The sequence below is a fragment of the Parafrankia soli genome (assembly GCF_001854695.1).
Lineage (GTDB): Bacteria > Actinomycetota > Actinomycetes > Frankiales > Frankiaceae > Parafrankia > Parafrankia soli.
In genome coordinates this window covers 1-57,671 of sequence record NZ_MAXA01000136.1, presented here as the reverse complement: position 1 = coordinate 57,671, position 57,671 = coordinate 1, and the positions used below count along the sequence as shown (strand labels likewise).

Annotated in this window: 47 protein-coding genes and 1 tRNA gene; 17 read left to right on the top strand and 31 right to left on the bottom strand. The window is 70.8% G+C overall.

The features are described 5' to 3' along the window. The first annotated feature begins 123 nt into the window (after positions 1–123). From BBK14_RS12965 to BBK14_RS12950, 4 genes are all read left to right on the top strand, one after another. Positions 124–1,371 (top strand): GGDEF domain-containing protein, encoded by a 1,248-nt coding sequence (locus BBK14_RS12965; protein WP_071062312.1) that lies wholly within the window; start codon positions 124–126, stop codon positions 1,369–1,371. Positions 1,372–1,419: 48 nt separating this feature from the next. After that, positions 1,420–6,399 (top strand): FtsK/SpoIIIE domain-containing protein, encoded by a 4,980-nt coding sequence (locus tag BBK14_RS12960; RefSeq protein ID WP_071062310.1) that lies wholly within the window; start codon positions 1,420–1,422, stop codon positions 6,397–6,399. Positions 6,400–6,521: 122 nt separating this feature from the next. After that, a complete protein-coding gene (locus tag BBK14_RS12955) occupies positions 6,522–6,791 on the top strand; it encodes a hypothetical protein (protein ID WP_020463714.1) in 270 nt (89 codons plus the stop codon). A gap of 69 nt (positions 6,792–6,860) precedes the next feature. Then, the gene (locus BBK14_RS12950) at positions 6,861–7,148 is read left to right on the top strand and encodes a hypothetical protein (protein ID WP_071062308.1); all 288 of its coding nucleotides are present in this window, start codon (positions 6,861–6,863) and stop codon (positions 7,146–7,148) included. A 53-nt stretch (positions 7,149–7,201) separates the two neighbouring features. Here BBK14_RS12950 and BBK14_RS12945 read toward each other — a convergent pair whose 3' ends face one another. Beyond that, complete coding sequence (locus BBK14_RS12945; RefSeq protein WP_071062306.1) at positions 7,202–7,885, bottom strand: hypothetical protein; 684 nt, start codon at positions 7,883–7,885, stop codon at positions 7,202–7,204. A gap of 55 nt (positions 7,886–7,940) precedes the next feature. Here BBK14_RS12945 and rpsD point away from each other — a divergent pair, with 55 nt between their 5' ends. Next, on the top strand, positions 7,941–8,546 hold the full coding sequence (gene rpsD / locus BBK14_RS12940) for a 30S ribosomal protein S4 (RefSeq protein WP_071062304.1): 606 nt from the start codon (positions 7,941–7,943) through the stop codon (positions 8,544–8,546). A gap of 98 nt (positions 8,547–8,644) precedes the next feature. Here rpsD and BBK14_RS12935 read toward each other — a convergent pair whose 3' ends face one another. Then, on the bottom strand, positions 8,645–9,331 hold the full coding sequence (locus BBK14_RS12935; protein ID WP_071062302.1) for a hypothetical protein: 687 nt from the start codon (positions 9,329–9,331) through the stop codon (positions 8,645–8,647). 329 nt (positions 9,332–9,660) lie between these two features. On the opposite strand from BBK14_RS12935, the gene BBK14_RS12930 reads away from it, so the two are divergent. Next, complete coding sequence (locus BBK14_RS12930) at positions 9,661–14,433, top strand: BTAD domain-containing putative transcriptional regulator (protein ID WP_131802278.1); 4,773 nt, start codon at positions 9,661–9,663, stop codon at positions 14,431–14,433. 93 nt (positions 14,434–14,526) lie between these two features. On the opposite strand, the gene BBK14_RS12925 is transcribed toward BBK14_RS12930, so the two are convergent. Then, positions 14,527–16,086, bottom strand: a complete 1,560-nt coding sequence (locus BBK14_RS12925; protein WP_071062298.1) for an MFS transporter — start codon at positions 16,084–16,086, stop codon at positions 14,527–14,529. A 146-nt stretch (positions 16,087–16,232) separates the two neighbouring features. Between BBK14_RS12925 and BBK14_RS12920 the strand changes: the two genes are divergently transcribed. Further along, a complete protein-coding gene (locus BBK14_RS12920; protein WP_071062296.1) occupies positions 16,233–16,766 on the top strand; it encodes a metallophosphoesterase family protein in 534 nt (177 codons plus the stop codon). Between the two features lie 142 nt (positions 16,767–16,908). Further along, positions 16,909–16,981 (top strand) — tRNA-Arg (locus BBK14_RS12915). Between the two features lie 89 nt (positions 16,982–17,070). On the opposite strand, the gene BBK14_RS12910 is transcribed toward BBK14_RS12915, so the two are convergent. The 8 genes from BBK14_RS12910 to BBK14_RS12885 all read right to left on the bottom strand — a co-directional run bounded on the left by BBK14_RS12910 (position 17,071) and on the right by BBK14_RS12885 (position 24,408). Continuing rightward, positions 17,071–18,306, bottom strand: coding sequence for a site-specific integrase (locus tag BBK14_RS12910; protein ID WP_071062294.1), 1,236 nt, complete (start codon positions 18,304–18,306; stop codon positions 17,071–17,073). Next, on the bottom strand, positions 18,303–18,494 hold the full coding sequence (locus BBK14_RS12905; RefSeq protein WP_241831447.1) for a helix-turn-helix domain-containing protein: 192 nt from the start codon (positions 18,492–18,494) through the stop codon (positions 18,303–18,305). The genes BBK14_RS12910 and BBK14_RS12905 overlap by 4 nt, the downstream gene beginning before the upstream one ends. Before the next feature lie 8 nt (positions 18,495–18,502). Next, on the bottom strand, positions 18,503–20,161 hold the full coding sequence (locus BBK14_RS12900; RefSeq protein WP_241831446.1) for a replication initiator: 1,659 nt from the start codon (positions 20,159–20,161) through the stop codon (positions 18,503–18,505). 546 nt (positions 20,162–20,707) lie between these two features. Beyond that, positions 20,708–22,330, bottom strand: coding sequence for an FtsK/SpoIIIE domain-containing protein (locus BBK14_RS12895; protein ID WP_131802276.1), 1,623 nt, complete (start codon positions 22,328–22,330; stop codon positions 20,708–20,710). Then, complete coding sequence (locus BBK14_RS12890; protein ID WP_131802274.1) at positions 22,327–22,563, bottom strand: hypothetical protein; 237 nt, start codon at positions 22,561–22,563, stop codon at positions 22,327–22,329. The genes BBK14_RS12895 and BBK14_RS12890 overlap by 4 nt, the downstream gene beginning before the upstream one ends. 931 nt (positions 22,564–23,494) lie before the next feature. Then, the gene (locus tag BBK14_RS38215) at positions 23,495–23,659 is read right to left on the bottom strand and encodes a hypothetical protein (protein ID WP_157904248.1); all 165 of its coding nucleotides are present in this window, start codon (positions 23,657–23,659) and stop codon (positions 23,495–23,497) included. Between the two features lie 94 nt (positions 23,660–23,753). Next, on the bottom strand, positions 23,754–23,915 hold the full coding sequence (locus tag BBK14_RS38875) for a hypothetical protein (RefSeq protein ID WP_198541258.1): 162 nt from the start codon (positions 23,913–23,915) through the stop codon (positions 23,754–23,756). Between the two features lie 85 nt (positions 23,916–24,000). Then, entirely contained in the window at positions 24,001–24,408 is a 408-nt protein-coding gene (locus BBK14_RS12885) for a plasmid replication, integration and excision activator (RefSeq protein ID WP_071062286.1), read from the bottom strand. Positions 24,409–24,591: 183 nt separating this feature from the next. Here BBK14_RS12885 and BBK14_RS35175 point away from each other — a divergent pair, with 183 nt between their 5' ends. Further along, positions 24,592–25,494 (top strand): helix-turn-helix domain-containing protein, encoded by a 903-nt coding sequence (locus tag BBK14_RS35175; protein ID WP_083390901.1) that lies wholly within the window; start codon positions 24,592–24,594, stop codon positions 25,492–25,494. Between the two features lie 464 nt (positions 25,495–25,958). Here the strand turns inward: BBK14_RS35175 and BBK14_RS12880 are convergent, their stop codons facing one another. Both BBK14_RS12880 and BBK14_RS12875 read right to left on the bottom strand, forming a co-directional pair. Continuing rightward, on the bottom strand, positions 25,959–26,321 hold the full coding sequence (locus BBK14_RS12880) for a DUF5615 family PIN-like protein (protein ID WP_020463739.1): 363 nt from the start codon (positions 26,319–26,321) through the stop codon (positions 25,959–25,961). Beyond that, positions 26,318–26,557: a DUF433 domain-containing protein gene (locus BBK14_RS12875; protein ID WP_071062284.1), complete on the bottom strand. Its 240-nt coding sequence runs from the start codon at positions 26,555–26,557 to the stop codon at positions 26,318–26,320. The genes BBK14_RS12880 and BBK14_RS12875 overlap by 4 nt, the downstream gene beginning before the upstream one ends. Positions 26,558–27,016: 459 nt before the next feature. Between BBK14_RS12875 and BBK14_RS12870 the strand changes: the two genes are divergently transcribed. Next, positions 27,017–28,582: a plasmid pRiA4b ORF-3 family protein gene (locus BBK14_RS12870; RefSeq protein ID WP_131802272.1), complete on the top strand. Its 1,566-nt coding sequence runs from the start codon at positions 27,017–27,019 to the stop codon at positions 28,580–28,582. Between the two features lie 62 nt (positions 28,583–28,644). Here BBK14_RS12870 and BBK14_RS12865 read toward each other — a convergent pair whose 3' ends face one another. Together BBK14_RS12865 and BBK14_RS12860 are read right to left on the bottom strand one after the other, a co-directional pair. Next, on the bottom strand, positions 28,645–29,391 hold the full coding sequence (locus tag BBK14_RS12865) for a response regulator transcription factor (RefSeq protein WP_083390899.1): 747 nt from the start codon (positions 29,389–29,391) through the stop codon (positions 28,645–28,647). Further along, positions 29,388–30,674 carry a sensor histidine kinase gene (locus BBK14_RS12860; RefSeq protein WP_071062280.1) on the bottom strand — a complete coding sequence of 429 codons (1,287 nt, stop codon included), beginning with the start codon at positions 30,672–30,674 and terminating at the stop codon, positions 29,388–29,390. The genes BBK14_RS12865 and BBK14_RS12860 overlap by 4 nt, the downstream gene beginning before the upstream one ends. A 108-nt stretch (positions 30,675–30,782) precedes the next feature. Here BBK14_RS12860 and BBK14_RS12855 point away from each other — a divergent pair, with 108 nt between their 5' ends. After that, on the top strand, positions 30,783–31,739 hold the full coding sequence (locus tag BBK14_RS12855; protein WP_071062278.1) for an ABC transporter ATP-binding protein: 957 nt from the start codon (positions 30,783–30,785) through the stop codon (positions 31,737–31,739). Next, positions 31,736–32,488: an ABC transporter permease gene (locus BBK14_RS12850; RefSeq protein ID WP_071062276.1), complete on the top strand. Its 753-nt coding sequence runs from the start codon at positions 31,736–31,738 to the stop codon at positions 32,486–32,488. Before BBK14_RS12855 ends, BBK14_RS12850 begins: the two co-directional genes overlap by 4 nt. 391 nt (positions 32,489–32,879) lie before the next feature. Here BBK14_RS12850 and BBK14_RS12845 read toward each other — a convergent pair whose 3' ends face one another. From BBK14_RS12845 to BBK14_RS12830, 4 genes are all read right to left on the bottom strand, one after another. After that, the gene (locus BBK14_RS12845) at positions 32,880–34,439 is read right to left on the bottom strand and encodes an ABC transporter substrate-binding protein (protein WP_083390898.1); all 1,560 of its coding nucleotides are present in this window, start codon (positions 34,437–34,439) and stop codon (positions 32,880–32,882) included. A 149-nt stretch (positions 34,440–34,588) separates the two neighbouring features. Further along, the gene (locus tag BBK14_RS39980) at positions 34,589–34,786 is read right to left on the bottom strand and encodes a hypothetical protein (protein WP_241831445.1); all 198 of its coding nucleotides are present in this window, start codon (positions 34,784–34,786) and stop codon (positions 34,589–34,591) included. Between the two features lie 116 nt (positions 34,787–34,902). Next, entirely contained in the window at positions 34,903–36,144 is a 1,242-nt protein-coding gene (locus tag BBK14_RS12835) for a CaiB/BaiF CoA transferase family protein (protein WP_071062274.1), read from the bottom strand. Beyond that, positions 36,141–36,665, bottom strand: a complete 525-nt coding sequence (locus tag BBK14_RS12830) for a gamma carbonic anhydrase family protein (protein ID WP_071062272.1) — start codon at positions 36,663–36,665, stop codon at positions 36,141–36,143. The genes BBK14_RS12835 and BBK14_RS12830 overlap by 4 nt, the downstream gene beginning before the upstream one ends. Positions 36,666–37,414: 749 nt before the next feature. On the opposite strand from BBK14_RS12830, the gene BBK14_RS12825 reads away from it, so the two are divergent. After that, positions 37,415–38,011: a TetR/AcrR family transcriptional regulator gene (locus BBK14_RS12825; protein ID WP_071062270.1), complete on the top strand. Its 597-nt coding sequence runs from the start codon at positions 37,415–37,417 to the stop codon at positions 38,009–38,011. A 169-nt stretch (positions 38,012–38,180) separates the two neighbouring features. Here the strand turns inward: BBK14_RS12825 and BBK14_RS12820 are convergent, their stop codons facing one another. The 3 genes from BBK14_RS12820 to BBK14_RS12810 all read right to left on the bottom strand — a co-directional run bounded on the left by BBK14_RS12820 (position 38,181) and on the right by BBK14_RS12810 (position 41,253). Next, the gene (locus tag BBK14_RS12820; protein WP_071062268.1) at positions 38,181–39,443 is read right to left on the bottom strand and encodes a maleylpyruvate isomerase N-terminal domain-containing protein; all 1,263 of its coding nucleotides are present in this window, start codon (positions 39,441–39,443) and stop codon (positions 38,181–38,183) included. Next, positions 39,440–40,111 (bottom strand): RNA polymerase sigma factor, encoded by a 672-nt coding sequence (locus BBK14_RS12815; RefSeq protein ID WP_083390896.1) that lies wholly within the window; start codon positions 40,109–40,111, stop codon positions 39,440–39,442. The genes BBK14_RS12820 and BBK14_RS12815 overlap by 4 nt, the downstream gene beginning before the upstream one ends. A 161-nt stretch (positions 40,112–40,272) precedes the next feature. Continuing rightward, the gene (locus BBK14_RS12810) at positions 40,273–41,253 is read right to left on the bottom strand and encodes a hypothetical protein (protein ID WP_241831444.1); all 981 of its coding nucleotides are present in this window, start codon (positions 41,251–41,253) and stop codon (positions 40,273–40,275) included. Position 41,254: 1 nt separating this feature from the next. Here BBK14_RS12810 and BBK14_RS39975 point away from each other — a divergent pair, with 1 nt between their 5' ends. Beyond that, positions 41,255–41,713 carry a hypothetical protein gene (locus BBK14_RS39975; RefSeq protein ID WP_241831443.1) on the top strand — a complete coding sequence of 153 codons (459 nt, stop codon included), beginning with the start codon at positions 41,255–41,257 and terminating at the stop codon, positions 41,711–41,713. Positions 41,714–42,176: 463 nt separating this feature from the next. On the opposite strand, the gene BBK14_RS12805 is transcribed toward BBK14_RS39975, so the two are convergent. From BBK14_RS12805 to BBK14_RS12790, 5 genes are all read right to left on the bottom strand, one after another. Continuing rightward, on the bottom strand, positions 42,177–43,124 hold the full coding sequence (locus tag BBK14_RS12805; protein ID WP_071062264.1) for a zinc-dependent alcohol dehydrogenase: 948 nt from the start codon (positions 43,122–43,124) through the stop codon (positions 42,177–42,179). A 64-nt stretch (positions 43,125–43,188) separates the two neighbouring features. Continuing rightward, entirely contained in the window at positions 43,189–43,317 is a 129-nt protein-coding gene (locus tag BBK14_RS41665; RefSeq protein WP_241831442.1) for an SDR family oxidoreductase, read from the bottom strand. 71 nt (positions 43,318–43,388) lie between these two features. Continuing rightward, positions 43,389–46,442: a hypothetical protein gene (locus BBK14_RS39965; protein WP_071062262.1), complete on the bottom strand. Its 3,054-nt coding sequence runs from the start codon at positions 46,440–46,442 to the stop codon at positions 43,389–43,391. 1 nt (position 46,443) lies between these two features. Next, positions 46,444–47,715 (bottom strand): toll/interleukin-1 receptor domain-containing protein, encoded by a 1,272-nt coding sequence (locus BBK14_RS12795; protein ID WP_071062260.1) that lies wholly within the window; start codon positions 47,713–47,715, stop codon positions 46,444–46,446. After that, positions 47,712–50,444 (bottom strand): vWA domain-containing protein, encoded by a 2,733-nt coding sequence (locus tag BBK14_RS12790; protein ID WP_071062258.1) that lies wholly within the window; start codon positions 50,442–50,444, stop codon positions 47,712–47,714. The genes BBK14_RS12795 and BBK14_RS12790 overlap by 4 nt, the downstream gene beginning before the upstream one ends. Positions 50,445–51,251: 807 nt before the next feature. Between BBK14_RS12790 and BBK14_RS12785 the strand changes: the two genes are divergently transcribed. After that, positions 51,252–52,187, top strand: coding sequence for a cytochrome P450 (locus BBK14_RS12785; RefSeq protein WP_198541257.1), 936 nt, complete (start codon positions 51,252–51,254; stop codon positions 52,185–52,187). 236 nt (positions 52,188–52,423) lie between these two features. Next, entirely contained in the window at positions 52,424–52,894 is a 471-nt protein-coding gene (locus BBK14_RS12780) for an acyl-CoA thioesterase (RefSeq protein ID WP_071062254.1), read from the top strand. 24 nt (positions 52,895–52,918) lie between these two features. On the opposite strand, the gene BBK14_RS12775 is transcribed toward BBK14_RS12780, so the two are convergent. From BBK14_RS12775 to BBK14_RS12760, 4 genes are all read right to left on the bottom strand, one after another. Further along, complete coding sequence (locus BBK14_RS12775) at positions 52,919–54,676, bottom strand: TerD family protein (RefSeq protein WP_071062252.1); 1,758 nt, start codon at positions 54,674–54,676, stop codon at positions 52,919–52,921. Next, positions 54,673–55,194: a hypothetical protein gene (locus BBK14_RS12770; RefSeq protein WP_071062250.1), complete on the bottom strand. Its 522-nt coding sequence runs from the start codon at positions 55,192–55,194 to the stop codon at positions 54,673–54,675. Before BBK14_RS12770 ends, BBK14_RS12775 begins: the two co-directional genes overlap by 4 nt. A 62-nt stretch (positions 55,195–55,256) precedes the next feature. Next, a complete protein-coding gene (locus tag BBK14_RS12765; RefSeq protein ID WP_071062248.1) occupies positions 55,257–56,495 on the bottom strand; it encodes a toxic anion resistance protein in 1,239 nt (412 codons plus the stop codon). A gap of 144 nt (positions 56,496–56,639) precedes the next feature. Beyond that, positions 56,640–57,125: a toll/interleukin-1 receptor domain-containing protein gene (locus BBK14_RS12760; protein ID WP_071062246.1), complete on the bottom strand. Its 486-nt coding sequence runs from the start codon at positions 57,123–57,125 to the stop codon at positions 56,640–56,642. Positions 57,126–57,381: 256 nt separating this feature from the next. Between BBK14_RS12760 and BBK14_RS12755 the strand changes: the two genes are divergently transcribed. Beyond that, positions 57,382–57,671 (top strand): helix-turn-helix domain-containing protein (locus BBK14_RS12755; RefSeq protein ID WP_241831441.1); only part of this gene is annotated, 290 nt, incomplete at its 3' end.

Below are 57,671 nucleotides of genomic sequence, written 5' to 3'. Positions count from 1 at the left end.
CCGGCGTCAAGGATCACGGATATCGGTCGGGCCGTCGGCGGTGATCCCGCGCGCGGCTGCCGGAGGAAATGGAGAACCTGGCGCAGCCGCGGCTTCGACGTCCCGAGAGGGGAATCAGAATCGGTGATCACCGACGACGTGGCCGCCGCGGTCCTCGACTCGTTACCGTCACGCATCGCCGTACTGGGACCAGATGGAATGGTGGTGCGGCTCAACGACGCGTGGCGGCGCAGCGCCGCGGCCGGGCTGGCGGTCGTCCCCGTCCGCCCCGGGGCGAGCTGGCTGGCCGCCTGCGAGGCAGCCGGGCGGAGCACGGAACCGCTGCGGACACTGGCCGGGCTGACCCGCCGGATGCTGGACAACCGCCGCGACCAGGTCCGCGTCGAGATCCCGCTGGCCACCCCGCGCGGCGAGCGCTGGCTGGACGTCCGGATCAGGGCGCTCAGCCGCGGCGACGGGCTGGTCGTCGTGGTGGACGACGTCACCGATCGCCATGACCGGGAGGCCGTGCTGCGCCACCGGGCGACTCACGACCCGGTCACGGGGCTCCCGAACCGCTCGGCTCTCCGTGATCTGATCGCCGAGGCGCTGGCCGCGCCGCCGACCGTCGGTTCCGGCCAGATGGCACCCCCCGGGGTAACCAGGAACAGCGGCCGGCGAACGTCATCCGAACGGGCGGGCGTCGCCGGCTTCGAGGCGTGGACGGTACCCGTTCGGACCGGTCGGCCAGACCCGGCGGAGCCGCCGACGGCCGACCGCACAGCGGGGGTCGAGGGAAATGAAGCCGAAGCGACCCTTCCCGGGGCCGGGGCCGCGGGGGTGGAGGCCGAGGGCACCGGGGGCACGGCCGAGGGCACCGGAGTTGCGGTCCTTTTCCTCGATCTCGACGCCTTCGGGCGCGTCAACCAGCGGTTTGGCTACACGGTCGGCGACGGGACGCTGCGCGCGGTCGCGCTCCGGTTCGCCGAGGTACTCGGGCCCGGCGCGGTGCTGGGGCGCTGGGGCGGGGACGAGTTCGTCGTCGTGACGACCGAGGTGACCGGCCACGCGGCGGTGGCACTGGCCGACCGGCTGACCTCCTGCCTCGTCGACCCACTGGTCGTGGACGACCACCGGGTCCGGGTCACGGCCAGCGTCGGGATCGCGTTCGGTGGGGGGCTCCGATCGGGCCATGGCGAGGTCGCGCCGCTCGGCGCCGACCACGCCGCGGGCCTCGGCACCCCACCGGCCCCGGTTCACCGGCCGCTGGACGGCGATGCGCTGGTGAGGATGGCCGGCGAGGAGATCGTGAAGGCGCGCTCCCGGGCCCGCGAGACCCGTCGCGGCCGCAGCCGCCGCCAGAATCGCTCGAAATCAGGCGACTCTTCGTAAGAAGTTACAGAGAGCACACTGTCGACTTCGGCTTGTATCGTGCCCGCCATGTGGATCACCATCGATGTCGCGGGCGTCGCGGACACGTCCCCTCGGGCGCCTGCCCGCGCCTGCCTGGTGCCTGCCGACAGTCGGCGGGCCACCAAGCGGACGGTACTGCTCCGCGCCGACGGGGCAACGCCGCTGGGCGCGATCGCGGCCGCGCTGGCGGAGCACGCGCACGGATCCGAGCGGCGGCCGGGAGGTCGGGGGCGGGGGCGATCGCCCGGAGCGGTGCAGGGCGCCCGCGAGCCCCCGGCGGCGATCCACGTCGATGGCGCGGAGGTCGACCCCGGCCTGCGGCTGGACGCCTCGCCCCTGCGCGACGGCTCCGTTCTCAGGCTCGGTGCGCCGCTCGGAGCACCCCTCGGAGCGCCGCTCGGAGCCGGGCGCAACGAGCCGGTGGGGCTTGTCGAGCTCCGGGTCACCGGTGGTCCCGGCGCCGGCATGGTGCACCGGCTCCTGGCCGGCGAATACAGCCTGGGGTCGGACCCTGCCGGCGGCGTCGTGCTGCGCGGCCATTCCACGCCGCGGCGCGCGTTGTCCCTGCGGGTCGACGTCGACGGCTCCTGCACGATCACCCCCCGTGCGGGGGCGACGGTGTGGATCGACGGGTGCCGCCGCGACGGCCCCGTCTCCTTCCCGGCCGGTGAACGCGGCGGTGCCGGGCCGCGGGTCACCCTGCGCGTCGGCGGGGCGCGGCTGCTGCTGACGGTGCCCGACGAGCCGGACGCCCTGCTCCAGCCGGCTCCGGCCGGGCCGTACCTGGAGATCAGCCGCGAGCCGCGGATGCTGCGTGCCCCGGGCGGTTCCCGGTACCGCCTCCCCACGCCGCCGGTTCCGCCGCGGCCCGCACCGCCCCCGGTGTTGGCAACGCTCCTCCCCGCCGCGGCCGCGACCGGGATGGCGGTACTCCTCCACGCCTACTACCTGCTTCTTTTCGCGGCGCTGGCGCCGCTCTCCCTGGTCGGCTCCTACCTGGCGGCCCGGCGCCAGGCAGCGCGGGAGCACCGGCGTGAGCTGGCGGAGTACCAGCGGATCCGGGCCGAGATCGACCGGGACGCCACCGCCGCGCTCGACCGCGAGGCCGCTGCCCTCCGCCGCGCCCATCCGGACCCGGCGGCGACACTGCTCCGCGCGCTGGGCCCGCGGCGTGGTCTCTGGGAGCGCCGTCCCGAAGACCCTGACTTCCTCCACCTGCGCGTCGGCACGGGCGACCTGCCGGGCGGCGTCGTCCTCGACGACCCCGCCGCGCCGGATCACCGCCGACAGACCCGGTGGCAGCTGCGGGACGTCCCGGTGACGGTGCCGCTGCCCGAGACCGGGGTCCTCGGGGTGGTCGGGGCGGGGGACTTCGCCGGGGTGGTCGGGTCCTGGTTGACGGCGCAGGCCGTGGTGCACCACAGCCCACGGGATCTCGCCGTCCACCTCGTCGTCGGGACCGCGTCCCCGGCGAGCTGGGAGTGGGCGCGGTGGCTGCCGCACTGCCGCCAGCCCGACGGGCCTCCGGGAGCGATCCTCGTCGGGGCGGACGGGCCAGGCCGGGCGCGGCGCGTCGACGAGCTCGCCAGCATGATCGACGCCCGGCTGGCCCGCGCCGGAGGCGGCGGTGCCGCGCAGGTGCCGCGCGATCCCGCGGTGCTGGTCGTCGTCGAGGGCGCGGCGTCGATGCGGGCCGCACTGATCCCGGTGCTGCGCTCCGGGCCCCTCGTCGGCGTCTACGTCGTGTGCCTCGAACGTGATCCGCGGCTGTTGCCGCCCGAATGCCACACGGTCGTCGAACAGGTGCCGGGCGGGATTCGGGTCCGGCGGCAGGGGGCCGAGGGCGTCGACCATGTCTGCCCCGACCTGGTCGCCGGCGAGCCCGCCGGGGGCGGCGATCCGCACCCTGCCGGCGAGCCGACGGGCGGCCCGGGCACGAGCGCCGGCCTGGGCGCGGAGATCTCCGGTCCCGCGGCCGCGGCCTGGTGCGAACAGCTGGCACGCGCGCTGGCACCGGTTCGCGACCCCGGCCCGCGCGAACGCGGACCGGCCTCCGCACGCGCGGAGACCAGACTGCTGGAGCTGCTCGACCTCGACCCGCCGACCGCCCGTGCGCTCGCCCCGCGCTGGATCACGGAGCGGGCCCCGGGGCCGGTCCCCATCGGGGTGTGCCCCGCCGGGCCGGTCAGCCTCGACCTGAGCCGCGACGGGCCGCACGCCCTGGTCGCCGGCACGACCGGATCCGGCAAATCGGAGTTCCTGCAGTCGCTGGTGGCCTCGCTGGCCGTCCGCAACCGGCCGGATGAGATGACCTTCGTCCTCGTCGACTACAAGGGTGGCAGCGCGTTCGGCGACTGCGCCCACCTCCCGCACACCGTCGGTCTGGTGACCGACCTCGATCCGCACCTGGTGCGGCGTGCCCTCGACTCCCTCGCCGCCGAGCTGCGCCGCCGCGAGGCGCTGCTCGCCGATGCCGGGTGCAAGGACATCGACGACTACAGCCGGGCGCCGCGGCCCTCCCACCCGGCGCGGCAACCGCTGCCGCGCCTCGTCGTGGTCATCGACGAGTTCGCCGCCCTCGTCCGCGAGCTGCCGGAGTTCGTCTCCGGGCTCGTCGGGCTCGCCGGGCGGGGCCGGTCGCTGGGGATCCACCTGGTGCTCGCCACCCAGCGGCCGGCGGGCGTCGTCTCGCCGGAGATCATGGCCAACACCAACCTGCGGGTGGCGCTGCGGGTCACCGACCAGGCGGAGAGCATCGACGTGCTGGGCCTGCCGGACGCCGCGCTCATCCCCGGGTCGTCGCCGGGCCAGGCCATCGTGCGGGTCGGCCAGGGCTCCCCGCTGACCTTTCAGACCGGCCGGATCGGTGGGTCCCCGCGCCGCGCCGAGGCACCGGCCGCGGCGCCGATCGTGATCGAGTCGCCCTGGCCGCCACCGGCCGATCTCGCGGACACCGTCGCCCGCGCCGAGAGCATCGCGGCGGGGCCTGGCCACGAGGCCGAGATCGCGGAGCGCGACAGCGAGGAACCGACGGATCTGCGCGCGCTGGCCCGGGCGCTGCGGGAGGCGTCCCGGATCTGCCGTGTCCCGGGGCCGCGGCGGCCGTGGCTGCCCCCGCTGCCCGTCCGGATCACGATCGACGATCTCCCCACGGACGGCTCGCCGGGCTCGGGCCCGGGTGGGCCAGGGCTGCCTCCCGTCCCGCTCGCACTCGCCGACCTGTGCCTGGCCCAGGCCCAGCCCGTCTTCGCGATCGACCTCGAGCACGGGTCCCACCTGATGATCCTCGGGTCCCCGCGTTCCGGCCGTTCCACGGTGTTGCGGACCTTCGCCGGATCGCTCGCCAGGGCGGTGTCCCCCGCCGACGTCCACGTGTACGGGCTGGACTGCGGGAACAACAGCCTCGCGCCGCTGACCGCTCTCCCCCACACCGGAGCCGTCGTCGGCGTCGGCGAGACCGAACGGGTCCACCGCCTGCTCGCCCGGCTGGCGGACGAGGTCACCTGGCGGCAGGAGGTTCTCGCCGCCGGCGGCTTCGCCGATCTGGCCGAAGCCAGGCTCGCCGCCGGGGCTCGCACCATCCCGCGCCACCGCACGGGGGACGAGACCTCGCCCCGTGCGGCGGACGAGACCTACCGCCGCGCGGAGGACGAGGAGTTCCGCCCGCGCCGCCCGCACCGCCCGGGCGGTGCGGGCGGCGCACGGCCAGGGCGGCTGCCCTACCTGGTCCTTCTGCTCGACGGGTACGAGGGATTCCTGGCCTCCTTCGAGAGCTTCGACGGGGCGGCGGCGGTCGACCGCCTGCTGGCACTCGCGCGGGACGGCCCCGCTGTCGGCCTGCGGATCCTGGTCACGACCGACCGCCGCGGTCTCACCGGCCGGCTGCCGTCCACCATGGAGCAACGGCTGGTGCTGCGGATGGCGGAACGCGCCGACTACGGCCTGGCGGGCCTGGCGGGGTCCCGGATCCCCGACGCCCTGCCACCCGGTCGCGGCTTTCTGATCGGAGGGCCGGCCGGCCGCGTGGCACCCGTGTGGCGCGACGCCGCCGGCCCCGTCGAGCTGCAGGTCGCCCTGTTGACCAACGACCCCGCCGGGTCCGCGCAGGCGGGCATGCTGCGCCGGATGGCGGCTCCCGGCGGCCGCCGGGAGCCGAGCGCCGTCGCGAAGGGTGCCCCGGTTTCCTCCGCCAGCCCGTTCCCGCGACCGCACGCAGGCCCCGGGCCAGGTCGGGCCCCGCGCCCGCCGGTTCCGCGCCCGTTCCGGGTGGACGTTCTGCCCTCGCGGATCAGCGCGCGAGAGATCGCGGAGCTGCACCCGACCGGACCGGAGCCGGGCGCCACGGCGGGGCCGGGCCGGCGAGTCCCGGTCATCCTGGGCGTCGGAGGCGACGAGCTGGCACCCGTCGGCATCGACCTCGACTTCGACGGCCCCGGGTTCGTCGTGGCCGGCCCGTCCCGGTCGGGGCGCAGCTCGACGCTGATGAGTATCGGGCGCGGCCTGCTCGGCGTGGGATCACGGCTCGCGGTCGTCTGCCCGCGTCTGTCTCCGCTGCGTGGCCTCATCGGCCCCGCGGTGGTCCAGCTGGTGGAGGGCATGGCGCTGGAGGAGGCCCTCCGGCGGCTCGGTGGCCCCGGTCAGACGGTCGTACTGGTCGACGACGCGGAGCTTGTCTCGCCCACGCCACTCGGCGACGAGCTCGCCGCCTTCCTGCGCGGAGGACACGGCGGCGGGCTGGTGGCCGCCGGCACCACCGAGGATCTCGCCGGCCAGTTCCGCGGCTTTCTGGTCGATGCCCGCCGCTCGAGAAGTGGTCTGCTGCTTTCTCCCGGCGGCCCCGCCGACGGCGACCTGCTCGGCGTCCGGCTGCCGCGAACCGTCTGCGGGCCGGGGCCGCCCGGGCGGGGGCTCCTGGTCCGACGCGGCACGATCACACCCGTCCAGGTAGTCGAACCATCACCAGCAGAAGCGGCGCGACCGCCACCGCACCCAGAAAATCGGAGTTGATGCATCAGTCCGACACCAAAGGTAACATCACGCTGTCGATCGGAGCACATCAGGACCATCTCCCGGACAGCAACCTACTGCCTGTGCATCCGACCCCATGACCCCGGACGGACGGACCACCCATGCGCACTGTCACCACCCCCGCGGCTCAGCACGCGGCCGGCCAGATGACCCAGCGGCTCACGGATCTCCAGACAACGACGGCGAGCCTCGTCGCCCGCGGCAACACCCTGGCCGACCCGACGAACTGGGAGGGCCCGAAGGCGCAGCTGTTCCGCACGCAGATCTGGCCCGAGGTGCAGAACACCCTGTCCGCGCTGCAGACGAACCTCGCCGACCTCGCCCGCACCGTGACCGAGATCAACCAGCGGACCGCGCTGGCCGGTAGCTGACCGCCCCGACCAGCGCTCCCAGGCGCGACCCGAAGAGCCCGACACGCCCCTCTGCCCCAGGAGCATCTGATGACGACAACCTCAGGCGTCACCGTCCGGGCGACGCCACAGGCGTCGACCGCCGTCGACGATCTCGCCGGCATCATCAACGGCCCGATGCTGGCCCACTTCGACAACCTGCGCGCCACCGCCCGGGTCCTCCTGGAGCCGGAGAACTGGGACGGTCGCACCGCCACCGAGTTCCGCACGTCGATCTGGCCGACGTACGAACGCACCCTGACCGACCTGCACACCCAGCTCGACCGGTTGCGCATCCGCCTCGCCGAGATCCAGACCGACATCCAGGCGGCCGGCTGACGAGGTCGTCACCGGGCGCCGCCTGGCTGGGTGGGCGCTGCCGAGCGGGGTCGTCAGAGACCGGCGCCCGAGGGCTCCGTGAGCAGGTTGACGGCGTCGTCGGTGTCCAGTTGCACGCATCCGCCGCGGGTCCGGATCGTGGCCTCGGCGAGCTCGATGTCCAGCAGCACCCAGGAGCCGCCGAGCTCGAACAGGTCCCCGGTCGGATGCCGATCGGCGAGGTGCAACGCCAGGTCGGGGACGGATCGCTCGGCTACCGGCGCGACCCATCCGCCGAAGACGACGGACACCCAGTCGCAGCCGTCCGAACGCACCGGTCCGCACATCTGGAACCGGCAGGCCTGGTCCTGATCCCCCAGGACACGTCCCACCGATGCCGGCGCCAGCAGCACGATACGGGCGGGCGCGCCACCGGCTCCGAACAGATCCAGCGACTCGGAGCCGGTCGGAACGGCGTCGGCGGGTCCCGTCGCCTCGGTGCCGGCCGGAGTGGGACCGGTCGCAGTGGGACCGGCGGAAGCAGGGCCGGCCGCAGTGGGGGCGGCGACGGTCGCGAAGCGGAGGCCGTGCACGACCCATCCACCCCACATGACCAGGCTGCCGTAGGCGGCATCGTGGACCAGCTCACGCGCGGCCAGCACGTGCACCGCCTCGGTGGGTGCGGTGCGCGTGCTGATCGACGGGTGCCCCGCGTCGTGCTGATCGATCATGCCGTCCACCACGTACTCCTCCAGCATCCACTATGGTTAGGTTCGCTTTATTTAAGGTTACCTAACCTAAAGGAGGAGGCCCGTGCGCCACAAGCCCGTGGCCAAGCTGAGCCGGAGCATCGGCCTGCCGCTGACCGACAAGGCGACCAGGTACTTCGAGAACCGGCCCTACCCGCCCGGCCCGCACGGCCGCGGCCGCAAGACCATGTCGCCCTACAAGGAGCGCCTGCGGGAGAAGCAGCGGTTGCGCTTCCAGTACCACATCAGCGAGAAGCAGCTCCGGCGCGCGTTCGACGAGGCCGACCGGGGGGCCGGCCGAACAGGCCACCTGCTGATCGAGGATCTCGAGACCCGCCTGGACGCGGTGGTCCTGCGCGCCGGCTTCGCCAAGACGATCTACCAGGCCCGCCAGTTCGTCAGCCACCGCCACGTCCAGGTGAACGGCAGCCGGGTGGACCGCCCCGGGTACCGCGTCCAGCCAGGTGACGTGGTCACGATCGCGGGGCGCAGCCGTCCCATGGCGCCGTTCCGAATCGTCGCGGAGACCCAGCCGGCGGGGACGGCACCGCCCGCCTACCTCGACGTCGACCGCACCGCGCTGGTGGCCGTGCTCAGCCGGCGGCCGACCCGGCCGGAGATCCCGGTCGTCTGTGACGAACAACTTGTCGTCGAGTACTACGCGCGTTGACAGGATCCGGCCGAGCACGGGTGATCCTCGGCGCTCGGCCTGCTCCGATTTCCCGTCACGGCCGGACGGTGGCGGCGGGCTGGTGGTCGCGGCCGGCCTCAGAGTTCGAGTTCGGGCAGCTGCGGGTCATGGATGAACCTGAAGGTCGCGGTCACCTCCTCGAACAGGCCGTGCAGTGCCGGAGCCAGGCCGGTGTTCGGGCTCGCGCAGGAGATCACGGCGACCCGGTCGAGCCCGGGGATGGGCACCGTCGTCCGCATCACGAGGCGGATGGCCACCGGCCCGCCGTCCATCGGTCGCTGCTGCTCGAACGCGCAGGTCCGCACAGCGCGGCCGGCGGCGGGAAGGTCGACGAATCCGACCCGCCGCCACCAGCGCCGGGACGGCAGGTAGGGCACCGCGCGCCCATGCCGCAGCAGGTCACGCGCCGGACGGCCGAGGTCGCGTCCGTGCCGTGACGATCGCCGGAGGTCAGGCTCGTCCTGGGCGGAGTGCAGGCACACCGTGAGACACGCGGAGAGGCCGGCCCCCCGGACTTCCTCGATCATGACCGCGCAGTAGACGGCGCCACGCCTGTCCGCGTACGCGGCGGCCTCGCGAAGGATGCGGGCGACAGACGAGTCCTGCCCCGCGAGCCGCGGATGATCTCGTACCCGTGCGGCGGCCATCCGGGAGATCGCCACCGAACTGCGCGCGGCCTGTGTGTCCAACGCGAACCAGTTGTCCGGCACCGTGATGGTGAAGCGATCGGGTTTCCACCGCTGCGCCTTCGTATGCCCCTGCACCCAGGTCGTCCTCTGCTCGGATGTGACCTCAGAACACTGCCGTCTGTGTTGGAACTCCAACACGTCACGCTCACGCCCGCGCTTCAAACTCCCCAATTGGCAAAGGTATGCACGATCACCCCGAACCATGACAAGTCGGACGTCCCAGGCAAGACAAGGGAGTGCGGGACGTGAGGCGCGGGAGGGCGCCCGGGCGCGGAGGCAGCCGGCATCGCCCATGGGCGCAGGGACGCGCGGAGGCGATGGCACCTCCGACGACTCGTTACAGTCAGCAAGCCACGTGTCCTTTGTGTGAACGCTACGGCCGCTCGGCCGAAATATGACCTGTAGTGAGCCCAGACGTGGTGAACTGTCACATTGTGATCCAGGCGGGCAATTCACGACCGACCGCAGGCAACGGGGAGCGCCGGCGCGGCGGCTCCGGCGCCGCGCTCCTGCTGGGGCTCGGCGTGGGTGTTCCCGTTCTCCTGCTCGTCCTCACCGGCACACCGGTCGCCGCGGCGGTCGGCGACGAGGGCGCGTTCACCGGCGAGTTCGGCGCGGGCAAGGTGCTGCGTCTGATGGTCCTGGCCGCCTGGCTGGTCTGGATCCACTTCATGGTGTGCGTCATCGCCGAATGGCGCGCCGAGCGGCGGCAGACGGGGCTCGCCCCGCGGATCCCGTTCGGCGGTGGCAGCCAGGCGCTGGCACGGCGCCTCGTCGACGACACACTGCGGCTCACCTCGCCCCGGAACAGCTCGACGGGCCGCTCGGGCGCGCGGCACCCCGCCCATGCCCCGGCTCGCGGTGGGTCCGGCGGCCCGGCACGCGGTGGCTACCGGGCCGGCGGCACCAGCCGGACGAACACCGGCGGGCGCACGAACCCCGGCGGGCGGACGAGCACAGGTGCGCAGGCGAGCGCGGCTGGGCGGGCAGGCACCGGTGGACGGGCGACCGCCGGCAGCCGAGGCGGTCGACCGTCCACACGGCCGGCGAACGGCCCGGCGGACACCGGCGCCGCCGGGAGTGATGAAGCCACACCACACGGTGGTTCCGAGCCGGCTACCCGTGCCGGGAGCGCTGGGGCCCGGGCCGAACGCGGGTCCCGCACCGACCGGGCGACCCGCACCGAGCGGGCCGCCCCGACGGGGCCGCTACGCCGGTCGGATCCGGCCGCGATCTCACGGCTGGCCCGCGGGCTCACCGGGCAGCAGCCGATCCCCGCCGGGCCGGGCGGGGCCGCGCCGCCGGTGCCCGGTACCAGCCCTGGAACCCGCTCGGCAGCCGGCGGCCTTCTGCCGGCCGGCACCAATGCTGGTCCGGCCGCCGGCGACAGGTCGGACCAGGGCGGCGCCTCGGGAGGCTCCGGTCCCGCGACCGACCGCTCCGGGGGCTACCGGTGGGATGAACGGGAAGCCGCGCCACGGGCGCTGACCGCCGGCGAGGAGGCCCCGGCGGACCTCTTCCCGGACGGCATGGACGTCAAGTTCTGCGAGGTCCGCCCGCCTGACGGGCGCCAGTACGACACGCTGTGGGCGATCGCCCGGCGGCTCCTCGGCAACAGCCTGCGCTACCACGAGATCTTCGCGCTCAACGAGGGCCGCGCGCAGCCCGACGGCCAGACCCTCACCAAGCCCTCCCTCATCGCCCCGGGATGGGTGCTCATGCTTCCCCCGGACGCCGAGGGCGAGGAGGTACGGACCCTGCGGGTCCCGCACCGCGAAGCCTCCTGGGTCGAGGAGGTCCACGCCCGCTTCGCCGCCCAGGGCTCCGCGGACGGTCGCGGCGGCACCGACGGTGCCCCGGGAGGCGACGACATCGGTGGCGGGCCGGCATCCACCGGGCCGCTGCGCAGCGGTGCGGGCGGCTGGTCCGACGGGCCGGAGGCGGGCCAGGAGCCGTCGCCCTACGGGCCGGGTACCGGGAACTCCGGCGAGCGTTCCGCGTGGGGCGGCGAGACGGGCACGCCCGGCGGGATGGGGCCCGGGCGGCTGGGAAGCGGGCGCGGCATCACCGGCGCGGCCCTGCTCGCGGCGGGCGTGCTCACCGCGCTGACCCGGCGCCGGCCGGGCGGCGCCGGCGCGGACCCGTTCTCCGCCGAGGTCGAACACGCCCTGCGGCTCGCCGCCGACCTGCCCTCGGCCCGTTTCGTCGACCGGTCCCTGCGGCTGATGTCCGCCGGGCTGACCTCGCGGGGCCGTCCCCTGCCGCCGGTGTACGCCGCGATCCTCACCGACGCCGCGCTCGTCCTGCACATGGCGCCGGCTGTGCCGGAACCGCCCCCCGCCCCCTGGCAGCAGGGCAACAACCCAGGCTCCTGGCGGATCGAACGCAACCCCGAGGCACCCGACGGGCTGCCCTTCGACGCGAGCGCCAGCCTGTCGGCGGACGTCCCGGCGCCCTACCCGGCGCTGGTCACCCTCGGCCGGGATGCCACCGGCTGCCGCATCCTCGTCGACCTCGAGGGCGCACCCGGGATGATCAGCCTCGTCGGCGACCCGGCCGTCGCCAGCGAGGTGGCCATCTCCGTCGCGGTGGAACTCGCCACCAACATGTGGTCCGACGACCTGCGGGTCTGTCTTGTGGGCTTCGCGGACGACCCCAGCCCGATCGCGCCAGGGCGGCTTCGGACGTCCTCGAGCCTCTCCGACGTCCTCGACGAGCTCGAGGCGCGCGGGCCTCGGGACACCGGATGGGGCAACGAACCGGGCGCCGCGCTGCGCGGGCGGCAGGCCGCCCACATCCAGTCGCTGTGGGCGCCGGATCTCCTGGTGCTGGCCGGGCCACCCGCCCCGCAGCACGCCGAACGGCTGGCCCGGCTCTCCGGTGGGCGCGACGAGACGGTGGGCGTGCTCATGGTCGGCGACAGCCCCGCCGCCCGCTGGCGGTTCGCGGTCGGTCCCGACGCGCGGATGTCCCTCGGGGTGCTCGGCGTCGAGGTCAACGCCCAGACCCTCGCCGCGGCGGAGTACTCCGCCGTTCTGGCGATGTTCCGCATCGCGACCGGCGCGCGCCCGGCGGAGGCTCCGCGCCCGTCCTGGGCCAGCCGGCGCCTGCTGACCACGGGTGCGGACGCTCCCGTCCCCACCAGCCGGCCCTCCGAGCGAAGCGACGCCTGGGACGACAGCGAGGCCCGGTACGGCGGCGGACACCAGGACGACGGCGAGGACCAGCACGGCAGCGAGAGCTGGCCCGACGGCACGGACCGGTACGACAGCGAGGAGTGGGACGGCAGCCCGGGCGGCCAGGCCACGGGCGGCTACCCGCCAGCCGGGGCTGCGGACGATGACCCTTACCGAACCGGGCCCTACCCGATCGCGGGCGGTTCCCTCCACCCGGCGGACCGTCCAGCCGGCCATCCGGCGGACTACGCGGACGACTACTCGGCGGAGTACGCGGCGGACGGGCCCGACGGACACGCACCGGAGCCGACCGCGCCGGCGGGCCACTACCCGCCGCCCTACCCCGAGGAGCACCGTCCTCCGGCCCCGGACGGCCCGGAGGGTACCCGTCCGCCCCGGGGCTCGGGTTCGATCCCCGGAGTCGTGCCCTGGCTGCCCGTCCCGCAGACCGGGCCCTCCGTCATCCGGATGCCGGTCGACGGGCCGTCCGGGCTACCCCCGAGCAGCCTGCCTCAGGTCCCCCCGCCGACGGTCACTCCGCCGCCAGTCCCACCAGTCGCCCCGCCGCCAGTCGACGCGCCGCCGGGCTCCCGGCCGCAGGCCGCCACGCCGGACGTGCCGGGCCGCGCGGGGCAGCACCAGCCGTCCGACGCTCCCCCGCCCTACCTGGTCGAATCCGATCGACCGGCCATACAGCCGACGGACGTGCCGCGAGTCCCCCGCACGCTGCTGGTCCGGCCGGCGCACGGGCACGACGAGGCACAGCAGCACAGCCCCGACCAGCCGCAGCCCGCGCACCGGGACGAACCCGCCACGCAGCAACGGCAAGAGCACCCAGGCGTCCCGGCAGCCGCCACCGGCGCCACCAGCGCCGACGTCGGCGACGTCGGATGGGACCGGCCCTACCCGCCACCCCCGCCCAACGAGCGCGAACCGTATCAAGCCCAGCCGCCGGCGCACCCGGCGCAGCCGTATCCGCAGGAGCCGAACTCGCCGCAGCCGCATCCGTACGAGCCGTACCCGCAGGCGCCGTCCTCGCAGGAGTCGTATCCGCCCGGCTCTCACCCGTCGTATCCGGAACCCCACTCGTCAGAGCAGGGCTATCCGGCGGCTTCGCACCAGGAGGCCGACGCCCCGCCGGCGCCCCTCCACGGGAACGGCCCGCTCGAGACCCTGCCCCGCCTGGACCCGGACCCGGCCGGCGTCACCGAAGCCGAGGTGCACGTACTCGGCACCCCGTCGGTCGACGCCCCCAGCCGACCCGACCGGAACCAGATCGACCTGCTCACCGAGATCGTCGTCTTCCTCGCGCTGCACCGCGACGGCGCGTACCCCGAGGACGTCAGCGACCTGCTCGACCTCCCCCTCGGCTCGGTCCCCGATCCGCGGTCGCCGGGGGGATCAGGCACCGGCGTGCTGGCCGGGCTCATCGCGGCCCGCACCTGGCTGGGCGTCGACGCCGGCGGGCGGCCCCGGTTGCAGCCCACCTCGGACGGGCGCTGGGTCCTCAGCACGGACGTCCGCTGCGACTGGGAGCTCTTCGTCGCCTACACCCATCGTGCGGCGCGGCCCGACGACGCGAGCGATCCCGAATCCGACCTGCGGGCGGCGCTGAACCTGGTCAGCGGGCCGCTGTGGTCCGGCCTGCCCGAAGGCAGGTACGGGTGGGCCCGGTCGACGCCCGTCGAGAGCACGATGCGCTCCGCCGTCATCGACGCCGCGCACCGCCTCGCCATGCTGACCCTGGAAGCCGGCGACACCGTCACCGCGATGGCGGCGTGCCGGACCGGCCTGCGCGCCGCGCCGACCGCGGAAACGCTGTGGCGTGACCTGCTGCGCACCGTGGCCGCCCGGGGTGACCGCCGGACCCTCGAAGCCGTCGCCGGCGAGCTGTACCGGACCGTGTCGGCGCAGTCGACCCGGCGCGGCGGCGCGGCGGAACCGGAGACGGACGCGCTCGTCCAGCAACTCCTGCCGGGCTTTCGCCGCCGCCACCACTGACCGGAATCCCCCGCTGCCGCCAATCGGCCTCGGCACATACCGCCGGACGGGCAGGACCGACCGGACGAGCAGCGCCTGCCGGATGACCCGCGATCACGACATGTCCGCCGAGCCCTGTGGTCTCGGTGGAACAGACCGCCTCGACGGGGCTGACGTTCCTCGTTCCCCGGAGGTCCACGACGACCGCGCGGGACCGGCCAGCGTCCCGGCGAACAGCGCGATCGCGCAGGTGAACGCGACCACGCTCCACAGGGCCCCGCGCAGTCCGACGAGTTCGGCCAGGCCTCCGATCAACGGCGGCCCCGTCAGCCATCCCGCGTAGCCGACCGAGCTGACCACGGCGATCACCGCCCCGGCCGGCAGCCCCACCAGGTTCGCGGCGCGGGCCGCGGCGGAGAAGGCCGCCGGGATGACACACGCCAGCCCGGCGCCGAGCACCGCGAACCCGACGATCCCCAGCGCGGTTCCCGTCCGCGTCGCTCCGGACGCGAGTGCGACGGCGAACATCACCGCGGCGGTAAGAGCCAGCGGACGGACCACACGCCGGATCCCGAAGGTCTCCACCGCACGATCGCCGACCAGGCGCACCACCAGCATGCAGGCCATGAAGGCCACGTACCCGATCCCGGCGACGCCGGCCGACGCCCCGGTGACATCCGTCAGATAGACGGCGCTCCAGTCCGCCGCCGCGCCCTCCCCGAGGAAACTGGCAAACGCGATCACGCTGAGCGGGACGAAGGGCAGCAGCGCCCGCGGAGTCACAGCAGTCACCGGCCTCGCCGCGGGCGCTGGAGGCGGCGCAGGCACCGCAGACGCTGGGGACAGCCCAGTTGCCGGGGGCGGTGGAAGCATCGACGTGGCCGGCCGCGCGTGGGTCTCGGCGCCGGCTCCGACCACACCATCCCTGGCTCCGACCGCGCTGTCGCCGGTCTCGACCTCCCCGTCGGCGCCATCGAGCTCATCGGCGGCGGCGTCGGATACGACGAAGCCGGTGGACGCGGACTCCCGACTACCGTCCCCGCGAAGCATCCATCCGGTGAGAGGTAACGCTCCGGCCACGGTAAGCGCGCCGAGCACCGAGAACTGGATGCTCAGCGGCAGCTCGATCGCCGCGGCGGCGGCGCCCAGGCCCGCGCCCACGAGCGCACCGGCCGTCCAGGCGGCATGGACCATCATCATGATCCGACGTCCGAAGCGGTGTTCGACGGCCGCGGCCTGGGCATTGGCGGAGAGGTCCAGGGCACAGCTCGCACCGCTCAGCAGCGCGAGCGCGGCGAACAGCGACAGCGGGCCGGTCGCGGCAATGATCACCAGCCCGAGAGTCGCGTACGCGACCAGCGAGAACCGGATCACCGGCACGCTGCCCAGCCGGCTCACCAGAACACCGGCGCCCCACAGCGTCACGATCGCACCGACCGGCGCGCCGAGCAGCGCGAGCCCGAGCTCGCCGTCGCCGAGCGCGAGCGCATCCTTGACCTGTGGGATCCGCGGAGCCCACGCGGCGAGCAACAGCGCCAGGAAGAAAAAGACCACCATGGTGGCCACACGAGCCCGTCGCAGTCGCCGCCACTGCGCGGCGGTCCATGCCATGTCGACCGCCGCCCATCCGCTCCCGTCGGCCACCGGCTCGGCACCCATCCGCCGAGTCGACATCCGCCTACCGGCTCGGCATCGGCCCATCAGCGCGCGACCACCCCGGCCGCCCCGCTCGCCCCGACGCCGCCCGGCCAGGCGGCCGGCCGCTGCACGCTACCCCCGGGCGCACGCTCAGAACACCGAAAAGCACGGACACTGGACCAATGCGTCTCGTCGTCCTGGCCGACACCCACGTCCCGGCGCGGGCCCGCGATCTGCCGTCGCGGGTGTGGGCCGCGGTCGACGAAGCCGACGCCGTCCTCCACGCGGGCGACTGGGTCGGCCCCGAGCTGCTGCGCCAGCTCACGGAACGATCACGGCGCCTCATCGCGTGCTTCGGCAACAACGACGGAGCCGAGATCCGCGCCATCCTGCCCGAGATCGCCCGCGTGACATTGGACGGCCTGCGCTTCGTGATCGTCCACGAGACCGGGGCCGCCGCCGCCCGGGATCGCCGCCTGGCCGCCGCCTACCCGGAAGCCGACGTCATCGTCTTCGGCCACTCCCACATCCCGTGGGACACGACGACGATCCGACCGCAGGACGGCCGCCCGCTGCGGCTGCTGAACCCCGGCTCACCCACGGACCGCCGGCGCCAGCCCCATCCGACCTACCTGACAGCGACGATCGAGGACCAGACACTGCTCGATGTCGAGCTGCACCGCCTACCGCAGCCGACCCCCGTCCGAGCGCGCTGACGGGCCATCCCGGGCGAGACGCGCCCCGCGCGGAGCGTGCCCTGGGCGCCCCGACCCGGGGCGCGGTTGGAGGGGAGGGGGTTCGAAGGCTGCCCTCCGGGTGCTGTAAGCTGGCGAAGCCGGCCGCGAGAGTGACCGGCAGGCGCTCGTAGCTCAACGGATAGAGCACTTGACTACGGATCAAGAGGTTGGGGGTTCGAGTCCCTCCGAGCGCACGTCTGGTTGAGACAGGTCAGAGCCCCGCAGCCGATAACACGGCGCGGGGCTCTGTTCTTTCCTGTAGCAACGGGTGTAGCAACGCCCCTCAGCTCAGGCGTTCGTCGAGCTTGCCGAGCGCCCTCCGCTTCTCTTCCAGCGAGCTATGCCCGTATACGGTCATCGTGATCTCAGTCGTGGCATGTCCCGCGATCTCGCGAACCGTGTGCGGCGGTACTCCGAGGTCCAGCAGGAGTGTCACGCAGGTGTGACGGAGCCCGTGGAAGACGACGCGCCGGCCGAGTCCAGCCGCCTCCGCGATCGGAAACCAGGCGTGGCGCAGGTTGCCAGGTTCGATCGGGGTGCCGATCTTCGTGGTGAAGACGTGCCCGGAGTCGATCCACCGGTCGCCAGCCGCGTCACGCTCGGCTGCCTGCAGCTTCCGATGATGCGTGAGCGCGTCCGCGACGAGCCCGAGCAGCGGGAGAGTGCGGCGCGATCCCGCGGATTTCGGGGTGACCAGGCGTAGGGCGCCGCCGGTCCGCTGGAGGTTCCCCTGGACCGTGAGGGTTCTGTCCGCCCAGTCGATATCCGACCAGCGCAGTCCGAGCAGTTCACCGCRCCGCAGCCCGAGGTACAGCGCCATCACGACCAGGGCGTAGAGACGATGCCCGGCCGCCGCGTCGAGTACCGCCCGTGCCTCCGCCAAGCTCAGTCCCCTATCGACGCCGTATCCGGGTGAAGGGACCTGTACCAGGGTGGCGACGTTGCGCCGGATGAGTTCCTCCCTCACGGCCGCCTGTAGTGCACTCCGCAGGACCGCGCGAACGAGCTGCACCAGCCTCTTGGAAGGCCGCCGTTTGCAGCACTGGTCAATCGCACAGCACCTCCGCCGATCCGCCGGACGGCGGGAATCAGTGCCCGCCCTGCAGCACAGACACGAGTTCGCCACCGTCGCCAGGAGCTGACGAACATCGGAAGCTGTCAGCTTATTCAGCCGCTTCTTTCCCACCCCAGGTATCAGGTAGTTGTTGACGATCACGGCGTAGTTGTCCGCCGTCGCCGGTTTCAGGTTCGGCTGAACCGTGTGGTTAAGCCAGTAGGTCAAGTAGGCGCCCACCGTCCAACCGGTCGCTTCCGCCGGCACTCCCTGATCTGAATTCGCCTGCAGGCCGGTCAGCTTCCGGCGGACGATGTCTTCCGTCTTGCCGTAGACCGGTCGCCGCTTGACCGTGCCGTCCGGCATGAGAACGTAGGCCGCACCTACCCACAGGCCGTCTTTCCTCTGGTAAATCGAGCCCTGCCCGTTGGCTCTCTTGGCTCGCTTCTTTCGGTCGTCTGTCATTCGGCACCATCCGCCTGGAGTGACGCGACATAGCGCGCGAGATCGTCAACCGGCACAAGCCTCCGTCGACCGACCCTCACCGTGGCCAGACTGCCCGCGCGGATCAGGTCGTACAGCGTCGACCGGCCGATGTTCAGCCGTGCCGCCGCGTCCGGAGTCGACAACAACAGCCGTTCCATACCGTCCATACCTCTCGTTAGGCAGCGTTACGGGCCAGGTGCGCTTCCTCGCGCCGTGACCGCGCCAGGTCCGCCGCCTGGAGTGCGAGCCACCGGTCACCGTCGCGCCGGTAGCCGACCGAGTGGAAGCGCCAGGACGCGACGATCACGGTTTCGTCGGAGTCGTCCGGCCGGCCGAATGCGTCGAGCGGTACCCGTTCCTCACCGGCCGGCGTATGGGTGCGTTGCCACGTCCGCCGTGCCTGTCGACGTCGGGTGAAGGTGGTGGAGTACCGGCGGGATTTCGTCAGCCAGTGCCCACGGAACCCGAACTCATGAGCATGCGCGTGCAAGCGTAGATCGTCGAACTCAGGCCAGATCCCGAGCCGCCACGCCGCTTTCACCAGCGCCGCCTGATGCGCGGTCAGGAACGGCAGCAGCGCGGTGAGCTCTTCGCCGTCGCGTATCCGCCGGTCGAGCTTCCCGGAATCGGTAGTCGACTTGGTGATGTACTTCGCCAGGTAGTTCCCGACCGTGGCCGGTGTCAGGTCCCCGGTTTCCACGTCGATACGCTTGATATCGAGCTGCTCACCCCACCGCGCCTCACCATCAGCCACCGGTATCGGGCCGGTGCCCGCGGAAACGTCAACGAGCCCGGCGCCCGCCAGGGTGGCGAGCGCCTGTTCCAGGGTGACCGGATCGTGCTGGTGAGGATCAGGGCAGGGGAACCGGACCTCTTCCGCCGCGCGGCGCAGGCAGCGGGAGACCAGCTCACCCGTCGCCCACTCCGGAGGAGAGATCCACTCCCCATCCCGCGTCGAACCCTGGTCGAGACGCAGGATCACATGCAGGTGGACCAGGCCGCGTGCTTGCATTTCCGCGACCTTGACGTAGGACAGCCGTAGCGCCCGGCGGACCGACCATTCCGACGCCCCGACGTACGCGGCGATCTTGCGGTAGGTCAGATCCACGGTGCGCTTCCACAGCCGCGAGACGCAGGCGTTCCACACCACCGCCGCCGGATAGTCGAAGCACTCCGGGCAGATAGCCTGCCCGAGCAGCGAATCCCCGTCACCGTGGATCCGGTTGCAGCCCGCCGGGCGTCCGTGCGGGCAACGCTTCCTCCCGCGCGGGTGGCAGGTGCGGGGGGGACCGTGCTTGTCCCTGGAGTGCACCGGGCCGAAGCTCGGTGCGGTCAGGGTGACGAACAGGCCCGGGTGCGCCGCGACGCTGGCCGGCACGTCAGGGCCGCCCGTCAGGCCCGCGTGGACGATCTGCCAGGCGTCGCCCTTGTACAGGTAGGAGCACGACGGACACACGCTTGCCCGACGGTTCCCGCAGGGCACGAGCAGGGTGCCGTCCGGCATCGTCTGCGTGTCGAGGACCCGGCGCATCTCCCCGGTGCTCGTGTCGACGTGGTCGACCGTGCCAGCGAGCCGGATCGGGTTGGTGCAGCCGGCTACCCGGTCGAGCTGGGAAAGGAACGCGGACAGGGTGCCGTCCGCGACACGTTCCCGCATGGCGGTCAAGGATTCGGGCAGCATTCCACGCACCTCCTTTCCCATCGAGTCGACTGATTCGGCGGGCCGTTTCCGCCGTGCACCCATCGTGCCCCGGATGTCTGGCAGCGCGCTACAAGCAAAACCGGCTTTCTTTTGGCACTTTCGCTGGCACTTTTCCTGGCAGCGGGCCGGCACCGCAGTGGCACGGCCAGGTGGAGCCCGTTGCGATGGAGGGACGGTCGCAGCGGCGAATCACCTGGTTTCCCGTTCCGGTGGCGCGGTATTGTCTATCGGACAACGGCCCTGTCAAGGGCACTACGTGAACGCCCTTGACAGAACCGCCGTCCAATAGTTTTGAAGTGCGCCCGGAAGCGGGAAGAAAATGGAGGGGTTAGTGGGAGCGGGAGAGTATCGGTGTGGCTCGCCGGTGCCCGCTCGGACCGCCGGTGAGGCAGAGCGGCTTACCGTCCGCGTGGGTGTATTCGACCGGGAGCGGTTCGTGTGTGGCGTAGGCGGTGAGGGAGCGTGGGGGTTTGCGGACCGCGAGCCCCCGGCACTCCGGGCAGATCAGCGCGGCTAACCGTCCTTTCATCGGTTCCGGTTACGCCGCCCGGCCAGGACGGTTCCCCGCCCACGGCAGGCCGGGCAGTTCTGCGACCGCCCGTCGGAGCAGGCACGGCATTGCTGCCGCGCGTTTCCGGAGTTGACGTTACGCCGAGGCATACTCATGTCCCCTTCTTGTTAGAGCCCGCTGTCAGCGGACTGGTTACGCCGTTGGAAGTCCTGAGAGAACTGCGCCCACGCCGAGTCGAGTTCGTCATCGTCGAGGTAGGCCGACGAGCCGAGCGCCTCCCCGTACTGCGCGGGAAGGTCGAGCAGCGGAGCAGTAGCCGCCGCCGAGGTGGGCAGGCTACGGCCGGTGCTCGCCAGAGCGAGCGGCGCCGGATAGGCCCCTGCCAGCGCGGTGACGTCAATGTCGGTCGGGTAGGCCGCGCGGACCCGGACGGGTTCACGGCGACCGTCGAGCTTCACATAGCCGGTGCCATGCGCCCAGGTAGGTATTTCATCGCAGCGTGCGCCGCGTTCCCGCGCCCCCGGCCCGAGGACCATCTCCACCTGTGTCGGTTCATCCATGCGCAGCGCGATACGAGTTGGGAAAAGCTGCCGGTACGGGACCACTTCCTTACTCGGGTCCTGGACCGCGACGAGCAGCGCCGACCCGGGTGCACGACCTTGGGAGCAGATGATCTGCACCGCGGAATCCACCTGGCTCGCGAGCCGATGATCCGGTTGGTAGGCGGACAGGAACGCGAATTCGTCGACGATGCACAGCCGGAACGGTGTCGCCACCGACGGGGTGAACTTCCGCGCGGTGCCTTTCAGGTTCGCGGAGCGTTCCCGCGTGACCGTGGCGAAGTCGGTCAGCAGGCCCGCCATGTCCTTCGTGCTGTCATCTTCGTAGCGGGTGAACATCGGTCGTAGCGGGAACAGTTCCATCCCGCCTTTCGGGTCGACCCCCCACAGCTCCACGACCCCCGAGGCGATCAGCGGTGCCAGGGCACGGACGATGCTTTGCAGCACCGACCCCTTTCCCGCCTCTGTCGCGCCCGCGAGGAGCACATGCGTGCCGAGCAGGCGCAGCAGCCACGGCGCGCCGTCTTCCCGCAGGCCGATCTCCACCCGACGCAGGTCCGGCCTCACCGGCACCGGCAGGGCGGGGATCGTCGCGGCGAGCAGGTCCCGGCGGCGGATGTCGAGCCACAGCCGCCCCGGGGCCACCGTCCGCACGCGCACGTCCTCCGAGCCCAGCGCGTGAGAGAGGGGTGTCACCTTCGCTTCCAGATCCTCGGGAGACTGCCCGTCGCGTAGGCGCAGCAGCAGCGAGTCCGTGACGCCGGTCGTGCGAACCCGCAGGATGCGCGGCCACGCCTCCACCTCCGCCGTGGGAGCCACGGTCAGGTCATGGGCGCGCATCAGCTTGCCCCAGCGTGGGGCGTAGCGCGTCCAGCGCAGCCACCACGACCGCAGCCGCAGGCCCAGCCACACCCGGAACGATTCCGGGTGCGCGAGCCGCCACACCAGCGCCGAGAGCAGCAGCAGGCACGCCAGCAACAGCGGCAACACCCAGCCGACCCGATCGATCAGCAGCAGCGCGGAGAGGACCGCGAGCATCGTCCGGGGGTAGCGGAGCACCAGCCGCAGCGCGCCAGTCAGGCCGTTGCGTACCGCCCAGCCGGTCAGTTTCCCGAGTGCCTGCCCGATCGTGTCCTCCGACGAGATCCCGAGCGGGACCCGACGGGAGACCAGCACCCGCCGTGCAGGATCAGCGTCCACGAGCAGGAAGCGAAGGTGACTTGAGCTCACCCGATTCCCCTCCTCCKAGCCTCTGCGAGCAGGAGCATGAAGTAGTGGTCCAACTCGTCGATGGCCTTTCCGACCCGCATCACCAGCGCGCGGAACGCGTCGTCGTCGACGTCCCCGAAGGTGTTCGCGAGTCGCTGCAGCGGGTCCCACGACTCACGYGCCGACCTCTGCGCCGCGATGATTCGCGACACTGCCTCACCCGTCAGCCAGGCCGACAGTCTGTCTCTCCGCATTACCTACCACCCTTCTTTTTTCTTCACCGTTACTGTCACCGAGAGTTCGAACGAGCTTCCTCCGCGCACAGCTTGTGCGTCGGCCTCTTCACCGGAGAGCGGACGATCACCGGGTCCCCGCACAGCACACACGGCCGTGAGACGAACTTCTTCGAACCAACCAGACTCATTTCACTCATTCTTTCTGTCGCCGCTACCGGGTTTCCTTAGGTGTTGTGACATGACGGTCGTACCAGGATTCCGCGCACACCTTATGAACAGGTTTTCCAGCAGGGGAACGGACCATCGCCGGTTTCCCGCACAGCACACACGGTTCAGGATCACCGACACTGCCACGAGACCCAGGAGGGCCCGTTCCCCAGTCCAACGCGGGCATTACCGCCCGGAACGACGCCGCCGCCGACGCGGTTCGAGCGGAATCGGTTCGACCGCCTCACGCGCCGACACCAGCGGAATCAAGAACGACGCCACCACCGGCAGCGCGTCCCCATCGAACGGAAGCGAGAGCTGACCGTCGGACTGCCGACGACGCTTCCGAGCCATCACGCCCGCCGTCGAGCCGGACGCCCACGATCGGCATCACCACCGGACATGTGACCGTGCACCAGCCGGCCGTGCGCCTCTTCCTGCTGACGCGCTTCCGCCTGTGAGGACACCGGCCGCGACGACAAGCCGCACCGGTCACACGAGTAGGAATGCGAGCCGCTCACCGGCCCAACCTCGTCGGGCGGACCGGGTTGCGGACCCGGCGGACCGGCGGCGCGTGCCGGCAGGCCACACCGGGCCCGCACGAGCACGAGCGGTTTCCACCGGTCGTGTGTGTGGTAAGCATGAGACTGTCCTGTTCCTGTCGCAGGGAGTTGGACAGTCGGCCTCCCGGGACGCGGGTGGAGCGGGCAAACTCAAGCCCGCGCCCGGGAAGCCGACCCGATCAGGAGTTGTCGCGGTACCGCAACCAGGCCGCCTGTTCGGTGTCCCGCGCCGAGCGGACCACCGCGTCCGAGCAGCCGTTGCGGACCCGAGTCGCCGCCAGCTTCCGGGCCCGGTTCGACTCCGCCAGCGCGGCCGCGCGCTGAATCTCCTTGTTCGATCGCATGCCAAATACACCTTCCTGTCGCAGGGAATCACCTGGTGTTACGGAAATAGGGTGTGTGGAGGAGCGGGCAACTCAGGACACACACCCGGAACTATCAGGAGGTACGCCGACGCCGTTCAGCGCGAATGTCGAAGGCGATATCTTCGTACCAGTCTGCGAGAGCGTGATTACCACGATCGGCCGCCGAACCCTGCCGACGCACCACCGCTTTTTCAACGACCCGCAGTTCTTCGTTACTCAGCGAGCGGAGCGCCACCGGTCCCTCCACGATGTTCCACGCGCGGATGAACCGCTGTGCCTCTCGCGCAGCCGGATCAGGCCCCGGGACGGAGCCGAGGGCATCAGGCAGCCTTGGCCGGCCGGGCACCACCCGGGGCACGCATCCCACTCGCGCGCAGGCTGTAGCCGACCCGGGGAGTCTTCCGCGACTGGTCGACGTAGGCCGTGATCGTCAGGCCGTCGAACTCCGCCGGACGGAACGGCGTACCCGGCAGCAGGTCCGGAGGCACCGGCTGATGCTCCACAGCGATCTTCACCTTCACCTCAGCCTGCCCCACCCGCAGGTCCGGCGCAGCGTCGAGCACCCGCACCACCCACACCCGAGCACCGGTCTCCTTGTCCCGGACCTGTGGGTCCGGATGACCCGCCTTCACCGCGTCGAAGTCGCGGTCCGCCTCTACACCCARCACGAACGCCCCGTGGGGGAACACGTCCCCGAAGCTCACGGGGATCCTCATCGGCACAGCCATGTTCGAGAGCCCTCTCCATCGTCAGCACCCAGGAAGCCCACCACTCTGGACTTCGTGACACCCATAAGGGTACGCGCTAAGCGCGTAGCTGTCAACGCATAGACGCTAGCGCTACCAGGCGTCCGATTTGGAGCGATTGTCGGATCACGACTAGCGCTAGACGTAGCCGGCTAAGCTATTGACATGGCTGAAGAAGATCCCCAAGACCGTCAGCAACGACTCCAAGCCGCCGGAGCGTGGCTCAAGACCCAGCGCGAAGCGCGTGGATGGAGCGGGAGCGACCTTGCCCGCAGGCTTGACGTGCCGCAGTCGCGTGTATCCGCGTATGAACGCGGACAGTACGAGGTCTCTAACGAAGCCGCAGAGCAGATCTCCACGACGCTAGACGTGCCGATTATTGAAGCCCGTCGGCAGCTTGGGCTCTGGGTACCGAGCGAGCGCGACCTCAGTGGCTACGCGCGATATGTAGACCCCAGTCAAATCGATGACGACGCACTGATCAACGAAATAGTTCGACGATACAAGAAGCACTCGGATCGAGAAGTCATCGACGTCTACCCGACGCGATCCAAGGTTCCAGGAGAACTTTGGGACCACCTAATCCACGATGCCAAGAATCAGATCATTTTGGGTGGCTACACGAATTACTTCTTTTGGACCGAGCGCCCCAATTTCACCGAGACAATCCGCGAGAAGGTTGCGGCAGGCGTCGAAGTGCGAATCCTTGTTGGCGACCCCGAAAGTGAGGTAACGCGACGGAGGCAGGCCATCGAGCGGACGAAGCTCGAACTGGCGACACGGATCAACATTACCTTGGAACAACTTGCCAAGCTCGGAGATCTTCCAGGACTCGAAGTTCGAACTTCTCACACCAACGCCGAAGCCCACGTTTCCCGATCGATCTTTGCCTTTGATCGGGAGCTACTGGTTTCTGAACATATCGCAGACCGACTAGGGCACGGAAGCCTGACATTCCACCTCCAACGCAAGCAGGAAGATGGAGCTTTCGAACAGTACAAAGCACACTTCGAACATCTTTGGATCGGGGGTCGCGCGTGGCAGGCGAAGGATGTTAGGACCACGTGATCTCAGCACCAGATGCTGTGCCAACTTTCCTTACTTGTTCAAGGCGGACCCTCCGGGCCCGCAGGAGCCCCGCGCCGCACGCGCCACGCCGAACAGGGCCCCAGGCGACTCGCCGCGCGGCACGGGGCCCCGCCTCCCTCCGGTCGGCACCCCGTGGCGCGTCGGCCGCCACCCCATTCGGCGCGTCGGAACGTCGCAGGACCCCCGGAGCGCGACACCCCATGTAGCAACGGCTGTAGCAACACCCACGGACGTTGGCGGACGCTGGCGGACGTCGATGTACGGACACACCGCCCCGCAGGCACATCTACCAGGCACCGATCTTGCCTACGGATCAAGAGGTTGGGGGTTCGAGTCCCTCCGAGCGCACGTCTGGTTGAGACAGGTCAGAGCCCCGCAGCCGATAACACGGCGCGGGGCTCTGTTCTTTGCGTACGCGATGGCCCAGCCCCGGGCGGAGAGGGTCAGTCGCCCTCTCGGCGGATCCGGAGAAGGCCGCGGTGGGCTACCGTCACGGCCCCGGCGAGATCGGTGAGGTCGTGCTGCGTGACCAGGTCCTCGACGGCCGCGATCACCGCGCGTGCCGACTGGTCGTCGAGCCGGAAGACCACGATCCCGCTGTGGGATCCTGGCGGGTAGGCACGGATGTTCCCGAAACCGCGGTCGAGGGTGAACACAATCCGGTTCTCGGCGACCGCAGCAGCGAGCACCTCCGGATCGGAACGGCCCGACAGGTTCTCCGCGAGCACCGTGTCGGCATCGAGTCCGTGCTTGGCGAGTCGCTCCGCGAGGGAGACCGGGAGACCCTCGTCCAGCTTGACCTTCACGGCGCGGTACGAAGCGGCACGAGATCCTCCCGCGCCAGGCGCGCCCCGTAGGCAGCGGCCGCGCGGATGCCCGGCACAGTCAGCGACGGGTACTCCGCGGTGATCTCACCGTCGGACATACCGTCGGCAAGGCAGTCGAGCACGACACTCACCGGCACCCTGGTCCCCCGGATGCACGCCTGCCCGTGACCGACCGTCGGATCGGCCATGACGAGCGCCAGAAGATCTTCTGCCATGCCTCCARTATGCTCCCGGATCTCAGCCTCAGGCGCTCGTCTCGTGGTCCAGGCCGTGGCACGCGTGACAGCCACGTTGACAGCCAAGCCGCTGGACGCGCACGGACGTCGACGGACACCGGTGGACGGAACGCTCATGGTCAGCAGACAGGGCGGACGTTCACAGACGTCAACGGAAGATCCAGATCTAACTACGGATCTGTGTGAACCGCCCCGACCACTTGACAGATATAGAGGCGTCAAGAGGTTGGGGGTTCGAGTCCCTCCGAGCGCACGTCAAACATCCCCGACTCGATGAGGTCACGGCTGCTCGGGGTGTCTACGATCACTGTCGTGATCTCTTCGCCTCCGGTCACGGTCCCGCCCACTGATCTCGCGGAGCTTGCCCACGCCGCGGCTGGTTGTCAGGTGCTGTCCCGCGCACGACGGCTCGCTGCCTGGGTCGGCCCTGGTCGTCCCGTGACAGCGAAGGAAGTGCTCCGGCCGGTCGATGTCGCGGCCGCCGCGGCCGGCGCGGGCATCCCCGCTCCGGGACGGGTACGCACGGCGGCCGACGTCCCGGAGCTACACCTTGCGTGGCTGGCCGCGCGGTCGGCCCGCTGGCTGGTCATCGGCGACGGTCGCGCAGTGGGCACCTACCCTGCGGACTCCCCCGCCGAAAGCAAGGACACCGTGGTCGCCCCGGGCACGGACGAGACCGACACCGATGCCAGCTTGCTGAACACCTGGGCCACGGCGTTCGAGGAGGTCTGCCGGACCCAGTCGCGCGACCGGCACCGGACCGGGGTGTTGCTTGCCTGCCACCTGCTCCTGTCGATCCTGACTGAACAGCCGAGCTTGCGTCACGACGAGGCGGACAAGCGACTCCGCGACCGGCTCTACGGCCTCGACTGGCGGTCCGGCTCGCTGGCGCTCGACCCGTTCAGCGACAGGGTGGGGCGGTTCGACGGCGTGCTGCGGCTGCTGGAGTCGTTCGCGGCAGTGGACAGCAGGGCCGGCCGCGTCGCGCTCACACCACTGGGCCGTTGGCTCCACGAGGTCGTGCGCGCGTCTCAGGTAACGCCCTCGCTGCCGGCAGCCGAGCTCGTCGCCCGCCTCGTCGCGACCGACAACAGCGAGGAGGTCGACGTGCTGCTCGCTCAGTGGGCGGGCGAGCGCGACAGCATCGGCATGTTCACCGAGCTGCTGCGAGCAGCCGCCGACGCGGGGCCTGCCGCCCGCGACGTCATGGTGGAGGCGGTCGCCGGTCACGGGCCCGAGATGATGCCCGCGCTGATCGCCGTGCGGGACCTGCCGACGCTCGCGGCGCACGCGGCCGACGTCCTTTTCTCCAACGGGCTGGGCGATGAGCCCGACGCCACGCAGACCCGGTGGCTGCTCACCGAGTTCATGCTCGCCGTCCTGCACCGCCACGGCGCGCAGGCCGTTCTCGACGAGGTCGCCACGGCCGGTGGCCTGACCAGCGTCGTCGGCGGCGGGCACCCGAACGAACCCGAGCTGCGCGAGGCCATCGACGCGATTCTCGAGGCCGGCGGGCGGCCCCGCGTCCTCCGTCTGAAGGTCGAGCTGAATGCCTGGCGGCCACGACCATGGCGCAGGGTGCGGATCCCGGCCGCCGCGAGCCTCGGCGACCTGCACCTGGTCATCCAGATCCTGTTCGACTGGGACGGAGACCATCTCCACGCTTTCACCACCGAGAACGGGTTGAGGTTCGGCGACCTCGACGAAGCCGAAGACGAGCACAACGCCCGGCTCTACCGCGCGCTGCCGCGCGCGGGTTCCCGGCTGGACTATCTCTACGATTTCGGCGCATCCTGGAAGCACACCGTAACGTTGGAGGCCGTCGACTTCTACGAGGCCGCGGACGCCGTCGAAGGCAAGCCGCCCCGCCCCGTCTGCTCGGACGGGAAGGGCGACGCACCGGTCGAGTACTGGGACCCGGAGGACTCAGAGCCCGGCTCGGTGCCGTTCGACAGCGAGGAGATCAACAAGCGCCTCGCCGCGCTCGCGGGGCAAGAGGGCTGAAGTCCGAAGATCAGGATGACCAATAGTCAATGTTGTCGATGGCGGATGAAACCATATGATCATCAGCCGTCATGGTCAGGCTTGCCGGCCTCCACGAAGCMGGACTCGTAGGCGATGATGACCGCCTGGGTGCGGTCACGTGCGCCGAGCTTGGCCAGCACGCTGCTCACGTGGGTCTTGACGGTCTGGGCACCGAGGTACAGCCGGTTGGCGATCTCGTTGTTGGACAGTCCCTCGCTGATCAGCCGGAGTACGTCGGCCTCCCGGTCGGTGAGCACGGCCCGTCGCATCGTCTCGTGGGCCTCCCGGTTCGGTCGCCTGCCTGCCATGTACCGGATCGCTTCGGGAAACAGCAGGCTCTCGCTGGAGACAATCGTGCGGACGGCCTGGACGATCTCCGCGGGCCGGGCTCGTTTGAGCAGGAACCCGTTGGCCCCGCTGCGGAGCGCTTCGTAGACGTAGTCGTCCAGTTCGAAGGTGGTGAGCACGAGGATCTTCGGGGGCTCGGCAACGTCTGCGAGGATCTCCCGGATGGCCGCCAGCCCGTCGACCCTCGGCATCCGAATGTCCATGATCACGACGTCCGGGCTCTTCTCCCGGATCAGTGGCACGACCTGTGAGCCGTCAGAGGCCTCTCCGACAACGTCGATCTCGCCACCTGACTCCAGGATGACCCGCAGCCCCACACGCACCAGTTCTTCGTCGTCGACGAGAAGGACTGAAACCGGCGCCGGGCCAGCCTGGGCGCGTTTCATGTTCGGGGTGTCGCGGAAACAACCGGGATCTTCCCAGCGGCCGTCCGCTGTCACGACCGACCGTCCGCTGGGGCGGTGCCATTGTCGTAACTGGAACCGATCAGGTCGCGACGCACGGCCTGAACACCGGATCCCATGCCGAGGGGAAGCCGGGCTTCGACGATCCATTGGTCGTCCTGGGGCTTCGCGCTGAACTCGCCGCCGAGGAGGACGGCACGTTCCCTCGCTCCTCGCAGGCCTTTGCCGTCCTGCCGCGGTGGGCTGGCGGACCTGGCGGGCAGTGGGTTGGCGACACGCAGCTCCAGGCAGGCGTCGTCCACAGCGACGTCGATCGCCACCGTGCGGCCCGGCGCGTGCCGCAGTGCGTTGGTCACCGCCTCCTGCAGGATCCGGTAGGCCTCCCGCGACACGACCCCGGGGATGTCGTCGGTCCGTGGACTGACGTCGGCGAGGATCGGGGTTCCTGCGGTCCGTGCGCTGTCCAGCAGGGTGTCGAGCTCGGCCAGCGTTGGACGGGCCCGCGGTCCCACGGGGGCGTCGCGGAGGAGCCCCAGGGTCCGTTCGAGATCGTCCATGGCGCGCCGCCCGGTCTCCTCGATGACCGTCAGGGCACGGTGGACGAACGCGGGATCGGTGGTCGCGAGCTCTCTTGCCGCGCCTGCCTGCAGGATGGTCAGGGTGAGTGCATGGCCAATGGAGTCGTGCAGCTCCGCGGCGAGTCGGTTGCGTTCCAGGAGCTGCTCAGCCCGGTGCTCGACCTCCGCCAGCCGCTCGGCCGGAGACGGGCCGAGGAGGGCCCGGGCCGCTCGCACCTGAAGCGCGCCGGCCGCGACGATCGTCCACATCAGGGCAAGGATCAGGGGCGGCGCCAGAAGTGGCCCCAGGAGAAGGCGATCACTGTCCAGTACCCGGATTCCGGCGACCTGCAGTGGCCCCTGCCGGAAAGGGGCAGAACCGATCTGGACGGCGAGGGTGAACCCGTTGGCCGTCAGTGCCAGGACGGCAACTCCGAGCCAGACGCGGAAGGCCAGCCAAAGCCCGGTCCGCCGCCGATCGTACAGTGTACGCGAGGGCGCGAGGCTGATCTCGGCGCCATCCCGCGGTTTCAGGAGCCATCGCGCCTGGACACCCTCCGCGTGGCGGGTCCCGGGCACGATCGCGGCGAGCGCCAGCAACGGCAATGGGGAGATCAGGCAGAAAAGCAGGGTGCGTGGCAGGGATTCGTCGAAACCGGGTACCACCATGACACAGGTGCCAGSGAAGACCCCGCCCATGGCCAGATGCAGCCAGCGCGTGTAGACAGCGGGCCGGAGCAGGGCAGCGACAAAGAGCGGCACTGCTCCATGATGCTCACCGCCGCCACCGGGCACCTCCCCCATGAGAGGGAGCGAAGTCAAGACCGCCAGGGGATCCGCTCGTAGCGTGCCATGGCGCTTACTACGACCATGACGACCAAGAAGGAACGACCGCCCCGGGTTCTCATCGACGTCCGGGATCTCACCAAACGCTACGGGCCGACCGTCGCCGTGGACCGGCTCAGCTTTCGGGTCGAACCGGGTCGCGTGACCGGTTTCCTCGGTCCCAACGGGGCGGGCAAGTCGACCACCATGCGGATGATGCTCGGGCTCGACCGGCCGACGGGCGGCGAGGTGCTCATCAGCGGCCAGCCATACGCGCAGATCGGGGAGCCGTTGCGGCACGTCGGTGCGCTCCTCGATCCGTCCGCCGTGCATCCAGGGCGGCGGGCTCGTGACCAGCTACTGGTCCTGGCCAGGAGCAACAGGATCCCGGACGCACGGGTGGACGAGATGCTCGACCGGGTGGGCCTGGCCKCCGCGGCCAGACGTCGGATCGGCGGATWCTCCCTGGGGATGCGCCAGCGGCTCGGGCTCGCGGCCGCACTGCTCGGTGATCCTCGGGTGGTCATCCTGGACGAGCCGCTCAACGGCCTTGACCCCGAAGGCATCCAGTGGGTCAGGAGCCTGCTCAAGGAGCTCGCCGAGGATGGGCGGGTGGTCCTGGCCTCCAGCCATCTCATGAACGAGATGGCGGTGACCGCCGACCATCTGATCGTGATCGGCAGGGGCCGTCTGCTGGCCGACGTCAGCATGACCGAGTTCAGCGCCCGGTACGGCCGCGGCCGGGTACGGCTGCGCACGCCAAGACCCGAACAGCTGGGCAGGGCCCTGGCCGCCGAGGGGTTCGTCCTGACACCGACGAACAGCGGAACGTGGGAGATACCTGACGCCCAGCCGGACCAGATCGGCGCGGTCGCCGCACGCGAAGGCGTGCCACTTCAGGAGCTTGCGCTGCACAGCGACTCCCTGGAGGAGGCGTTCCTGCGCATGACCGCGCGCTCCACCGAGTTCGCCGCCGCCGGACGGGCGGGCGCTCTGACATGACCTTGCAACCGGTGCTGTACTCGGAATGGACCAAAATCAGGTCCCTCCGATCCCTCGTCTGGTCGCTGGCACTGGCCGCCGTCATGCTCGTCGGCTTCGGTGCCCTCGCGTGCGGGGCCTACGGCGACGCAGAGGCCGCCGAAGCGGACTACGATCCGCTGGCGGTGGGTTTCTGGAGCCYGAACTTCGCCCAGATCGCGCTGGCTGTCTTCGCGATGCTGTCCCTCGGGGGCGAATACGAGAAGGGCACGATCACCACCTCGCTCACCGCCGTTCCCCAGCGAACCCGCTTCTACCTGGGCAAGCTCCTGACCACTGCGGGCCTGTCACTGGCCGTTGCTCTCCCCGCTGCGCCGCTGACGTTCTTCCTGACCCAGGGTCTGCTGGGCGAGCACGGGGTGTCCCTCGGCGATCCCGGCGCGGTGCGCGGCGTGATTTCTCTGATCCTCTACTTTCCGCTGCTGACCCTCCTGTGCATGGGCCTCGCCGCGATGACCCGTTCCCTGGCCGCGACATTGGGCCTGTTCCTGCCGTTCCTGTTCCTGCTGTCCCCGTTGAGCATGGAGGTTCCCAGCCTCTGGAACATCACCCAGTTCCTACCCGACCGCGCCGGGCTGTACGCGGTCATGAATCTCCAGTCGGACCCCGACGTCTTCTACAGTCCGTGGCTGGGTCTGCTGATCATGGCCGTCTGGGCGGCAGCTGCGGTCTTCGGCGGCTGGCATGCGCTGCGCAGCCGTGACGCGTAACCACCGGAACGGACGACGCCCGCACCCGGGAGGGCAGGCCGATCGGGCACCCCTCCCGATCAGTGGATGCTGGCGGGCGCGCCGGAAGGAAAGGAGAGGTCGATGCCTGCTTCTCCCGGGCGGTCGACCAGCGTGACGAACGCGGGCCGCCCACCGAAGACGTGACCATTCGACATTGGATGGTCACGTCTTCGGCAGGGTCGCCGCACCCCGGACTGCGCGCGGCACGGCAGGCCGGTCATCGGCGCCGCTTCAGGACCGCCAGGCCACCGACGCCGATCAGGGCGGTGTGACGGGTGAGTTCATCGTCAAGCCCGTCGCACCGCCCGGCCGGAGCCTCGGAACACAGTCGGACCGCAGGCGCATGCTTGTCGGCTGGGGCGAGCCTCTGTTAGTGCTGAATCCAGAGTTCCTCGGGCTGAAGTGAGCCGAGGCCGTACTGAACGAGTCCGCCGACGTTCTTGCTCGAGAAGGCGCTGGGTGCCGCCTGCGAGAGGAAGACCACCGGAGTCAGCTCGGCCAGCCGTTCCTGCAGAGTGGCGTAGGCGGATTTGCGTTCGGCCTCCGATGTCGCGGTGCGCGCGGTCGCGAGGCTTTCGTTGAGTGCCGGGTCGTCGATGCCGGGCAGGTTCGCAGCCGAGCTCCCGTGGAAGGTCGTCCACAGCCGCGGTTCGGGGTCCTGGAAGAAGGCCGACGAGACGAGCACGTCGAAGTCGTGGGTGGTGCGCAGCGCGGCCAGCTCCGTGACCTCGATGGTCCTGATCTTGACGGTGACGTTCTTGAAGCTGCTGAGCTGGGCCTGGATGTTCTCCGCGATCGCCTTGCCGTCCGTCGTGGGGATGCTGGAGAAGACGAAGGACAGCGGTTTGCCRTCGGCGGCCAGCTCGTCGAGGAGCCGTTGCGCCCGTGCGCGGTCCGTTGTCGCCAGCGGCGTGTCCGAGTAGTAGGGAGAGTCCTTGCTGAACAGGGTGTCGACGGGCTCACCGGTCCCGCTGTAGACAGCCTGGTTGAGTGCGTCCCTGTCGATTGCCGCGGCGAGGGCCTGGCGGGCGCGGACGTCGTCGAAGGGTGCCCTGCGTGTGTTCAGCCCCATGAAGATGCCGCCGCCGGTCGGTATGAGGTTCGTCGGCAGGCCGGCCTGCTCGGCCTTGTCGAGGTTGACCCAGCTCGACTCGACGGCCGCGTCCGCACCCCCGGTGAGCACCGTGTTGTAGCGCTGGCTGCTGTCGAGGGCCGCGCGGAGGGTGAGGCGGTCGAGGTAGGGCTTGGGGGCGTCCCAGTAGCGGGGGTTCTTGACCAGTTCCATGGCGGCCTGGCGTGTCCAGCTCCGCAGGGTGAACGGCCCGGCGCCGATCGGGTTCGCGTCGAAGGCCTGCGGCCCCTTCTCCAGGGCGGTCGGCGAGGCGATCCAGTTCATGGACGAGGTGAGGACGGCTTGGGCGTACTTCGGCACCGGTGTGGCCATGGTGATCTTCAAGGTGGTGTCGTCGACCACGTCGGATGAGGCGATCATCGACGCCTCCGACCGGGAGATGGCGGCGGTGGCCGGGTTCTTGAGCCTGTCCCAGTTGAACTTCACGGCTTCGGCGTCCAGTGGGGTTCCGTCGGAGAACACCAGACCCGACCGCAGTTTCAGCTCGAATGTCGCCCCGGCGTCGGTGGTCTGGAAGGACTCGGCCATCGAGTACCGTATTTTGCCGCCCGGGTCGGTCATCAGCGTCCCGTACAGCGCGTTGCCCACGACACCGGTGGTTGCGTAGGCGTTGCCGAGAGCCGCCGGGTCGAGACTGCGCGGATCGCTGAGGGTGAGAATTCTTCCCTCGCCACCGGCAACCGGTTCGCCGGAGGCACCCGAGGACGGGCCGGTGTCGCCGCCTCCCCCGCAGGCGCCCAGGGCGAGCGTTGCGCAACAGACGGCAGCGGTGACGAGTAATCGTACTTTGGGGATCACAACGGACCTCTTGTCAACGTTCGAGACAGATGAAAAGGGACGGAACCAAAAGACCTGGGCGAGCGCGGGTCCGGGCGAACGGCAGTGACATGAGGTGTTCGGACGGAAGGCCGGCTGGTAGCCAGAAGGCGGCCACCTGCCGGTCACAGTCAGTCCGAGGCCGGAAGGATTTTGGGTTTGACCAGTTCCAGGGGCACGCCGTCGAGTTCCAGCGCCCCGGCGCCCTGCCGGACGCAGAGGGCCTCGAAGGTTCCCCCCGGGGCCCGGTACCGCTTGCCGAGAAGAGTGCGATCCTCCTCCGGCTGGCCCGGCCGGGCGCCGTTGGCGTGGACGTCCTCTGCGGTCATGGGTTTCCCCCCGCAGGTGAGAACGCCATTTCCTCCCTTGGTCACGATCACCTCGGTCGTGCAGGTGACGCTGTGGAGGCGGGTACCCGCCCTGAATTCCGTCACCGGGCCTGCCACTAGAGGATTTCCTGTTCGCGCAGGTCGGAGATGTCGTCCCAGGTCAGGCCGAGCACGTTGATCAGGATTTCCTCGGTGTGCTCGCCGAACTCGGGCGCCTGACGCTGGATGCGCGCCGGTGTTTCGGAGAGGGCGACCGGGAAACCGGGGACCCGGGTCTTTCCCATCGCGGGGTGGTCGAATGAGACGATGTAGTTGTTGGCGATCGCCTGGGGGTCGTTCACGATGTCGGCGGTGGTGTTCACCGCGGTGATCGGCATGTCGCCGGTGGCGAGCAGCCGGCGCAGCCAGGTCTCGCGGGGTTCCTTCGCGAAGAGCTCGTCGAGGAGGGCGACACAGGCGCGGCCGTTCTGGCAGCGGCTGATGTGGTCGGTGAACCTGGGGTCGCTGGCAAGCGGTTCGGGGTCACCGAGCGCGTGGAGGAGGGTCGCCCAGTGCGGGTCGGACTGGACCATGGCCATGGCGATCAACTTGCCGTCCGCGCACTGGTAGTAGTTCCACAGCGGGTTGCCCGGGTTCTCCCGTGAAGGTGGCTCGTCGCCCAGGTGCTTGCGGAACGTCGAGGTGGCGACACGTCCGTCCTGGGTCATGAGCTCGAGGGCGAGTGCGAGGCCGCGCAGGGCGAGCATGCTGCCGAACAGGGAGGTGTCGACCCGCTGGCCCACCCCGTGTCGTTCCCGCGCGAGGAGGGCGGCGAGCACGCCGTAGGCGAGCATGATGGCGCCCATCTGGTCGGCGAGGCCGCTGTCGGCGACGTTGACCTGGTCGGAGCCGGGTCTGAGCATCAGACCGGAGCGGGCCTGGCCGAGCAGGTCGTAGGCGCGGGCGGTTCGCTCGGGGCCGTTGGGCCCGTAGGCGCTGCCGGCGCCGTAGACGAGCATCGGGTTGTCGGCGCGCAGCGTCTCGTAGTCCAGCCCCAGCTTCTCCGCGACGGTGGGCCGGAAGTTCTGGATGAACACGTCGGAACGGGCGACCAGCTGGCGTACCAGCGCCACCCCCTCGGGTCGTTTCAGGTCGACGGCGAGGCTGCGCTTGTTGCGGTTGTTGACCTCGAAGTACGGAGAGGTGCCGGTGTCGGGGAAGGCGTACTGGGCCCGGCCGGAGTCGCCACCGAGCCGCTCCTCGATCTTGATGACGTCCGCGCCGAGATCGCCGAGCATGGCGCCGGCCACCGGGCCATGCTGCCAGATCGTCCAGTCGATGACACGTATGCCTGTCAGCGGCCCGTCCGGCTTGCTCATGCCCGGCTCCAGATGCCCTGGCGGCGGTACTCGTCGGCGACCTTGCGCATCGTGGGCAGGTAGGTGGAGGCAAGCCGCATCGCGTGCTTGGGGTTGCCCGGGTCGATCTTCGAGTGAACCTTCGCGGGAGCACCCACCGCGAAGCGGTACTCGGGGATCTCCACCTGCTCCAGCACGACGGACCCGGCGGCGATGGCACAGTGGGCGCCTACCCGCGACAGCGGCATCAGCGCCGCCGTGTTCCCGATCATGCAGTCGTGGCCGACGAAGGCCTCGATCGTGCAGTTGTGCCCGATCATCACGTTGTCCTCGATGTGCGTGCTGGTGTGCAGCACCGAGTTCTCCTCGATGTGGACGTTGTTGCCGATCCTGATCGGGGTGGTGTCCGACCGGATGACCACACCGGGCCAGATCGAGCACTCCTCGCCGATCTCGACGTCGCCGATGAGGGTGACGTTGTCGGCAACGAGCGCGGACGCCGCCACCTTCGGGCTCTTTCCGTTGAACGGTATGATGATCATTGGAGCTCCTCTGTCGAGGCCGAAGTTCGAAATCCCCGGATCGGGGCGACGCAAGTACCCGGGAGCGCCACGGAAAGCGGCACCTTCCCGCGCTCTCTTGCCGTCGCCGGATGACGGAAGGCAGCTGAAATTTGGCAGGGCTGAAGCCGGGATGGGTAAATTCTGGCGGCGGCGAGAGAAGGCAGCCCGAGAGAGGGCAGCCGAAAAATGGGCCGGGGTCAAGGCGGCCGATGTGGAGCCTGGGCCGATTCAGGTGCGGCCTGGAGCCGGTCCCGGTCTCCGTCCGCGCGACCACGCGAGAACGTCTGGATTCCGTGACGGTCGGCCTGCACCGGCGGTGTTCGGTGTTCTCCGGCGGATGGTCTCGAGCGCGCCAGGTGGCCCGGGTTCTCCGCCCGACCCGCACCGGATCACCCGCGGCCTTCCATGAACCTGAGAGCAGTGGTGATCCGGGGGTAAGGCGGGATCACCTTGTCCGTCTGGACGCATACTGGCTCCACCTGTCTGCGTGCCGTGCCACGGCCCGTGTCGCCGCAGGAGGACTCGCGTCTCCGCCCGAGTCCCGACCTGGACGATCTTGCCATTCAGGCCGGCTACCTGCGAACTCTCCGGCTATGACACTAGTGCAACAGCTGGGGGTGGTCAAGGTAGACGGTGCCGACAGGCGCCGCGCCACCCGAGGGCGGGGCGTCCGCGGTCGCGGGGCGACCGCCGTCACCCGCCGGGCCAAGGGACTAGAATCCTGACGCGTGCCGGAAACTCCGACCCGCGAGCGCGATCCGGACGCGAAGCGCGTGCGCATCGCCGACGAGGCCCTCCGCCTGTTCCAAGCACAGGGATATACAGAGACGACGATCGACCAGATCGCGTCGGCAGCACGCGTCGGCCGCCGCACCGTCTTTCATCATTTCCCGACGAAAGAGGCCGTTCTCTTCGACCACCTCATCGTGCGGCGCGAAACCGCGACCCAACGCCTGCGCGAAAGACCGGCCGATGAAGCGCCCCTGACAAGCCTGCACCTCCTGCTCCGGGAACTCGCCGAGCAGGGTTACGAACAGCGGCTGATCGAGCAGATCCGCGCCGTGGYCGCGACAGAGCCACAGCTCGCCGCGGAGCAGTTCTCGACGGGCAGTCGGGCATTCGAGACGAGTCTGGMCGCGGTCCTGGAGAGCAGATGTGGCGACACCATCCCGGCACTCGAAATCCGCGCTCTCACAAAAATGGCGCTCGGCTGGTTCAGCACGGCCGCCCACATCTACCTCACCGAGGAACGGCCGTCCCTGCTGAAATGCTTCGACGACGTCGTCGCGATCTGCGCGCAGGCGAGCGTACGGGATCTCCGCTGACCGCGGGCTCGCCCTGCTGAATCCCGCCGCAGCGCGACGGGTTGGTCGCCATCCTTCAGGTGGCCCGCTCACCGCGGCCGGCCTCGCGGCGGGCACGGAGAAGACGGCGGGCATGGCGTTCGCGCCGTCTTGCTCCGTCTCGCTCCGGCCTCAGCCCGAAAGACTCCCTTCAGGGGCCGGCCAGGCTGGGAGCGAGAGTGAGGAGCTCGACGGCGAGCCGCTCGTCGCCCTCCATCCGGGTCGCCACCGCGTCCACCGTCGCACGATCGCCGGCCAGCAGGCAGAACGGGACGATCCCCACGGTCACGGCACCCACGGTCACGGCACCCACGGTTATGGCACTCGCGGTCAGCGGGCCCGACGCCGGGCCGGTCGTGCGCGCCGGACCCTCGGCGGGGCCAGACTCCACCAGGCCGGCGTCGCCCTGCCACTCGTGCACACCGGAGGGGTCCAGCGACCAGGTACCGCCGCCCGGCCCGGTCAACGTCACGGTGAGCGCGGCCGGCCCGGCCGTCTCCACGGCCGCCGTCCACGGATCGACCAGCAGGCGCAGCGCGAGATCAGCCATGGTGTGCAGTTCGCCCTCGCCCGGATCCGGTACGGCCAGACCCGCGGCCGCGGCGATGTCCCGGGTGTGGATCCACGTCTCGAACGCCCGGGCGGTCAGGTGGTCCGCCGGGGTGGTCGTCCAGCCGCCCGCCGTCACGACCGACGGCCCCGAGGCCCGGGTCGCGTCGGCCACGGCCGCGCACACCAACCCCGCGCGTTCGAACCAGCGCAGCCGAACCTGCTCGACCGACCACTCCCGGGTGGCCGCCAGGACGGCCTCGGTGCGCGCCACCGGATCCTCGTCCGGCCGGCCCAGGTCGCCGGGCGCGTCGCTGTCGGCGCCGGCGTCGCTGCCGGCGCCATCGAGGGCGGCCAGCAACAGGCCGTCAACGGCGTACAGGTGCAGCACGAGCTCACGCACCGACCAACCGGCCACTGCCAGGCGCCCCCAGTGCGCCGGGGCGAGCTCGACCAGCAGCCTGTCGAGCGCGGCAGCCCGGCTCCCGTGGGTCGGGGTTCGCGGTCCGCGTGGCCGGGCGGGGCCGGCCTGCGCCGGTGCGGTGGAGCCCGTGGCGGGCGTGCCGGGCGCGGCGGGCCGGACGGCGAGCGCCGCGGCGAGGACGGCCTCGAGTGACCCGGGTCCGCCGGGCGTGAGGTCCATGTCGGCGGTTGGTGCGGCAGGGGGCCCGACCGTGGACCAGGCCGGCGGCGGGACGGTGAGGGCAAGCTGTGCCGCGTCGACCGAACAGCTCACGCACCGGCCGAGATGGGTCTCGATCGCGTCCGCCGCGGCCGACGTGCACTCACCCAGTACGTACGCGTCGAGCAGCGCCGTCACACAGTGTTCCGGTGTGGGCGCGGCGGCCGTTGGGTCGACCGTCACGGGGCGGCTCCCAGGCGGGTGAGGGTCAGCGCGAGGGCTGACAGGGCCGCTCGCATCCGCGACTTTGCCGTCCCCTCCGGGATGGCGAGCCGAATGGCAACTTCACGGTAGGTCAACTCCCTGAAGTACGCCAACTCCACCACCTCACGCAGCTTCACGGGCAACGCGGCGACGGCGGCCCGCACGGCGTCGGCGTCCTCCCGCTCGAGGAAGTCACGGTCGGCCGCCGGTCCGTCCGACTGCTCGGCGAGGGCGCGTGCGACCAGGTCGGTCGGGCGCCGGGCGATCTCCCGGCGGACCCAGTCGACGGCACGTCGATGGGCGAGGACCGCAAGCCAGGTACGCAGCTCCCCACGGTCCGGGTCGAACCGGAGCGGATGCTGCCAGAACGCGACCAGCACCTCCTGGAGGACGTCCCGGGCCGCGTCGGCGTCACCGGTCACCCGGGCGGCGACGGCAAGCAGGTAGCGGGCGTACCGCTCGTGGACGACGGCGAGCGCGGTGGGATCCCCGGCGACCAGGCGGCCGTGCAGCTCGACGACCTCACGCCGCGAATGCGGCTGCCGGCCCGCAGCCGGCGTGGGGGGAGGGGCGCCACCGCCGGTGCCGGCCGCTGACGGCCGGCGCGCCACGGGTGCCGCACCGTCCTGTCCGTGCACGGTAGGCATTCTGCCACGAACACTGCGCCTTTTGGTAGGTGCCCGTGCACGCACCGGCACCGGCGCCGGTCAGCCGGCTGCCTCGCCCACGGCACCGCCTGACCGGATCCGACAGAGGCGCGGGGCGGGCGCGACCAGCTCGCCGCGCCCGCCCGCCTCTCCTCGTGATGTCAGTTGAGCGGCATTACCCGAACGATCCGGATGGACGTGTTGGAAGTGCCGACGGCGGGGAAGGCGACGCTGCCGTCGGGGTAGGCCTTGGTCTCGACGTAGGTGTGGTCCGGCACGGCGATCGTGAACTGGCCGCCCACGGTTGCCCCGCTGGTGGTGTCGTACGCCTGGGCGGCGGTCGAGGTTCCGGACTTCCAGGTCAGGAGCATCCTGCCGGCGCCGTAGCCGACCAGGTGCGAGTGCTGGGTCCGGTCGGCGGTGAGGACCGTCCGGTCGGACGCGCCCGTGGAGAAGTGCTCCAGCCGTACCTGGTTGCCGTTGCTCCACGCGGTCCAGTAACCCGGGGTACCGGCCAGGACGATGTTGCCGCCGAACAGGGTTCCGTCACAGACCCCGGGCACGACGGTCTGGCCGGTGCCGGGGCGGGCGATGCGGCAGTTGTTGTCGGTGGCGCAGACCATCGCGAAGTGGCCGGTGCGGGCGTCCCAGATGATGTGGGAGTCCCAGGCGTGGCTGCAGCCCCAGTCGAAGCTGTCGTGCCCGGCGACCAGGGCGCCGGTGGTGGCGTTGACCACCTGCATCCGGTCACCCTCGTGGATGTCGACGCAGCCGCCGTTGGCCACGGTGATCGCCGCCTCGAAGTAGGCGGCGTAGTTGGTGCCGTCGTAGGCCAGGGTGCCGTGGTGGTTGTACCACCAGACGAACAGAGCCCCGGGGTCGTACCCGCCGCGGCTGCTGCTGAGGTTGGTGACCTGCCGTTCCCACACCTGTCGGCCGGAGTTGTCGAGGCGGACCATCCACATGGTCCTGGTCGGGCTGGAGGTCCCGCCGCACAGCGTCCCGCTGCCCTGCGGACCGGGACGGGTCAGCAGGACCACGACACCGTCCGCATCGGCCTTGACGTCCTGCAGGTCGACCGCGTCGAGGGATGCGGGGGTACCCACCAGCTGGTCACCGCAGTCCAGCTTGCCGAGGTGCACCTTGGAGTCGGTGCCCAGCCAGGCCAGCCACGACCCGCCGCCCGGCGCGGCGGCGATCGCGGTCGGCAGGGGGTCGGTGTCGCCCTGCGGCGCGAAGCTGACCGCCGGCGACCCCAGGCTGACCTCGGTGATCTTCGTCGCCGGCGAGGCGCCCGACGTCCGCCCGCAGTCACCGGACGTCGGTCCGGACGGGGTCGTGGTCGGCGAAGGCGTCGGGGTCCCCGCCGGGGTGCCGGTCGGCGACGACGGCACGGTCGGCCGAACCGTCGGCGAGGCGGTCGGAGTGCTCGCCGGAGTGCCGGACGGCGACGAGGGTGCGGTCGGGGGGATGGACGGCGAGGCGGTCGGGACGGCGCCGCCGCCTCCGCCGCCCGGACTGACCGGTACGCAGCCGGCGAACGTGGCGACGGCCACCGCCACCAGCGCCGCGCTCCGGACTGCACGTTTCAAGGACATGTGAGCTCTCCGTCGAATCGGGCCCCTCCCCCCGGAAAGTCGTTCCGCGACTGTGAAGGGTTGCCGATTCGCAGGGGCTTTTTCATTTGGTGGATCCGTTGTGCCCGGTTGCGCATTATGTGGGCTGAACCGCCGGCACTTCTCACGAGTCAGCCACCCCGGTCGTACGCGACCATATCTGCCCCTACCTGCGAGGACGCTAATTCCTTACCATCGCGGCCAGTCGCCACTCCCGTCACCCCCGACGTCACCCCCGACGACCGGCAGCACGCCGGAGCCCGGCTCCGGTGCCCAACAGGCGCCGGCCAGCCGGATTCATCCGTTCACGCATTTCAGAAGGTGTTCGAAAGGCTTGGCATGCCGGGCGGTGTCAAGGGATTCAATGCATGGATGCCGCCCTTACGGTTCCGCGGTAGAAGCAGTGGTGGACGGAGCCCCAGCCGCTACCACGGCTGGCCGGGACCAGCTCAGCCAACCTCGATGACGACCTTGACCGCGCCCGACTCGCGGTCGCCCGCCACCCGGAAGGCCTCGGCCGCGTCCTCGAGCGGGAAGCGATGGGTGATGAGCGAATCCGGGATCTCGGGGCGTGCCGCCAGCATCTCGGCGGCCTGAAGCATCTCCCGCCGGCCGGCGTGCCCGCAGTACCCCATCGACGCGACCAGCGTGACCTCCTTGGTCAACAACGACGAGTACGGCACGTCGATACCGCCCTGGTGGACGCCCAGGAGCGAGACGGTGCCGCCTGGCTTCACCAGCTCGACGCTGCGCCGCAGGGAGCTGGGTGACCCCGCGGCCTCGATCACCACGTCGTAGCGCTCGCCCGCCCTGGGCTCCCCGACGCCCATCCGCTCGCGGATCGCGTGCTGGTGGGGGTAGCGGGCTTCCATGACGACGTCGTCAGCGCCCTGGGTCTGGGCCGCGACGGCGGCCAGCTGGCCGATCGAACCGCCGCCGACGACGGCGACGGTCCGGCCGGGCGCGGTCCCGCCGACGCGGGCGCCGTGCCAGGCGACCGCGGCGGGCTCGGCCAGCGAGGCGTTCGAGACGTCAAGCCCGGCCGGTATCTCGAGGACCTTGTGGGTCGGCACCCGGAACTGCTCCACCATGCCGCCGTTCTGCATGATGCCGAGAGCCTTCCTGGTGGACTGGTCGCAGAGGTTGTTCCGGCCCTCCCGGCAGAAGTCGCACCTCCCGCACCCGAACTGCCCCTCCACCAGGACGGGCGTCCCGTCCGCCTTCCGCCCGGCGAGCTCGTGGCCGAGGATGAACCGGGTGCCGAGCCGCAGGTAGTTGAGGTCCGAGGCGCAGATCCCGGCCACGGCCATGTTCAGCAGCTCGCCCTCGTCCCAGCCGGGCGGCTCGGCGACGTCGATGACCACCGGGCGTCCCTCATGTCCCCGAACCGCCTTCATCGCCACCCTCTCGTCCGTGGTGCGTCGTGATTCTGCTCCACTTCCAGCTCCGCGGTCGCCTCGGTCACTGTCCGGACAGCAGGAACGACCCGCTGTCGAACGAGGCGTGCACCCCGCCGTCGATCAGGACGTCGGTCCCGTTGACGAAGCTGGCCTCGTCCGAGAGCAGGAGCGCCACCACCGCGGCCACCATGGGGTGTCGATGGTGCCGGGCGACACCGTATCTATGCGCTGTTCCGGTCCGCGCCCGCTCGGGGCGGAGGGTCAGCGGAGCGCGGTGGTGTCGGGCACTCGGACGTCGAGGATCGCCATGATCACGTCGAAGTCGCTGATCTTCGCGGGGGTGAACGTGGAGGTCGGTTCGCCGTCGTTGATTTCCTTGAAGGAATCCCAGCCCATGTCCTTCGCCGCGCGACTCCCGATGATCTTTCGACATTCATGGACCTCGGCCTGCAGGCCGAGCACAGTGTAGATCCAGATCGCCCGCAGCAGACGGGCCAGAATTTCCTTCGATGTATGAGGTGATTTCACCGGCCGGCTGGTCTGCCAGTACGCCTCGGCGAGCGGAAGCGAGACCAGTGGCCACTCGCCCCTGGCCGCGTCGACCGCCTCCTCGAAGTGCTTCAGCGGTCCGCCCTCCTCCGTGGGATGCAGGCCGCGGGCAGCCGCGTTCCGGCCGAGATTCACGAGGGCGGCGATCCGGAGTCCGGCGAGGTGACGTTCCCCGGCTACCGTCTCGTGCGCCCGCTCGAAATGCCCCCTGGCCTCTTCGGGCTTCGCCATCGCACCTAGGGTGGAAAGCGCCAGGAACCTGATCCGGGCTTCGATATCTGGCTGCTGGACCAGCCGCAGCAGTTTGCGGTACGCGTCGTCCCAGAACGTTCTGCCGCGTGCGAACGACCCCATCCCGATCTCCAGGTCGCACCGGGCGCGGAGAGCGCGGTCCCGGCCGGCGTTCTGGTGGACCTCGACCAGGAGTGGCCGTGCCTCCTGGACGTCGTCGAGGAGACGGAGCACGACCGCCTTCGCCAGCCGCAGCCGCTGCCCGTCCGGGGACAGGGGTTCGATCAGCCCAAGCCGGTCCACCTCGTCTATGGCCCGGCGAAGGGGGCGCAGATCATTGCGGTAGAGCCTGGACGACGTCAGGGTGCTCCTGGCGTGGATTCCGCCGCGGGAACTGTTGGGGTCAATGGCGCCGCGGATGTCGGTGGCGTCGGAGAGATCGGCGATGGTGTCGGAGTCCACCAGCCGCATGGTCTCCTCGACCGCGCGCACGGCGGTCTGTCGGGGCCGGCCGGTACGCCGCCGCTGTGGTAGTTGCTCTTCCGAAAACTCGGCGTAGGCGAGCTCGAACCCGGTGAGAGCGGCCACGAGGCTGTCCCGCCTGTCGCGGGCGAGCCGGTGCGCCTCCCTCAGGTGCTGGACGGCCTGGGAGGTCGAGGTCGTACCGTGATGCTCCAGCTTCTCCTGGGCGAGCTGGCGCAGGGTCGCCACCCGTTCCGCCGTCACGGCGTTCGCCCTTTCGAGCTCGTCAGCCCGCTCCTGGTAACGGCGGACGAGATCCTCCGGGCTCCCGGGAAACTCCACAGGCGTCAGGACCGCGGACTCGCGCTCGTCCCACGTGTCGGCCAGCTCCGCCAGCAGCGTCGTTCTGGCTGTCTCCTCGTCGAGTTTGACCAGGCTCACCGGTTGGATCTCGGCGAACGGTGCCGTCTCCGGGGCGTGGGAGGAGATGAGAACGGGTAGGAGGCTCCATCGGCTGGAGCCGCGGTCGGCCGGGTCCGCCCTGGTGTAGCGGCTGGCGGCCCACCGCCAGGTGGCCCGGCCGAAGTCGGATTCGACATATCTGGGGCTGAGCAGGATCAGCACACAGAGTTTCCCGCCGTCGATGTCCGTGCCCGGATCACCGCCGGCGTCCCGGAGCCGGTCGTCGAGGAAGCCCGTCCCGTCCCGGCTCGCGTTGTGCTGCCGTACCCGCGCGGAAATCCGGCACAGCTGTTCGTACACCCAGGCCGCCCAGAGCGGATCCCGGCCGCCTTCGGCGTAGCTGATCACGAACTCGTCGTACTGCAGCTTGCGCGCGGGACGGTCGAAGCCCGCCACCATTTTCGCCCATGCCGTCCGCGACGGCGGGTTCAGGCGGATTGTGTCATCCCGCCCGATGTTCTGGGCGAGAAATTCGCAGGCCCGCTGCAGACGATCCCGGTCGATTCCGTGCGGCGGACCCTCCTGGAACGCGTACCGCGGGGTGTGCGGCAACGCCACCTGCTCCCAGTACTTCTGCGTGCCGCCCAGGATTCTGGGCCCTATCAACGGCTGACGCGGCAGCGTCGTGGAGACCTCCTCGAACTCCTCCCACGGCAGTTCGAACACCCGCTGGTAGCGGTCCTTTGCCTTTCCCGCCGCCGCCCGCGCGGAGGTCTCGATCCGTGACGGCAACGGCAGGATTCTCAGTTCACGCCGCTCACGGGCGCCTGCCGCACGGGCCTGGGCGGCGACCCGTGCGGTGTTGAGGATGCCCTGCTCGTTCATACCGAAACAGGCGACCATGACATCGGGGAGAACCTGCGTGCAGGTGGCCGACACATCCCCCATGCCCGTCCGCGAATCCACCAGGACGAAATCGTAGTAGTCCACCCATCTGGACTTGAGGGTCCGGAAGAAGCGGTGCCCGGCGAACTTCGTGTACAGCTCGTTCCAGTCCAGGAGCGCCAGCTTTGCGGCGTATTCAGCATCGAGGCGGCCGGATCGCATGAGGTCGACCGAGCCACCGGGCTGGAAAACGTCGTCGATGTCCAGCTCCTCGACGAACGAGGCCCAGCTGGTGCAGTCCCTCAACCGCTGCTTCATAGGGTCGGAATCAGCCTCGCCGCCGGACGAATCCCTGGTGAGCTCGGCGCGGGCCGCATCCAGATCCACCCTGGTAATTCGCTCCCGGACCCACTCCCGCAGGTCGGGATCGGCCAGCTCCGCACGCGCCTGCTCGGCGGTCGACGGGTCCGCCCAGTCCTCCCCGGACCAGTCCGGGTGGGCGGCGAGCGGCTGCCATGAATGACGTTCCAGGTACCGTGCCAGTGCGTCCGCGTCGAGGCGGTCGCGGTAGTCGATGACGAGATCCACGAGACCGGCCCTGGTCCGCATCCCCTTGACGGCCACGGCCGGCCAGAAGTAGTTCTCCAGACCGGGGGCCTCCAGATCCCAGTCGACGACGAGGACCTTTTTTCCGGCCGAGGCGAGGATCCAGGCTACCCAGGCGAGTGCGAGAGAACGCCCGACGCCACCCTTGTACGAGTAGAAGGTGACCACCGTGCCGGGCATCTCAGGTGCCCAGATCGTAGGGGTTGGTCACCAGCGGCCCGCCGTCGCCGCCCGAACCGTCGGGCCAGTGGTGCTCCACACTGCGCCGGACAGCGGCGACGATCTCAGTCGTCGCCCGCACGCACTCGAATATGTAGCGAGGGTCGCTGCGGGCGGCTCCGGCGGCACCCACGGAATCCGCGGCACCCACGGAATCCGCGGCGCTCGCAGCACTTGCGGCACTCTGCACGCCCACGGCGCCCGTGGTGCTCTCGGTCCCGGCGACAGCTTCGGGCAGCGGAGAAATCACGACCCTTTTTCGAGCCTGCGTCGGCTGAATTGTAGATATCATCCAGATTCGAGCCCCGATAGGATCCGTGCGGTCGAACAAAGCGATCATCGGCGTCCCCTTTCGCCTGATCGATCTCACTGTCGCGGCACTCCATTCCTCGAAGGCGGGTAGCGGCTCGCCGATCACCTCTACGTTCAGCATGTGAAGTGCCCAGCTCAGACCGAGCGCCGGGTAGCTCGTCATCGCGTCCCAGTGGGTCATCGGATGCCCCGAGGAGGCCGCACGCCTGCGGAACGGGTCCCACTCGTCGACGGACTCATGATACGCACCCTCATCCGGGACCGGCCGTCCGTTCAGCTGTTCTTTCTTGGCCACCGCATATACCAGATGGCACTTCAGGACGTCGTCCCTGCCGAACTGGCCCGGCTCGAACGCAAAGTTCCGCCCGTCCATCCTCAGCTGCGGGCTTCGCGGYCGCCAGTCCCTCGAGGCTTTTGCCTTGTGCACCTTCTTGATCTGCTCGGCAAGATGCTGGATGGCCATCGGGTACGCTCCGAAATCCCGATTCTCGATCAGGTCATCAAAGAGGCCCCTCTTCGTGGTGTGCGGGTTGCCGTCGATCGTGAGCTGGTAAGCCTTGACGATCGGCGGTATATAGCTCATCCGCTTCCACCAGATGGGGATGATCCGGGACGGCCGCTTGTCGCCGTACCTCACCGCCTCGAACAGACGGCGACGGAACAGCCCCCACTCCTCGGCGCAGGCCGCGGACTGGAAATAGCTCTCGGTGCAGATGGGGATGAAGAAATCGCACGTGTTGAGCTCGTTCTCGATGTCCGACTTCCAGTCGGCCCCCGGCGTGAGATCCCGGTCGAGAAAAACCTCGACCGGCTCCCCACCTATCTGCTGATCGAGCTCGTTCTGCAGATCCTGCCGGAAGATTGTAATGTGCTTGCGCCGGTCGTTCTTCCGGGCATAGCTGATGAAAACTTTCAGCGTCATGCCCGGTTCACCTCCCCGACCCGCGATCCGCCCGGCGGCGGGGCCACCGGTTCCGTGGCGGGATCCGGTTCCCCATCCACCGCGGGCGCAGGCCCGGTGCCGGGCTCAACGGCTTGAGCCGTCGGCTGGACCGCCGCGGATGGTGCGCCGTCCCCGCTTACCGCGTACCTGTCCGCGTTCATCCGGTCGGCCGGGTTGACGTCCGGCTCGGCTGGTTCCCAGGTGTCCATCACCGCGAGGTCGAAGGCGTTCTCGGCGCGGTGCAGGACCGTGAGCCCCACCGGGAAGGTGAGCTCGCGCTGGCCCGGTCGACGGATCCGGATATCCGTCGATTCCGGATCCTCCACCCGCCGGATGACGAAGTCAGGCTCGGCACCGTCGGCCGGTCGCGCCAACTGGGGCGGCGAATCGGGCTTGGGTAGCCGGAGGGCCAGGCGGGCGCCGTCCGACTCCTCCGCGTCGAGGTAGTCGACGGGCGTTCCGTGGTCGTACAGGTACACGGTCAGGCCGAGCACCCCCCGCGGCTCGGGCGACGCGGGAGTACCGGACGGCACCGGCTGATCACTCGGTATGTCCGACGGATCCGCGACGCCCCTGTCGGGCCTGCCCCCCATGCTCCTCCGCTTCTTGGAGCTGCCCCACGCCATCAGACCCCCGGAGACGAGGCCGGCGAACAGGGCAGCTGATACCAGCGCGACGATCAGGCGCACCCATCCGGATGTGCCGCCGGTCGGTGCCGGGCGCACGGTGATGTCGAAGTCACCGACGGCCATCCCCGTGTTCGGCGGGGCATTGAGGTTGGTCACCGCGACGCTGCCGCGCAGCGGCCCCGGCCGTGCCGACGAGTCCACACGCAGGGTGAAGCGCACGGTGGTCCCGGTACCGGAGCCGCCGCCGGCCGGCGGTTGGATCCGGGCCGGGCTCACCGTCACTCCCGGATCCTGGTCGAGCAGTGCGATGCCGAGCAGCGGCAGCTTGCCGGTTCCCAGGGCGTGGATGGTGATCTCACCGCTGATCTCGCCGCCCGCGACGACGGATCCGGCCGGAGGGCGGATGCGGATATGCGGGCCGGCGGCGCCTACTCCGCCGGCGGATCCGCTGACGGCACTCATGAACGTCCACTCGCCGCATACCTGGCGGGCGCAGAGCGCCTGCCCGAAACTCGTACCGCCGAGCCGCGCGACGAAGATGACGCGTTCGGAGGCGTCCTTCGGGACGGCCACGGAACCGCTGAACACGCCGTCACCGCGGCCGCTCTCAGTCCCGCTTCCGACCCCGTTCCCGGCCCCGCCGCCACGCTCGGCCCCTGGGACGTCCTGCTTCCCGCCGTCGTCCCTGAGGGTGCCGGCGGGGATCCCGTCGGCCGGGTTCTGCCCTGGCCGCAGTGTCGTCACGTCGACCCGCAGGCCGGCCGTGCCTGCCGCGTCGGCGAAGGCGTCCCGCCGGCCGAACAGGCGCAGGTGCGCGCTGGCCTGCGAACCCGGGTACGGCGCCGGCCCATCGATCTCAAGGTTCCCGAGCAGCCGCCAGACCGGGACGACCGTGATCATCCCGCCGGGTTCGCCGGGGGCCGGTTCGGCCTTCACGACCCAGGTGCCGGGCGGTGGATTGACGATCCGCAGGGATTCCACCCATCCGGAGCCTCCACGCCGGACATAGCTGCTGCCCGCCTCGTCGAAGTCGCGCGGGAGGGGCACGTCCCTGTCTCCGACACCGCCCGGGCCCGGGGGGTGGAACGTGAGCCGGGTGCCCTGGCTCGGTTTGAGGACGGTGATCGCCGCGTCGGCGACGCCGGCGGGTATGACCACGCCGACTTCGGACCCGAGGTCGAGACCGTACGACTTCACCGGGCCGGCGAACTCGCAGCGCAGCAGGCCGAGCGTGGTCAGCAGCGGCCCGGTCAGATCGGCGGACGTGGCCAGCGGCACGACCCGCTCCGTAGCCGGATCGTAGCCCGGGCACGGCGTGGGTGGCGGACTGGCGTCGCGTGCCAGCGTGGCCAGGTCGACCGTGTGGCCGGTGGGATCGGTGATGTTCGGCTTCGGCCCGAAGCCGAACGGCCAGATCTCGATGCCGGCTTTCCTGGCCGCGGGGAGGATCTCGTCACGGATCTGGCCGCTCTCGGACCGGTCGGTGGACGAGCCCCCGCTCGAGTCGGTTCCGGCCGTGCTGAGCTGGCCGTCGGTAAGAATGAAAATCACTTTCCGGGCTGGGCCGAAGCCGGTGGCAGGCGCGGACAGAAGCGTGTCGAAGCCCGATTTCAGGGCGGCGACGTAGTCGGTGTCCTGGCCCTGGCCGGCGGTGCGCCGCATGATCCCGGAGAGGCAGCCGCTGATGCGGTCCCGGTCGTCCGGGTCGTCTACCGGGGCGAGCGGGCAGAGGGTCTCGGCGGCTGGTCTCGCCGTGCTACTCCCGGACGGCCCCATGCTGGCGAACGCGGTCACCGCGATCCTGGTGCGGGTCGACAGGTCGGTTGCGGCGATCACGCCGGCGGCACGCGCCTCCAGGGCGATCGTGGGCTCGTCGAGCGAGCGGGACACATCGACCAGGATCACCGCGTCCATCGCTCCGCTGTCGGCGGCACCGGCCGAGCCGGGCAGCGGCACCGCCTCCGGCATCGGGCTCGCCGCCGCCTGGGCGCCGCCCACGAAAGCTGCCGTCCGGGCCTGAACCACCGGCGCGGCCGGCAGCACTTCCCTCGCGCCCGTGGCCGACGTTCCGACGGCCACGGGAACGATAAACACGCAGGTCAGAAGGCCTATCAAGTACTTCTCTAACGCCCGGCGCGGATGGCCGAGCCCCCCCGTACGCAATGGACCCCCCGAAAATCTCGTCCATCAAGCTATGCACCATACCGGATGACATGACGTTAAACACGAGTACGGAGCGACCTGCATCCGCGAACCCCGGGCGACAAACCACTGCTCCATCTGCGCTCCACAGAGGAACTACACAGGTAATGCCAGCAAAGGGCAGGCCACGTGGTCACGCACACGCTGGACCATCGTTCCTGGGCGCGCCTGGCCGAAAAATACTCATTCGACGGTTTCGTCGAGGCGGCACGGTCCGCTCCGCCGCTACTCCCGCACAGCGACAAACCTCTGGTAGCTGTCGCGGCGTTGCCGGCGCGCGGACCGCACCAGCCAGGATGCCGTGCTCGTCACGGAATCGCTGGGACGAGCGGGAACAAGCCCGTGGACGTCGACCCGGCACAGGATGGCCATGGCACGGTCACCGGATGTCCGTCCAGATACGGGCGGGGCGCCGGTGAAGCACGACCGGGAACAGGTCCGGCTGGTGGCCCGGGCACGGAAGCACGACCGGAAGGACGGCGGAGGCGGGCAGCCATGTCAGTTCGGCCAGCTGTGTCAGCTCGGCCAGCCTTGTCAGCTCGGCCAGCCATGTCGGTTAGGGAAAGCAGGTCGGTTCGAAGAGCGGTGTCGCTTCGGGCCGGAATGCGCTGGACGGTCCGGCACGGCGTCGTCCGAGGGGCGTTGTGGCAAGCCAGGCGGTCGGGTGACCTGGCGACGCTGGCGATGGCGCAGCCTGCCCTTCTCGYGGATCCCTACGGGGCCTACGACGAAATCCGTTCCCAGGGGTTGTTCGTCGACCGCCGGCTGGCAATGGTGACCGCCAGCCACCGGGCGGCGTCGGCCGTCCTGCGCGACAACGCGCTCGGCATGGTCCTCGACATGTCGGCGTTGCCCGCGCCACTGCGGCTGATGGCCCGGCTCTCCCCCGACCCGACGGTGAACGGGCCGCTGGACCCGCCGTCGCTGCTGGCTATCGACCCACCGGACCACACCCGTCTGCGCCGGCTCGTGTCGAAGGTGTTCACGCCCCGCGCGGTCGACGGGCTACGCGGGGAGGTGGAACGGGCCGCCGATGCGCTGCTCGACGCCATGGCCGAGACGGAGCTCATCGCGACCGCCCAACTCCTGCTCGCCGCCGGCTTCGAGACGACCGTCAACCTGCTGGGCAACGGCGCGGCGTTGCTGATGGAGCATCCCGACCAGCTGGAGTATCTGCGGTCCGGGCCCGACCGGTGGCCGAACGCGGTGGAGGAGATCCTGCGTTTCGAGGGGCCGGTGCAGATGACCGCCCGTGTCGCCTATGAGGACGTCGACGTCCTCGGCACCGCGATCCCCACCGGCAGACTCGTCGCCATCCTGCTCGGCGGCGTGAACCGGGATCCGGCGGTGTTCACCGAACCGGATGTCCTCGACGTCACGCGGCCCAACGCGCGCGAGCACCTGGCCTTCTCCGGCGGCATCCACTACTGCGTCGGCGCCGCCCTGGCCCGCATGGAGGGTGAGGTGGGCCTGCGGGCCCTGTTCGAGCGGTACCCGGGCCTGGCCCGGGCGGGCCAGGCCCGGCGCCGGCCCACCCAGGTGCTGCACGGCTACGCCACGCTGCCGGTCACCCTCCGGCCGCGAGCGGGACAGGCAGGCCACCCGACGGAGGCAAGTTAAGCGCCGGCGCGACCCATCACCGGCACAGCGCCGGCACGGCCCCGCCACTGGCGCGACCGCCGGCACGACGATCCGTACGACGACCGGCGCGGGCCGGCCCGGCGCCACAGTCGACCCGGCCCGGCAGTCGGCCCGGCACCGCGAGGGCGCCGGGCGCGGCCACGGGCGCCGGCGACGGAGGAGACGCATGCCACGCCGGCTCCCCCGGGCCGCGCCCGGCGCGGTAGAAGGACTGCATGGGCGCGACGCACGACCCCGCGAGGACACAGCTGGCGAACTACCCGTTCGTCATGACGCTGCAACCCCGCTTCGGCGACATGGACAGCCTCGGGCACGTGAACAACGTGGCCATCGCGGCGCTCTTCGAGGAGGCCCGGGTCGGGATGAACCGGGCGCTGCTCGGCGACAGCCATGTGGCGCCGGCGCTGAGCCGTCCGCTACCGGTGGTCGCGGCCCGCGTGGAGATCGACTATCTGGGCGAGGTCCGCTACCCCGGGGAGTACCGCGTCGGCGTGGGCGTCGGCAGGGTCGGCACCAGCTCCGTCCTGCAGGTGTGCGCGATGTTCGACGGCGAGACCTGTGTCGCGCTGTGCGACGCCGTGCTGGTGCACCGCCCGGCCACCGGGCCGGCGCCGGTACCGCAGGAGGTGCGCGAGCTCCTGACGACGGTCATGGCCTTCCCCGTCCGGGTCGACGCCGGGGTCTGACCCGCCCGGCGGCACGAAGGAACACTACGGAGTATCGCGCGGTGTCATGCCGTCCGGATTCCATTCCAGTGACCAGCCGTACCGCGCCGCGGCGTCGGCCTGGGTCCCCTCGACGAAATCGTTCTCCCGCCGGATGACCAGGTCGTCGCCCACCATGTGAAAAGAGGCGACAACACAGGTTCGGGCACTCGGCGAAGCCCCGCCGGGGCGGATGGCGAGCTGTTCGCCCGACCGCCCGGCGACGGTGAGCACCGGCCGCAGCGACGCCCACTCCGGAGCGCTGTGCAGCCCGTAGGCGAAGACGAAGAACCGCTTGAACGTGGCGAGGGTGCTCAGGTCGACGAAAATCGTCTGGCCGTCCCGCTCGTCGCGGCTGCCCAGGCGCAGCACCTGCCGGCCCGCGCGCCCGGCGCTGCTGGCGGAGTGCCCCAGGTGCTGGATGACGCCGGCGGCGCCGTCCAGGGCCTGCCAGAGGCAGCCGAGGTAGATGTTGCTCGGGCGCGGCAGCCCCGTGCGGGTCGTCAGGGTCTCCCAGCGCAGGGTCACGGTCAGGGCGCCGGAGCCGCGCTGCTCCGCCGTCCAGATGGTGGCCGGGTGATCGTCGTCGAGCGCGCTGACGTGTTCGTTGCGCTGCCGGTGGCGGGAGGACCGCTCACCGACCTCGACCGGGGTCGACGGGCGGCGCTCCGGGACGCCGGCCGCCGGCGTTTCCGGCCGCGCGGTGTCCTCGTCGTCCCCGCCGAGGTCCAGCGGCGACCGCGCGCCGCCGGCCGCCGGTGGAGATGACGGCGGGGCCGGCCGTGGTGGTGCCGGCCGCGGTGGTGCCGGAGGTCGAGATGGTGGTGGCGGAGGCGGCGATGGTGCCGGGAAAGGCGGCGGCGCCTGCGGCGAAGGCGGTGGTGACGCTGGCCGCTGTGGCGATGAAGGCGGGAATGGCGGCGGTGAAGCCGGCGCCGGAGTGGGCCGTGCTCCCGGCGCGGGTGGCTGCGGCCCCGGCGGTGAGGTCGGTGCCGGCCGAGCAGGTGTGGACGGGCCGGTCGGGTGGGCGAGATGCGCCGGGTGCAGGTGATCGGCGATCTTGCGGCGGCTCCGGGCCCGAGAGGTCCGGGTGAGGAACGGGGCCACGTCGGCGGGCCGCGCCGCCGGCACACCGCCTCCGTTCGCGACGGCGGCATTCGCGCCGGCACTGTTCGCGCCGGCACTGTTCGCGCCAGCTCCGTTCGCACCAGCTCCGTTCGCGCCGGCGAGGCCGGGCAGGCCGCCCGCGTACCCCTGGCCGACCGCCCGGAACTTCCACCCCGTCGGGTGCCGGTACAGCTCGCCGAAGATCAGGGCGGTCTCGAGGCCGGTCTCCACGTCGAAGGCGTAGCTGACGATCTCCCGGCCGTCGGCGTCGTCGAGCACCCGGATGTGGCCGCGGGGCACCGACCGGAACGTCTGCCCGCGGCCGGCCGAGTCGTAGATCGCAGCCCCGAACTGCAGCCGGCTGACGGTGGCGGGCACCGCGGCCAGGGTGACGACGACGTCCTCGACGGCCTCGGCCTCGCCGCTGGTCGGGCGGGGCGGTGCCAGGGAGCCGAGCCGTTCCGCGGGGTTCGGCACCTGGTGGGCGAGGAGCAGCCGGGTGGACGCGCCGCCGCCGTCGACGAGGGCGATGACGCCATCCACGTCGACGGCCGAGCCGGGCGCCTCGCTCCAGCCGAACGCGACGCGCACCCGCGCCACGCCCGGCGCGGACCGGGACAGCAGCACGTTGCCGCCCCTGGGCAGGGTGACGGTCACGAGTCGAGGTCGGAGCGCCGGAACTTGGCGTCCAGGAAACGCGCCTGGATCGCCAGCTTCGCCGCGTCCCCGGTGTAGACGAGATCCTGCAGCTCGTTGGCGCCCTCGTCGAGGAGCTGCAGCTGGCGGATCAGGTCGTCGGCGGGCGTGGTCCCCGTGACCCCGGGGCGGTCGGCGTAGTGGGCCGGCAGGGCGACGAAATCCCCGAGTGCCTGCGGCAGGTACTCGTGCACGATCGCGGTGAGGTACCTCATCTCCTCCTCGCTCGCCGACTGGACCTCGATGTAGCGCAGCAACGGGCGCAGGACGTCGTCGATGTCGCGCACGGTCGGCACCGCCCCGGGCGGCAGCCTCCCGCCGTTCGCGTTCGCGCCCGCGACGAGCTCGGCGAGCTCACGCTGGAGCTGGCGGACCGGCCGAACGACGTCGTCGCCCAGCCCCCGGGCACCGCCGGCCACCGCGGCAGGATCGTCGTTCGCCGAGCTCCCGGCACTGTCGGAACGCCGCCGGAAGATCACGGCGTCCTCCTCTCCCCACCGGCCGCGGCGCGGGCGTCAGGACGGGTCATCCGCGGGCACGGTCAGCTCTCGCCGGCGCGGGACCGCTCCAGGTACGCCTTCGACCGCCCCACCTGGGTCTCGAGCGCGGCGACGGTCGTCGCCATGCTCTCGACCGCCTTCACCTTGTATGTGTCGATGGCGTCCATCGTCGCGAAGACGTTGTCGAACGCCTTCTGCAGCGTCTCGACGTCCACCGTGCTGGACGACGCCTGTTCCTGGATGCGGCCGGACTGCTGGCGCAGCAGCTCGCTCGTCGACATGATCATGTTGTTCGTCGTGGCGTTCAGCGCGTTGATCTGGTCGAGCACAAGCTTCTGGCTCGCCAGGGCCTGCGCGACGATCACCGCGGTGCGCAGCGCGGCGACCGTGGTCGTCTGCGCCCGGTCGACACCCTTGATCAGCTCGATGTTGTTCTTGCGGACGAGGTCGAGGGCCAGGTAGCCCTGCACGCTCACCGCCAGCTGGGTGAGCAGGTCCTGCTGGCGCTGGCGGATGGGGAACAGCGCGTCGGAGGTGAGCCCGTCGGCGGTCGCCGGATCGGTGGCCCGCATGTGGTCGATCTTCGTCGAGACGGCTCCGTCGAGGGCCTTCGCGAGGGTCGCGTACTCGGTGAGCTTGCCCATCGCCGCCCACAGGTTCGCCTTCTCCTGCTCGATGGCGGCGTTGTCCTTGCGCAGCTCGTCCTGGCCCGAGTCGAGCGCCCTGATGATGGCGTCGAGCTGCTTCTGCGCCGACTGGTAGCGCTGGAAGTACCGGGAGATCCGGTTGCCGAACGGGACCACGCCGAGCAGCCGGCGGGTGCCCTTGAGGTCGGCCCCGGCCGGGTCGAGGTCCGTCACCGTCTGGCGCAGCTCGACGAGGGTGTGGGCCACCCGGGCCTGGGCGTCGCCGCCGCTGCCGGAGCCGCGGCCACCGCGGGTGCCGCGCAGCGCCGCCGCGGGTCGCTCGAGCATCCGGCTGGACACCCGGGCGCTCGCGACGATCTCGCGTTCGCCCATGCGCACGATGTCGTTGATCTTGTCCTGGAACGCCGGACTGCGCGGGTCCTGCGCGGCGAGGTCGTCGGCGAAGGCCGCGGCCCGCGTGCGCAGCTGCGCCCGCGTCTTCTCGTCGAGCGGGACCATGCTGTCCACCTGGTCGTCCGCGACGACCGGCACCGGAGCCGGTGGGGCGAGCTCGAGCACCCCGCTGGTGGTGCCGGCGGCGGCCGCGCCGACGGGTGAGGGCGGTGGCCCGCCCAGGTCCAGCGAATCCGACATGGCGTCCCCTTCCGGCACCCGCGCCCGGCGGGTGCACATGCCGGAGGAAGTCTCTGCCCCCACCGACCCTACGCGACATGCCCTGTCGATCATCCGACTACGCGGGCTCTTCTCCGCGCCTTCCCGACACCTCCCGGCCCGCGCCTAGCCCGGGAACGCCGGGCGGGTCGGGGGCTTCTCCCGGCCGCCGCGGGCCGCGGCGAGCACCCTGGCGGCCGCGACCTCCTCGGTGACCCCGAAGAGGTCGACGCTGACGAGCTGGCCCAGCAGACCCGGCCGGGGGCAGTCCTCGATCCGGAACGCCAGAAGCTTGCGCAGCCGCCCGTCGGGATCGTCCGCCCAGGCCGCCTGCCATTCCGCCGCGCCGAACCGCGAGTCGAGATACTCCGACGACAGGACGGCGACGGTGCGCTCCGCCGCACCCGCCGCGCGGTGCATCTCCTCGACGAACCGGCTCCCCGGGCCGAAGTCCCACACCTGCAGCAGCGTCGAGTAACCGTTCTCCTCCAGCACCCAGGCGATCCACTCCGCCCAGCGGCGGTCAGCCCGCGTGTAGGAGACGAAGAAGGCCACGCCCGCCGGACCGCCCGAGGCCTCGCGGCCCGCCACGCCCCCCGTGCCCACGTTCATGGTCCACAGCTTCCCATCCCGAACCGGTGACCGGCGGTGCCGGCGTTCGCCTAGTGTCCCGGTCCGGAGATCTGCGATCTCATGGGACCTGCGGTGTCATGGAGGTATGGCAGGTAAGCCGAGTCTGCCGCTCGTGCTCACCGGGGCCGAGCGGCGGACCCTTCAGGGGYGGGCCAGCCGGCGCAGGACTGYGCAGGGCCTGGCCCAGCGGGCGCGCATCGTGTTGATGTGCGCGGATGACAGGACCAACAAGTCCGTGGCCGCCGAACTGGGAATCAGCCGGGACACGGTGGGCAGGTGGCGGAACCGGTTCGTCCGGCACCGGTGCGCCGGGCTCAGCGACGAGCCGAGGCCGGGCGCGCCGCGCACGATCAGCGATGCCCAGGTCGAGGAGGTCGTGGTCCGCACTCTGGAAGAGGTGCCCGAAGGGGCCACCCACTGGTCCAAGCGCGAGCTCGCGAAGCGGGTGGGGATCTCTCCGACCAGCGTGCACCGCGTCTGGCGGGCCTTTGGCCTCAAGCCCTGGCTGGTCGAGGACTTCAAGGT

Bases quoted from the DNA above. Each gene is read 5' to 3' on its own strand.
- BBK14_RS12830 (WP_071062272.1), bottom strand. From the start codon at position 36,665: ATGATCATCATACCGTTCAACGGAAAGAGCCCGAAGGTGGCGGCGTCC.
- BBK14_RS12920 (WP_071062296.1), top strand. From the start codon at position 16,233: ATGCGTCTCGTCGTCCTGGCCGACACCCACGTCCCGGCGCGGGCCCGC.
- BBK14_RS12780 (WP_071062254.1), top strand. From the start codon at position 52,424: ATGGGCGCGACGCACGACCCCGCGAGGACACAGCTGGCGAACTACCCG.
- BBK14_RS12925 (WP_071062298.1), bottom strand. From the start codon at position 16,086: ATGTCGACTCGGCGGATGGGTGCCGAGCCGGTGGCCGACGGGAGCGGA.
- BBK14_RS12875 (WP_071062284.1), bottom strand. From the start codon at position 26,557: ATGGCAGAAGATCTTCTGGCGCTCGTCATGGCCGATCCGACGGTCGGT.
- BBK14_RS12945 (WP_071062306.1), bottom strand. From the start codon at position 7,885: ATGCTGGAGGAGTACGTGGTGGACGGCATGATCGATCAGCACGACGCG.
- BBK14_RS35175 (WP_083390901.1), top strand. From the start codon at position 24,592: ATGGCTGAAGAAGATCCCCAAGACCGTCAGCAACGACTCCAAGCCGCC.
- BBK14_RS12815 (WP_083390896.1), bottom strand. From the start codon at position 40,111: ATGCCTACCGTGCACGGACAGGACGGTGCGGCACCCGTGGCGCGCCGG.
- BBK14_RS12950 (WP_071062308.1), top strand. From the start codon at position 6,861: ATGACGACAACCTCAGGCGTCACCGTCCGGGCGACGCCACAGGCGTCG.
- BBK14_RS39980 (WP_241831445.1), bottom strand. From the start codon at position 34,786: ATGACCGCAGAGGACGTCCACGCCAACGGCGCCCGGCCGGGCCAGCCG.
- BBK14_RS12835 (WP_071062274.1), bottom strand. From the start codon at position 36,144: ATGAGCAAGCCGGACGGGCCGCTGACAGGCATACGTGTCATCGACTGG.
- BBK14_RS12805 (WP_071062264.1), bottom strand. From the start codon at position 43,124: ATGAAGGCGGTTCGGGGACATGAGGGACGCCCGGTGGTCATCGACGTC.
- BBK14_RS12765 (WP_071062248.1), bottom strand. From the start codon at position 56,495: ATGTCGGATTCGCTGGACCTGGGCGGGCCACCGCCCTCACCCGTCGGC.
- BBK14_RS39965 (WP_071062262.1), bottom strand. From the start codon at position 46,442: ATGCCCGGCACGGTGGTCACCTTCTACTCGTACAAGGGTGGCGTCGGG.
- BBK14_RS12960 (WP_071062310.1), top strand. From the start codon at position 1,420: ATGTGGATCACCATCGATGTCGCGGGCGTCGCGGACACGTCCCCTCGG.
- BBK14_RS38215 (WP_157904248.1), bottom strand. From the start codon at position 23,659: ATGCGATCGAACAAGGAGATTCAGCGCGCGGCCGCGCTGGCGGAGTCG.
- BBK14_RS12905 (WP_241831447.1), bottom strand. From the start codon at position 18,494: ATGGACGGTATGGAACGGCTGTTGTTGTCGACTCCGGACGCGGCGGCA.
- BBK14_RS12955 (WP_020463714.1), top strand. From the start codon at position 6,522: ATGCGCACTGTCACCACCCCCGCGGCTCAGCACGCGGCCGGCCAGATG.
- BBK14_RS41665 (WP_241831442.1), bottom strand. From the start codon at position 43,317: ATGGTGGCCGCGGTGGTGGCGCTCCTGCTCTCGGACGAGGCCAGCTTC.
- BBK14_RS12760 (WP_071062246.1), bottom strand. From the start codon at position 57,125: ATGAACGTGGGCACGGGGGGCGTGGCGGGCCGCGAGGCCTCGGGCGGT.